This window comes from Staphylococcus pseudintermedius, assembly GCF_034042775.1.
In the GTDB taxonomy this organism is placed as follows: domain Bacteria; phylum Bacillota; class Bacilli; order Staphylococcales; family Staphylococcaceae; genus Staphylococcus; species Staphylococcus pseudintermedius.
Genome location: NZ_CP120150.1, coordinates 519,042 through 576,712 on the forward strand (window position 1 = coordinate 519,042; position 57,671 = coordinate 576,712).

At 38.1% G+C, this 57,671-nt stretch carries 58 protein-coding genes (2 of these 58 cut by a window edge); 42 read left to right on the plus strand and 16 right to left on the minus strand.

The features are described 5' to 3' along the window. Both P3U61_RS02090 and P3U61_RS02095 read left to right on the plus strand, forming a co-directional pair. On the plus strand, positions 1-54 hold the final stretch of the coding sequence (locus P3U61_RS02090; RefSeq protein ID WP_214550626.1) for a DUF4097 family beta strand repeat-containing protein. Its footprint begins 762 nt before the window's first position; the window shows 54 of its 816 coding nt (coding positions 763-816); its start codon lies beyond the left edge, outside the window; its stop codon occupies positions 52-54. 171 nt (positions 55-225) lie between these two features. Beyond that, the gene (locus P3U61_RS02095; RefSeq protein ID WP_199569158.1) at positions 226-1,560 is read left to right on the plus strand and encodes a Na+/H+ antiporter NhaC family protein; all 1,335 of its coding nucleotides are present in this window, start codon (positions 226-228) and stop codon (positions 1,558-1,560) included. An 80-nt stretch (positions 1,561-1,640) separates the two neighbouring features. On the opposite strand, the gene P3U61_RS02100 is transcribed toward P3U61_RS02095, so the two are convergent. Then, the gene (locus P3U61_RS02100) at positions 1,641-2,249 is read right to left on the minus strand and encodes a DNA-3-methyladenine glycosylase (RefSeq protein ID WP_014613119.1); all 609 of its coding nucleotides are present in this window, start codon (positions 2,247-2,249) and stop codon (positions 1,641-1,643) included. Between the two features lie 179 nt (positions 2,250-2,428). Here P3U61_RS02100 and P3U61_RS02105 point away from each other — a divergent pair, with 179 nt between their 5' ends. The 5 genes from P3U61_RS02105 to P3U61_RS02125 all read left to right on the plus strand — a co-directional run bounded on the left by P3U61_RS02105 (position 2,429) and on the right by P3U61_RS02125 (position 7,055). Further along, a complete protein-coding gene (locus tag P3U61_RS02105; RefSeq protein WP_187470675.1) occupies positions 2,429-3,115 on the plus strand; it encodes a DUF805 domain-containing protein in 687 nt (228 codons plus the stop codon). Between the two features lie 258 nt (positions 3,116-3,373). Further along, positions 3,374-4,264, plus strand: a complete 891-nt coding sequence (locus P3U61_RS02110) for an ABC transporter ATP-binding protein (protein WP_104052342.1) — start codon at positions 3,374-3,376, stop codon at positions 4,262-4,264. 1 nt (position 4,265) lies between these two features. After that, the gene (locus tag P3U61_RS02115) at positions 4,266-5,510 is read left to right on the plus strand and encodes an ABC transporter permease (RefSeq protein ID WP_014613122.1); all 1,245 of its coding nucleotides are present in this window, start codon (positions 4,266-4,268) and stop codon (positions 5,508-5,510) included. Between the two features lie 152 nt (positions 5,511-5,662). Next, complete coding sequence (locus P3U61_RS02120; RefSeq protein ID WP_101458321.1) at positions 5,663-5,995, plus strand: YnfA family protein; 333 nt, start codon at positions 5,663-5,665, stop codon at positions 5,993-5,995. Between the two features lie 34 nt (positions 5,996-6,029). Further along, on the plus strand, positions 6,030-7,055 hold the full coding sequence (locus tag P3U61_RS02125; RefSeq protein WP_152129678.1) for an aldose epimerase family protein: 1,026 nt from the start codon (positions 6,030-6,032) through the stop codon (positions 7,053-7,055). A 71-nt stretch (positions 7,056-7,126) separates the two neighbouring features. Here the strand turns inward: P3U61_RS02125 and P3U61_RS02130 are convergent, their stop codons facing one another. Further along, positions 7,127-7,786: an MOSC domain-containing protein gene (locus P3U61_RS02130; RefSeq protein ID WP_214540386.1), complete on the minus strand. Its 660-nt coding sequence runs from the start codon at positions 7,784-7,786 to the stop codon at positions 7,127-7,129. 125 nt (positions 7,787-7,911) lie between these two features. On the opposite strand from P3U61_RS02130, the gene rpiA reads away from it, so the two are divergent. After that, positions 7,912-8,607 carry a ribose 5-phosphate isomerase A gene (gene rpiA, locus P3U61_RS02135; RefSeq protein ID WP_014613126.1) on the plus strand — a complete coding sequence of 232 codons (696 nt, stop codon included), beginning with the start codon at positions 7,912-7,914 and terminating at the stop codon, positions 8,605-8,607. A gap of 109 nt (positions 8,608-8,716) precedes the next feature. On the opposite strand, the gene hutG is transcribed toward rpiA, so the two are convergent. Continuing rightward, a complete protein-coding gene (gene hutG / locus P3U61_RS02140; RefSeq protein ID WP_020219782.1) occupies positions 8,717-9,646 on the minus strand; it encodes a formimidoylglutamase in 930 nt (309 codons plus the stop codon). Positions 9,647-10,051: 405 nt separating this feature from the next. Here hutG and P3U61_RS02145 point away from each other — a divergent pair, with 405 nt between their 5' ends. Further along, positions 10,052-10,936, plus strand: coding sequence for a peptidoglycan release complex CPBP-like subunit SdpC (locus tag P3U61_RS02145; protein ID WP_015729563.1), 885 nt, complete (start codon positions 10,052-10,054; stop codon positions 10,934-10,936). 188 nt (positions 10,937-11,124) lie between these two features. Here P3U61_RS02145 and P3U61_RS02150 read toward each other — a convergent pair whose 3' ends face one another. After that, complete coding sequence (locus P3U61_RS02150) at positions 11,125-12,006, minus strand: LysR family transcriptional regulator (RefSeq protein WP_199613443.1); 882 nt, start codon at positions 12,004-12,006, stop codon at positions 11,125-11,127. 199 nt (positions 12,007-12,205) lie between these two features. Between P3U61_RS02150 and P3U61_RS02155 the strand changes: the two genes are divergently transcribed. The 7 genes from P3U61_RS02155 to P3U61_RS02185 all read left to right on the plus strand — a co-directional run bounded on the left by P3U61_RS02155 (position 12,206) and on the right by P3U61_RS02185 (position 21,363). Next, positions 12,206-13,510 carry a YjiH family protein gene (locus tag P3U61_RS02155; RefSeq protein ID WP_014613130.1) on the plus strand — a complete coding sequence of 435 codons (1,305 nt, stop codon included), beginning with the start codon at positions 12,206-12,208 and terminating at the stop codon, positions 13,508-13,510. Between the two features lie 21 nt (positions 13,511-13,531). Continuing rightward, positions 13,532-15,196, plus strand: a complete 1,665-nt coding sequence (gene hutU / locus P3U61_RS02160; protein ID WP_161193175.1) for a urocanate hydratase — start codon at positions 13,532-13,534, stop codon at positions 15,194-15,196. Then, positions 15,193-16,434 carry an imidazolonepropionase gene (gene hutI / locus P3U61_RS02165; RefSeq protein ID WP_014613132.1) on the plus strand — a complete coding sequence of 414 codons (1,242 nt, stop codon included), beginning with the start codon at positions 15,193-15,195 and terminating at the stop codon, positions 16,432-16,434. Before hutU ends, hutI begins: the two co-directional genes overlap by 4 nt. A 534-nt stretch (positions 16,435-16,968) precedes the next feature. Beyond that, positions 16,969-18,159: a SulP family inorganic anion transporter gene (locus P3U61_RS02170; RefSeq protein ID WP_233510563.1), complete on the plus strand. Its 1,191-nt coding sequence runs from the start codon at positions 16,969-16,971 to the stop codon at positions 18,157-18,159. Next, positions 18,149-19,285, plus strand: coding sequence for a M20 peptidase aminoacylase family protein (locus tag P3U61_RS02175; protein ID WP_187470673.1), 1,137 nt, complete (start codon positions 18,149-18,151; stop codon positions 19,283-19,285). The genes P3U61_RS02170 and P3U61_RS02175 overlap by 11 nt, the downstream gene beginning before the upstream one ends. A 162-nt stretch (positions 19,286-19,447) precedes the next feature. Then, positions 19,448-20,749 (plus strand): Na+/H+ antiporter NhaC family protein, encoded by a 1,302-nt coding sequence (locus P3U61_RS02180; protein ID WP_100006708.1) that lies wholly within the window; start codon positions 19,448-19,450, stop codon positions 20,747-20,749. 104 nt (positions 20,750-20,853) lie between these two features. After that, positions 20,854-21,363: an SRPBCC family protein gene (locus tag P3U61_RS02185; protein WP_020219778.1), complete on the plus strand. Its 510-nt coding sequence runs from the start codon at positions 20,854-20,856 to the stop codon at positions 21,361-21,363. 115 nt (positions 21,364-21,478) lie between these two features. Here P3U61_RS02185 and P3U61_RS02190 read toward each other — a convergent pair whose 3' ends face one another. Beyond that, positions 21,479-22,006 carry a hypothetical protein gene (locus P3U61_RS02190; protein ID WP_020219777.1) on the minus strand — a complete coding sequence of 176 codons (528 nt, stop codon included), beginning with the start codon at positions 22,004-22,006 and terminating at the stop codon, positions 21,479-21,481. A 189-nt stretch (positions 22,007-22,195) separates the two neighbouring features. Between P3U61_RS02190 and P3U61_RS02195 the strand changes: the two genes are divergently transcribed. The 5 genes from P3U61_RS02195 to P3U61_RS02215 all read left to right on the plus strand — a co-directional run bounded on the left by P3U61_RS02195 (position 22,196) and on the right by P3U61_RS02215 (position 25,361). After that, positions 22,196-23,116, plus strand: a complete 921-nt coding sequence (locus P3U61_RS02195; RefSeq protein ID WP_015729556.1) for a bile acid:sodium symporter family protein — start codon at positions 22,196-22,198, stop codon at positions 23,114-23,116. 178 nt (positions 23,117-23,294) lie between these two features. After that, complete coding sequence (locus P3U61_RS02200) at positions 23,295-23,573, plus strand: hypothetical protein (protein ID WP_014613139.1); 279 nt, start codon at positions 23,295-23,297, stop codon at positions 23,571-23,573. A 79-nt stretch (positions 23,574-23,652) separates the two neighbouring features. Then, positions 23,653-24,483: a VOC family protein gene (locus P3U61_RS02205; protein WP_015729555.1), complete on the plus strand. Its 831-nt coding sequence runs from the start codon at positions 23,653-23,655 to the stop codon at positions 24,481-24,483. A 45-nt stretch (positions 24,484-24,528) separates the two neighbouring features. After that, on the plus strand, positions 24,529-25,173 hold the full coding sequence (locus P3U61_RS02210) for an HAD family hydrolase (protein ID WP_014613141.1): 645 nt from the start codon (positions 24,529-24,531) through the stop codon (positions 25,171-25,173). Then, positions 25,170-25,361 (plus strand): hypothetical protein, encoded by a 192-nt coding sequence (locus tag P3U61_RS02215; protein ID WP_014613142.1) that lies wholly within the window; start codon positions 25,170-25,172, stop codon positions 25,359-25,361. Before P3U61_RS02210 ends, P3U61_RS02215 begins: the two co-directional genes overlap by 4 nt. A gap of 214 nt (positions 25,362-25,575) precedes the next feature. Here the strand turns inward: P3U61_RS02215 and P3U61_RS02220 are convergent, their stop codons facing one another. From P3U61_RS02220 to P3U61_RS02230, 3 genes are all read right to left on the minus strand, one after another. Beyond that, positions 25,576-25,758 (minus strand): hypothetical protein, encoded by a 183-nt coding sequence (locus P3U61_RS02220; protein ID WP_014613143.1) that lies wholly within the window; start codon positions 25,756-25,758, stop codon positions 25,576-25,578. Between the two features lie 6 nt (positions 25,759-25,764). Further along, positions 25,765-26,100 (minus strand): hypothetical protein, encoded by a 336-nt coding sequence (locus tag P3U61_RS02225; RefSeq protein ID WP_015729553.1) that lies wholly within the window; start codon positions 26,098-26,100, stop codon positions 25,765-25,767. Between the two features lie 87 nt (positions 26,101-26,187). Next, the gene (locus tag P3U61_RS02230) at positions 26,188-27,030 is read right to left on the minus strand and encodes a formate/nitrite transporter family protein (protein ID WP_063284723.1); all 843 of its coding nucleotides are present in this window, start codon (positions 27,028-27,030) and stop codon (positions 26,188-26,190) included. Between the two features lie 366 nt (positions 27,031-27,396). Here P3U61_RS02230 and P3U61_RS02235 point away from each other — a divergent pair, with 366 nt between their 5' ends. After that, on the plus strand, positions 27,397-28,785 hold the full coding sequence (locus P3U61_RS02235; RefSeq protein ID WP_014613146.1) for an amino acid permease: 1,389 nt from the start codon (positions 27,397-27,399) through the stop codon (positions 28,783-28,785). 195 nt (positions 28,786-28,980) lie between these two features. Here P3U61_RS02235 and P3U61_RS02240 read toward each other — a convergent pair whose 3' ends face one another. Next, entirely contained in the window at positions 28,981-29,334 is a 354-nt protein-coding gene (locus P3U61_RS02240) for a hypothetical protein (RefSeq protein WP_031253762.1), read from the minus strand. Between the two features lie 143 nt (positions 29,335-29,477). Between P3U61_RS02240 and P3U61_RS02245 the strand changes: the two genes are divergently transcribed. After that, a complete protein-coding gene (locus P3U61_RS02245; protein ID WP_014613148.1) occupies positions 29,478-30,209 on the plus strand; it encodes a CPBP family intramembrane glutamic endopeptidase in 732 nt (243 codons plus the stop codon). Between the two features lie 53 nt (positions 30,210-30,262). On the opposite strand, the gene P3U61_RS02250 is transcribed toward P3U61_RS02245, so the two are convergent. Then, entirely contained in the window at positions 30,263-30,964 is a 702-nt protein-coding gene (locus tag P3U61_RS02250) for a helix-turn-helix transcriptional regulator (protein ID WP_014613149.1), read from the minus strand. Between the two features lie 453 nt (positions 30,965-31,417). On the opposite strand from P3U61_RS02250, the gene P3U61_RS02255 reads away from it, so the two are divergent. From P3U61_RS02255 to P3U61_RS02300, 10 genes are all read left to right on the plus strand, one after another. Further along, on the plus strand, positions 31,418-32,212 hold the full coding sequence (locus P3U61_RS02255; protein ID WP_065520375.1) for an inositol monophosphatase family protein: 795 nt from the start codon (positions 31,418-31,420) through the stop codon (positions 32,210-32,212). Positions 32,213-32,339: 127 nt separating this feature from the next. After that, entirely contained in the window at positions 32,340-33,293 is a 954-nt protein-coding gene (locus P3U61_RS02260; protein ID WP_014613151.1) for an LCP family glycopolymer transferase, read from the plus strand. A 229-nt stretch (positions 33,294-33,522) separates the two neighbouring features. Continuing rightward, positions 33,523-34,230: a DUF969 domain-containing protein gene (locus P3U61_RS02265; RefSeq protein ID WP_096636665.1), complete on the plus strand. Its 708-nt coding sequence runs from the start codon at positions 33,523-33,525 to the stop codon at positions 34,228-34,230. After that, positions 34,211-35,137 carry a DUF979 domain-containing protein gene (locus P3U61_RS02270; RefSeq protein WP_015729547.1) on the plus strand — a complete coding sequence of 309 codons (927 nt, stop codon included), beginning with the start codon at positions 34,211-34,213 and terminating at the stop codon, positions 35,135-35,137. Before P3U61_RS02265 ends, P3U61_RS02270 begins: the two co-directional genes overlap by 20 nt. Before the next feature lie 24 nt (positions 35,138-35,161). Beyond that, positions 35,162-35,803, plus strand: coding sequence for a pyroglutamyl-peptidase I (pcp, locus tag P3U61_RS02275; protein WP_014613153.1), 642 nt, complete (start codon positions 35,162-35,164; stop codon positions 35,801-35,803). Positions 35,804-35,999: 196 nt separating this feature from the next. Then, positions 36,000-38,936: a formate dehydrogenase subunit alpha gene (gene fdhF / locus P3U61_RS02280; protein WP_096636664.1), complete on the plus strand. Its 2,937-nt coding sequence runs from the start codon at positions 36,000-36,002 to the stop codon at positions 38,934-38,936. Beyond that, a complete protein-coding gene (locus tag P3U61_RS02285) occupies positions 38,936-39,403 on the plus strand; it encodes a helical membrane plugin domain-containing protein (RefSeq protein WP_015729545.1) in 468 nt (155 codons plus the stop codon). Before fdhF ends, P3U61_RS02285 begins: the two co-directional genes overlap by 1 nt. Positions 39,404-40,147: 744 nt before the next feature. Continuing rightward, positions 40,148-40,390: a hypothetical protein gene (locus tag P3U61_RS02290; protein WP_015729544.1), complete on the plus strand. Its 243-nt coding sequence runs from the start codon at positions 40,148-40,150 to the stop codon at positions 40,388-40,390. Positions 40,391-40,417: 27 nt separating this feature from the next. Continuing rightward, positions 40,418-41,197, plus strand: coding sequence for an N-acetylglucosaminidase (locus P3U61_RS02295; RefSeq protein WP_015729543.1), 780 nt, complete (start codon positions 40,418-40,420; stop codon positions 41,195-41,197). A gap of 19 nt (positions 41,198-41,216) precedes the next feature. Further along, positions 41,217-42,344 carry an FAD-dependent monooxygenase gene (locus P3U61_RS02300; RefSeq protein WP_014613158.1) on the plus strand — a complete coding sequence of 376 codons (1,128 nt, stop codon included), beginning with the start codon at positions 41,217-41,219 and terminating at the stop codon, positions 42,342-42,344. Positions 42,345-42,539: 195 nt separating this feature from the next. Here P3U61_RS02300 and P3U61_RS02305 read toward each other — a convergent pair whose 3' ends face one another. From P3U61_RS02305 to P3U61_RS02320, 4 genes are all read right to left on the minus strand, one after another. Beyond that, positions 42,540-43,502 carry a 2-hydroxyacid dehydrogenase family protein gene (locus tag P3U61_RS02305; protein ID WP_140223487.1) on the minus strand — a complete coding sequence of 321 codons (963 nt, stop codon included), beginning with the start codon at positions 43,500-43,502 and terminating at the stop codon, positions 42,540-42,542. 63 nt (positions 43,503-43,565) lie between these two features. After that, entirely contained in the window at positions 43,566-43,880 is a 315-nt protein-coding gene (locus tag P3U61_RS02310; protein ID WP_014613160.1) for a DMT family transporter, read from the minus strand. After that, complete coding sequence (locus tag P3U61_RS02315; RefSeq protein ID WP_014613161.1) at positions 43,877-44,203, minus strand: DMT family transporter; 327 nt, start codon at positions 44,201-44,203, stop codon at positions 43,877-43,879. Before P3U61_RS02315 ends, P3U61_RS02310 begins: the two co-directional genes overlap by 4 nt. A 310-nt stretch (positions 44,204-44,513) precedes the next feature. After that, on the minus strand, positions 44,514-45,092 hold the full coding sequence (locus P3U61_RS02320; RefSeq protein ID WP_014613162.1) for a CHAP domain-containing protein: 579 nt from the start codon (positions 45,090-45,092) through the stop codon (positions 44,514-44,516). Positions 45,093-45,761: 669 nt separating this feature from the next. Here P3U61_RS02320 and P3U61_RS02325 point away from each other — a divergent pair. The 3 genes from P3U61_RS02325 (at position 45,762) to P3U61_RS02335 (ending at position 49,009) form a co-directional block, all read left to right on the plus strand. Next, on the plus strand, positions 45,762-46,838 hold the full coding sequence (locus P3U61_RS02325; RefSeq protein WP_014613163.1) for an NAD/NADP-dependent octopine/nopaline dehydrogenase family protein: 1,077 nt from the start codon (positions 45,762-45,764) through the stop codon (positions 46,836-46,838). 25 nt (positions 46,839-46,863) lie between these two features. Further along, positions 46,864-48,261: a Na+/H+ antiporter NhaC gene (nhaC, locus tag P3U61_RS02330; protein ID WP_070407688.1), complete on the plus strand. Its 1,398-nt coding sequence runs from the start codon at positions 46,864-46,866 to the stop codon at positions 48,259-48,261. A gap of 271 nt (positions 48,262-48,532) precedes the next feature. After that, positions 48,533-49,009 carry a hypothetical protein gene (locus P3U61_RS02335; RefSeq protein ID WP_014613165.1) on the plus strand — a complete coding sequence of 159 codons (477 nt, stop codon included), beginning with the start codon at positions 48,533-48,535 and terminating at the stop codon, positions 49,007-49,009. 163 nt (positions 49,010-49,172) lie between these two features. Here the strand turns inward: P3U61_RS02335 and P3U61_RS02340 are convergent, their stop codons facing one another. Continuing rightward, complete coding sequence (locus P3U61_RS02340; RefSeq protein WP_063278970.1) at positions 49,173-49,901, minus strand: CHAP domain-containing protein; 729 nt, start codon at positions 49,899-49,901, stop codon at positions 49,173-49,175. A gap of 704 nt (positions 49,902-50,605) precedes the next feature. Between P3U61_RS02340 and P3U61_RS02345 the strand changes: the two genes are divergently transcribed. The 6 genes from P3U61_RS02345 (at position 50,606) to P3U61_RS02370 (ending at position 56,126) form a co-directional block, all read left to right on the plus strand. Further along, entirely contained in the window at positions 50,606-51,658 is a 1,053-nt protein-coding gene (locus P3U61_RS02345) for an LLM class flavin-dependent oxidoreductase (RefSeq protein WP_140223488.1), read from the plus strand. Positions 51,659-51,671: 13 nt separating this feature from the next. Beyond that, positions 51,672-52,025: a DoxX family protein gene (locus tag P3U61_RS02350; protein WP_014613168.1), complete on the plus strand. Its 354-nt coding sequence runs from the start codon at positions 51,672-51,674 to the stop codon at positions 52,023-52,025. Positions 52,026-52,487: 462 nt separating this feature from the next. After that, the gene (locus P3U61_RS02355) at positions 52,488-52,835 is read left to right on the plus strand and encodes a transcriptional regulator, SarA/Rot family (protein WP_014613169.1); all 348 of its coding nucleotides are present in this window, start codon (positions 52,488-52,490) and stop codon (positions 52,833-52,835) included. Between the two features lie 437 nt (positions 52,836-53,272). Next, positions 53,273-54,433 (plus strand): acyl-CoA dehydrogenase family protein, encoded by a 1,161-nt coding sequence (locus tag P3U61_RS02360; RefSeq protein WP_015729536.1) that lies wholly within the window; start codon positions 53,273-53,275, stop codon positions 54,431-54,433. A gap of 123 nt (positions 54,434-54,556) precedes the next feature. Next, positions 54,557-54,934: a YbaN family protein gene (locus tag P3U61_RS02365; protein WP_014613172.1), complete on the plus strand. Its 378-nt coding sequence runs from the start codon at positions 54,557-54,559 to the stop codon at positions 54,932-54,934. Between the two features lie 268 nt (positions 54,935-55,202). Further along, positions 55,203-56,126 (plus strand): ABC transporter substrate-binding protein, encoded by a 924-nt coding sequence (locus tag P3U61_RS02370; RefSeq protein WP_140223490.1) that lies wholly within the window; start codon positions 55,203-55,205, stop codon positions 56,124-56,126. 451 nt (positions 56,127-56,577) lie between these two features. On the opposite strand, the gene P3U61_RS02375 is transcribed toward P3U61_RS02370, so the two are convergent. Next, positions 56,578-57,671, minus strand: the 3' portion of a protein-coding gene (locus tag P3U61_RS02375; RefSeq protein WP_014613174.1) for a sodium:solute symporter family protein. It continues 433 nt past the right edge of the window; the window shows 1,094 of its 1,527 coding nt (coding positions 434-1,527); its start codon lies off the right edge, out of view; it ends in the stop codon at positions 56,578-56,580.

The window sequence follows — 57,671 nt, forward strand, 5'->3', positions numbered from 1 at the left end:
GTCGATATTAAAGTTACAAATTATGGTGATGCGACATTTTCAGCATATGAATAGCTGTTCATACATTGGAAAAGATGAAACGATATGATGATTTATAAAAGTAAAAAGCAGATGACTATGCATAAAAAACGTATCTATTCATAAAAAAATAATACGCGAGACTTGTCAAAGTGAGATAAAAGTGTATAATCCTTATCATGATAATAAGATATTGAGGAGAAAGACATGTCTAATGAATTAAGAAGTCAAAAACAATATGGTGCTCTCGCGTTATTACCATTAGTCATCTTTTTAGTATTGTACATTGGTGTGGGGCTTGTGTTTACAATGCTCGGCACAAAAGATGCATTTCAACTATTACCGCGACATGTGGCGATTTTTATTGCAATTGTCATTGCATGGACGTGCTACGATCGTAAAACGCCCATCACGCAAAAAGTTAAAATATTTACGGAAAATGCAGGTTCTTCGGGTATTGCAGAACTTGGCCTGATTTTACTATTAGCAGGTGGTTTTGCTAGCGCGGCGTCAGCAATGGGTGGTCAAGAGGCGATGGTCAACTTGGGCTTATCTATTATTCCGCCAAGTTTGTTGATCCCTGGTATTTTTGTGATGAGTGCTTTCGTCGCAACATCAATAGGGACATCAACGGGTACACAAGCCGCTTTTATTCCGATTGGGGTTGCTGTTGCTCAAGCGGCAGACTTAAATGTAGCTGCGGCGGCTGCGGCGGTCATTGCAGGGGCTTACTTCGGAGATAACTTATCTATTATTTCTGATACGACAATTGCAGCAACAACAGGTGTAGGTGCGAAGATGAAAGATAAGTTTAAAGCGAATTTTCTTATCGCACTGCCAGCAGCGATCATCACTTTTATTATTTATGCTATTGTTGGTGGCACAGGGCATATTAAAGGTGATTTAAGTTTTAATTTTATTGATGTGATTCCATATTTATTCGTCCTCATTGCGGCTATTGCTGGAATGAATGTCATGCTCGTGCTCATTTCGGGGACGGTTTTAACAGGCATTATTGGTGTCGCACGAGGAAATATAGGGGTCTTTGAGTGGACTTCTAAAATTGGGGAAGGAATGGAAGGCACGTTCTCCATTTTTCTTATCGCTTTCTTAATTTCAGGTTTAGTCGCTTTAATTCGATACTATGGCGGTATTGACTGGATTGTAGAAACAATGAAAAAGCGTGCAAATGGGCCGAAAAGTGCTGAATATGCGATGAGCTTTTTATCGGGACTATTGTCTGCAGCTTTAGTGCATAATGTGGTCGCAATTATTATTTCAGCACCTATCGCTAAAGAACTCGGTCAAATGTATAAAATTGCGCCGAAAAGAATGGCCAGCTTGTTAGACATTTTTGCTGCGAGTGCATTGATGGTGTTGCCACATGACAGCGGGATGTTAATGGCTGAACAGTTCGGCCATGTTTCTTATTTTGAAGTATTGAAGTTTGCGTATTATCCACTCATTTTAATTTTATGTGCGGTCATTTCAATTCATATTGGTATGTTTAGAAAACAAAAGAACAATGCTGTTGATGAATAAGCATAACGGTGTCGTGTCGTTGTAATGATGCGCATAGTAAGAGGTTAGGACATTTTGTGTCTTAGCCTCTTCTTTAAATTTTACCGCCACGTCTCTTCAATAGGCGACATCTCACTTTTTCGTCGATGTGATACATACGGGTTCCCTTTAACACTATAACGTAAATGGGCGGCTGTCCAATCGCCTTTATTCGGAATGCCGATACGTGGTCCAATTTCGATTTCTCGCGGAAACTTTCTATTTTTCGTATCAATCTTTAAACGCCCCGTATTCAATTGACTGCCATCAATAGAACGAGGAATTTGCATTGCAGCAGTTAACTTTCCTGGGCCATTCGTTAACGCGTAGCCTTGTCGACCGCGATTACGTTGCATCATTTCAATGCCTGCTTCAGGTTGAATAGCACGGATAAGTACGCCTTCTGGAATACCTTGTTCTTGTGTAACAAAATTGATGAGCAAGTGACGGTGCATGACATGTGCATAAATGGTCCCGCCCTGTTGATAAAGTGATTCGACTTTTGGTGTGCGACGTCCCTGATAGCCATGTGCAGCTTGATCTTTAAAACCTAAATAGGCTTCTGTTTCAACAATATAGCCACTGTAGGTGATTTCTGGTGCTTCATAAATCAATTGAACCCCAAGTAAGTTTTGAGCGGTTTGAATTGTCGGTGGGTGAATAAAATCCATAGTTGCCTCCATTTTATTTAATTATATGATGCTATTTTACCGGAAATCGCTATAACATTCCAAACGGATCATACGATTTAACTTGGCGGATAAAATGATAAAAAATGATTAATATACTATAGCAATAAAAGTAGAGTATGGTAGACTAGAAGAGAACTACAACTTATTTAAGGAGGTCAATGAATTTGGAGACACCTAAAGTAGGATTTGTTGAAGCATTTAAATTATATTGGACAAACTATGTGAATTTTAAAGGGAGAAGTCGTCGGAGTGAGTATTGGTGGGTCATGTTATGGCATCTCATCATTACGATACCAGCGTTATTTTTAGGTGTGGCTTTAATGTTTATTCCGGTTTTAGGTTGGATTGTTGCAGTCATTTTGTTTCTCGCTATTGGCCTATATGGACTCGCAACAATTATTCCGAATCTCGCATTAACAGTGAGACGGTTTCATGACGTCGGATTTTCGATGTTGATTCCAATTTTATCGTTTATTGTTGGTATTATTTATAATATCGCTAGTGCTTTCACGCAAAAAGAGACGTTGTACCAAAACACATCCACAGGAACTGATGTGAGTATTATTAGTGAATTTGCATTTCTTCCAAACTGGATTGCATACACGTTGATGGCGATCAGTATCATTTTAAGCTTAGTGACGTTTATTGTTTGTTTATTGGATAGTAAAGAACAAGACAATCAATATGGTCCTTCACCGAAATATGGTCGTCAATATGTAGGTGATGATAGAAATCTTGGCAGCATGGCGTATCAACAAGGTCATCGCAATGACACAATGACGCGACAAGGTGAACCGCGTGATATTGAAGAAACAGAAAAGAAAGATGACCCATATCTTTATTAACGAACTGAGTATAAAGACTTTTGCAGTGATGGTGCTGTAAAAGTCTTTTATTATATTGTTAAAGGTCATGATGATTGAAGGTATGCTGATAAAAGAAAAAAGGTTGAGACATCGAATTTTTCATGTCACATCTCTATTGCGTCATTTGTCACATCGATACTTTGTAATTTAAATGCGTCATTTTGACAAATATACTTGTCATATTGTAAAGAATAAGTTATATTCAATGTAAGCCAAGTAAAGAAGGAGTGTGTAGCAATGTCATTGAAAATCGAGCAAGTCACGAAGAAATTTGGTCAATTTACCGCAGTGAATCAGATTTCTTTTGAACTTGAAAAAGGGAAAATGTTAGGATTTCTAGGACGCAATGGGGCAGGTAAAACAACAACTTTCCGTATGATTTTAGGATTGTCTGAGCCAACTGAAGGACGTATTACATATAACGGTCGGGTGATTAATCATACCATGTACAATCATATCGGCTATTTACCAGAAGAACGTGGCTTACATCCGAAATTAACAGTGACTGAAGAGTTGACGTATTTAGCGACATTAAAAGGCATGGATAAACCCGCGATTCGTAAAGCGATTGATTATTGGTTGGAACGCTTTAAAATTACTGAAAATCGTCATAAAAAAATTGAAGCACTTTCAAAAGGGAATCAGCAAAAAGTACAATTGTTAGCGAGTATGTTGCATGAACCTGAATTGTTGATTTTAGACGAACCCTTTAGTGGACTCGATCCAGTGAACGTTGAGTTGTTGAAGCAAGCGGTAAAAGATTTGAATGCGCAAGGGACAACAATCATTTTTAGTTCACATCGTATGGAGCATATTGAAGAGCTGTGTGATGCGTTGTGCATTTTAAAACATGGTGAGATGGTCGTTCAAGGTGACATTCCATCTGTCAAAGCAAGTGTCGGCTATAAACGTGTCGTTGTGGATGCACCGTATGATTTATCAGAAGTTGCGTCATTACCAGGTGTATTACATCATAAAGTGGTTAAAACTGAAAACTCCTTCACGGTAACGGATGAAACGGTGGCAGAAGCTATTTTTGAAGTCGTACAACAAAAAGGTTACGCGAAGAGATTTCAATTGATGGAACCGACGATGAACGAAATCTTTATCGAGAAAGTGGGGGATTGAGATGCGTAAGTTTGCTGCTACGTTTAAATTGACGTATTTTAAAAAGTTAAAAGCAAGGTCGTTTATTGTCTCAACTCTCATTATGATGTTGATCATCACAGGCGCGGCGAATTTCGATAAAATTATAAAGCAATTCGATGGTGGCAGTGAAAATGTCGCGATTGTCACACAAGACAACACATTGTATCAACAAGTTAAAGAACAAATGGCGACCATTAATAAAGATGTCCATTATGAAAAACTGTCAGAAGATGAGGCTAAAAAGCAAATCAAACAAGAAAAAATTGATCAAGCGTATGTGATTCATGAAGATAAACAACATGCATTAACAGGGACGATTTTAAGTACATCGTCACCTTCTGACAGTGATAAAGGGACATTACAAGCTATATTGACGCAACTTCAAACGCAAAAAATAGCACAAGATCTCGGTTTACAAGGAGATGACTTGCAAAGGTTACAAAGTCAAAGTCAAATCGACAATACAATCATTCAAAAAGCAGGACAAGAAAATAGTAGTGCGTCTGAGGATGAACAAGATTTCGCAAAAATTATTGCGATGTTAGGCACATTTTTAATGTTCTTTATCGTCTTTAACTATGCACAGCAAATCGCTACAGAAGTGGCTACGGAAAAAACGTCACGTGTGTCAGAAATGATTATTACTAGTGTGAAACCGACAACACATATTATGGCAAAAATTGCAGGCGTATTAGCACTTGCATTTACACAAATCGTTATTTTAGCCCTAACATTTGTAGCAAATTACATTATTTTTGATTTGCAATCGATGTTCGGTTCAGTGAATTTAACGCTCACATCACACTTAACAAGATTGATTGTTTTCGGTGTTATTTTCTTAATTTTGGGCATTTTGAGTTTTGTTATTTTAGCAGCGATACTCGGTAATTTAACTGCCCGTATTGAAGATTTAGCACAATCGTTAATGCCAATGACGTTCTTAATCTTGGCAGCGTTCTATGCAGGTTATTTTGGCTCATTCAATCCTGACAACGTTTTTATTCACATTATGAGTTATGTGCCATTCTTTTCGCCATTCGTGACTTTCTCAAGATTAGCGTTAACGACGACACCAACGTTTGAAGCGATTATCGCAGTTATTATCCATATTGTACTTATCGGTGTATTACTTTTCCTTGCAGCTAAATCATATAAAAATGCAGTATTATCGTTTGAAAAAGGTTGGAAAAATGTATTAAAGCGTGCGTTTCAACGTGAACAGTAAAATTTGAAGTGATGAAGGACTATCGATGCAACTTGTGTCGGTAGTCTTTTTTAATGGTTAGAAATAGGGGTTGCGTGACACATTAAGAAATAATTACCCACTTGTTATTCGGAAACTGATACAATAGAGTAAAAGTAATATGAGGTGAAGAAGTGAACTTTTTATATTCCACAGCAATTTTTATCATAGCGGGGTTGTGTGAAATTGGCGGTGGGTATCTCATATGGCTATGGCTACGTGCGGATCGTCCATTTTGGCTTGGATGGATAGGGGGAATCGTATTGATTTTATACGGTATCGTTGCGACTTTCCAAACATTTCCTACTTTTGGACGTGTGTATGCAGCTTATGGTGGCGTTTTTATTGTCATGAGTCTATTATGGGCGTATTGGATTGATAAAGAGCCACCAGATAAATTTGATATCATCGGCGGCGCGGTTTGTATCATAGGGGTTTTAATCATGGTGTTGCCGGCAAGAGGGTAAACCTTGGGAGAGCGTAAAGGAGTAAAGAATCGCAATGAATATTAACATTGAACAACAATCTAACGGAATTGAACTCATTAAGATTGAAAATAAGGAAAGTAAAATTGTTTTCATGAATTATGGTGCGCGCATTGTCAGTTGGAAAATTGGAGATAATAACATTGTACTGGGGAATGAAGTGGAAGCGGATGAATTTTATCCTCACAATCCATTTTATTTCGGTGCAACGGTTGGACGTTTTGGGGGACGTATTGCGAAAGGTCAATTTGAATTAAATGGACAAACATATCAATTAGAACAAAATGATGGTGACAATCATTTACATGGCGGACTACAAGGATTATCTAACCGCTTATTTGATTATGAAATCATTGAAAGCGAAACTGAAGAAAGCGCGCAAGTTTATTTTACGACTACAGTGAAGCAGGATGAAGATCATTACCCGGGAAATATAGACATTAAAGTCGTGTTTACGTATGATGCTTCGAAAACGTGGACAGTTGAATATTTTGCGGAGTCTGATGCGGATACATTGTTCAACCCGATGAACCACGTTTACTTTAATTTGAATCGTGACAACAAAGTTGTGGATAATCACGTCATTGCAAGTGAAAAACTACAGATGTTTCCTTTGGACGCGTCGGGTATGCCAGTGTTAGAGCCGGTTGATTTAGCAGCAATAATGGGCAGTCATGAAATTGAACTTGCGACATTATTCAATACCGGAGATGTCCATATTCAACAACAAGTCACAACGCGTGGTGGTCTCGATCATCCATTTGAAGTGAAGGATGGCAAGATGACGATTTCAAACCGTGACTTAGTGTTACATGTTGAGACAGATGCACCACAAATTGTGATGTACACGTTAAATGATTCTGAAGATTGGAAAAGCCGTATGAATATTTTTAAACCACATTCAGGGATTACGGTAGAAACACAAAGCATACCGAACGATATTAATCTTTTCGGTACATCAGCACATTCAGTGTTAAAAGCGCATACACCTTTTTACTCTAAAACAAGTTATCATGTGGAATTAAAGCCAAAAAACGCATAGACTTTTTATGAATAAGCATGAAAAAGCTGGGCAACTTCATTGTGACCCAGCTTTTTTCATACATCTTTCATTTATTTCATTGTGGCTTGTGCGAGCATTTTTTCTAATACGATTTTTCGTTTTTCTGTGAGGTAAGGGTTGTTGAGTGCATAAGCAATACGTTCTTTGTTTTTTCTATCATTGTAGTAAATGTCATTTAACTCTTGCACAGATAAACGCGTAGGTTCAGGTGCATGTTGGACTAACGATAAATTACTGTTTGGAGAAACGAAGCCTTCTTTAATCACACGGAAATAACAGCCAGTTTTTCCTGATTTTGACATGTCTTTAACGAGTTGAGAATAGCCATATTTGCTTTGAAGTTTCCAGCATGGCTCGCGAATTTCTGACACTTCGATAATCGCTTCACCTAAACGATATTGATCACCGAAAAAGAGTTCTGTTTCATCAATAGCGTACACAGTAATGTTCTCGCCAAATAGCGCTGAATCAGGTAAGGGTTGAATCACGTCTTGCCACATGGCATAGTTCGATTTACTGTATAAACAAACCGCTTTGTCGGGACCGCCATGATCTTTGTACTCTTGTTCATCTTCTAAAAATCCTGTCCGAGAAAGCCACATTTTTTCCTGGATGGGCTTTTTATTCAAAGCACTTTTCATAGGACGTCTGTCTTCGTATTGCAATGATTCGATTTTGCCAGTCGATATCGCATAAATTGCATAATTCATTGAAATCACCCTCAATCCTAGTCTTACTTTAATTTTAGCCTAATTTGTTGCGTTCGTCATGGTTTTTCGGCGTAAATGTTGTACAATAATGTTAATATAATAAGTCACAATGAAGGAGTGGGCTCATGAGTAATAAGCAGCTTAAATTAATGACGCTAGATGAAGCTGTTAGTCGTATTGAAGACGGCATGACGGTTGGGATTGGCACAGGCAGTACAGTAGAGTTACTTGTGCCTAAAATTGCGGGATTGATTCATGAAAAGGGGTACCAATTGATTGGCGTGTGTACATCAGAACGCACAGAAAATCAAGCAAAATCATTGAACATTCCAATTGCACATATTAATGACGTACAACATATCGATATCGCGATAGACGGTGCTGACGAAATCGATCCAAAACTGAACTTGATTAAAGGTGGCGGTGGTGCATTGTTCCGTGAAAAAGTCGTGGATACTTTCGCTGACCGATTTATCGTCATTGCTGACCAATCGAAACTGGTTGATTATTTAGGTCAAACTTTTAAATTGCCAGTTGAAGTAGACCGCTTTAATTGGAAACAAGTGGCACAGTTAATTGAAAAAAAATATGAAATTGAAGTGACACGTCGAATGATGGAACATACACCGTTTATTACAGATAACGGTAACTATATTTTAGATTGTGCTTTAAATCGAGAAATTGATCCGTATCAAGTGCATGAGTTTTTAATCCATCTCGTTGGTGTATTGGAGACAGGTTACTTTTTAGATACAGTAGAAGAAGCGATTGTGGGAACGGAACAAGGCGTGAAACTCATTAAACTGTCAGATATTAAATAAAAATTATAGGAGGAGGCTGGGATTCAGGTGAAGTTATCCCAGCCTTTACTATATATCATCAACGTTACAAAAACACATAGTATTCAACAACGATGACTTCATCTTTTCATTAACAGTGGATGAAATGTCCTAAAAAGTGTGCTGCCAACTTTGCTGTACGTTGATCGATATCATATTTTGGATTAGTTTCTGCAATACTGATTGAAGTGACTTTGTCAGATTGTAAAATACGGCGTCCAAGCTCTAAAACAGTGTAAGGTGTGAGTCCAAGAACCGCATTCGCACTGACACCTGGGGCATAAGCACTATCAATGACATCCATACAAATTGTAAATAAAATGACGTCGTGTTGGTTGATGAAATGATCGAGTTTATCTTTGACTGGCGGACAAATTTGACCCATTAATTCTTCTGCAAGGACATATTGCGTATTTGTTTTGTCAGCGTAATCGAACAAGGCTTGTGTATTGCTTGTACGCTGAATGCCTAACACGAAATAGTCTAAATGCTCATCTTCTGTTAACATTTGATGAAAACTTGTCCCAGATGTAGAATAACCTTCTTGTCGATTGTCAAAATGCGCATCGATGTTAATCACACCGATCGATTGTTCTGGATAAGCTTCACGAACACCAAGATATTGTGCGTACGCAATATCATGTCCGCCTCCGAGTAGAAATGTGCGGTGATGATGACGTAATAATTGTGCAACATAGTGACCGTACGCTTGTTGAGAGGTGATTAAATCTTCGGCCGAGTGTGTCCAGTTGCCATATTCGATTATGTTTAAATCTGTTGAAGCGGGCAAACCTGCAAATGCACTTTTAATCGCATCCGGGCCTTCACTTGCGCCCACACGACCTTTATTTAAGCGCACACCTTCATCGATTGCATATCCCAATAACGCAATGTCTCCATCTTGAGGTGCTTCATGTTCAAGGTCGACAAATTGGACAGTTTGAAAATGACGGAATGCTTGGCGGTCTGTCTCACTGTCTAGACGACCTGTCCACAACTTTTGATTTGGTTTTTGATACATAAATCGGACCCCTTTCATATTCACTAACAATTAGTGATAACCCATGTGTCACTTCCATGCTACTATTTTTAAAACATAAATTCCAAGAAAAAAGTAAGCGCTTTAAATCAAAGGGATGATAGAAAAGGGCAAGTTAAACAAAATACTATATCAATAGCATCTAAAATTTCTATGTCCCATTCGGTCACTGTTATTCTTGAAAACTTTGAACAAATCATCTCGCTTATATTACAATTCAATGATATTTAACAGCTACTAATTTATTTCTTTTCCATAAATGGTTATAATGTACCTTAGATTCTATGACTTGATATTCGTCCAACAGACATTAGCAATAAGAACCTTAACTGGACTACCTCATGCATACGAACATTAATAGTGATTGTTTAATATGGAGGATTAATTATGAATCGAACGCGTATCTCTGGCTTTCAGTGGGCATTGACGATTTTTGTGTTTTTTATCTTATCCTATGCAACGCCTATCATATTACAGGATTTTCAAAAAGCGTCGGGATTCAAATCATTTGTATTTTCTCTAAATTCATTGGGCCCATTTATCGCAGCAGTATTATGTATATTAATATTTAAAAATAAAAAAGAACAAGTCGCTGGTTTAAAACTTACAATCAATTTAAAAGTGATCGAGCGATTGTTGATTGCTTTTACGTTACCGCTCATTATTTTTATGATTGGCATGTATGTTTTTAACACGTATGCCGACAGCTTTATTTTATTACAGTCTAAAGATTTATCCGAAACGATTTGGACGATTTTAATTGGTCATATACTCATGGCTTTTTTCATTGAATTTGGATTTCGTTCTTATCTTTTAAATATGGTTGAAATCAAATTACCGCACTTTTTCTCAAATATTGTAGTGAGTGTGTTGTATTTAATTTGGGATGTCAATACGGCTTTCGGTATGCCTTACACGATGTACAGTGCCATTTACGTCTTTGCGTTTTCGATGATCGCAGGTGAATTAGTGCGTGGTACAGGTGGTCGTTCGATTTACGTGGCAACATTGTTTCATGCAAGTATGACATTCGCAAAAGTGTTCTTTTTCAGCGAAGAAATTGGCGATGTCTTCTCCATGAAAGTATTGGCTTATTCAACGGCTAGTGTCGCAATTGTCGTTGTTGTATTAGGTTTAATCATGCGTTTATTCTCTCCTCGCAAAAAAGGGGAAGACGATGATACACCCATGTTAATGGATACGACGACAGAAGATGAAAAAGTAGAAACTGAGCAAGAAGTTGAAGTAGCATCAACAAAAGAAGAAAAATAACTTTTTGAAGAACACCTCTTAATATAGGGGTGTTTTTTATTTGGGGAGCTGTCCAAAAATTTCCTATGCAACAAAAATTTCGTCGTACTGTCCCTGCAAGACTGACTCGACTTCTCATGTGTCCGTTTCGTCTGCCACCTTGTTCTTCTCCACTGATTGATTTCAATTAAATTCCCGCTACCACTATTTTATACTTTTCTTTCGATGTTCCAATATTCACAACATGCATCGACTAAATTAAAGACGTGTTGATTGTATTCGCGTTTTTTTGAGTAATTCAGATAAATCGTTCTTTTAATGTTAGGACGAATTTTAATCGCATTCAGTTGAAATGTTGAATATGACTGATAATACATTTGTGGGATAACTGCATAGCCCATACCTTGATGTACAAAATTGGTCGCTGTTTCAAAACGGTCCACTTCCATGATGATATGGGGGCGTTCATCTAAACGTGTAAAATAGTCATCGATATGCTTGCGAACTTGATAGCCACGGTTAGGAACGATGAGAGGTAAGTTTTTAATCGACACTGATTTTTGATTTCCAAAGGCATTCTGTGGCGTGAGCACAACATAATCTTCTTGATATAACGGGAGTGAGATGATTCCGTCGTGACGAATTTGGTCGTTCGATAAGCCTAAGTGAACATCAAAGTTAATCAATTTTTGTGCCAATTGGTTAGGATCTAATATTTCCGTGATTTGATAATGTTGCTCTGGATGAGCATTTTGATGTGTTTGTATAACCGTCGATACCCAACGCGCAGTGGATTCAATGATGGCCATTTTAATTTTAGGGGTTTGACTCATTTTTAAATCATACATTTTTTCAATGGACTGATGATAATGTTTCACAAGTTCCACTGCTTCGTTATAAAACTGAATGCCTTTTTCGGTGATTGAAATTTCTTTCGTTGTTCTTTTTAACAGTTGATACCCTAAATCACGTTCCATTTTTTTTATCGTTGCGGTCAATGAAGGTTGGCTAATGTGTAAAGCTTGCGCAGCTTTTGTGAAGCTATTTTGATGCACGATTTCGATAAAGTATTCTAACTGGATTACTTTCATTATGGCCTCCTTATTATAGTTTGAAGCTATAAGTGATTAGTTTATTTATATTAGTTATTAATAGCTTAGCATATTACAATAGAGTTAGTCAGTAACAGCGCATAATCAAATGACAGAATAATGAAAAATAAAGCAAGACTAAGGGGAGAGGTCGTTATTTTGTGTAGGATTCACAACGCAAAGGGGGAGAAATGTTGGGATGAAACATCAAACTGTTAAGGGTAACCAGATGTGGCGTTTTTGGGTTTTAAGTTCGATAGGTGTGATTTGTTTCTTTGTACCTTTTCAAATTAACGGGGTACAAACGATTATTGTCGATCATGTTCATTTAGCAATACGCGCAGGCCTCAAAAGTGTGATGCCTTATATTGCTCTAACCATGATTTTAATTGGCGCAATTTTACCAATCTATCGTAAGGATTATCGGAAAACGAAGACCGATTTTGTCATTGTTTTGGCTAAAGTTTTAGGGGCTGTGATCGGCGTTATGTACGTGTTTCATATTGGACCGAAAATTTTGTTTGAAGTACAATATGGACCGTTTTTGTTCGATAAATTGATGTTGCCACTAAGCATTTTAATTCCAGTCGGTGCCATCGCTTTATCATTGTTAGTAGGATATGGCTTGCTGGAGTTTATCGGTGTGTTAATGCAACCCATCATGCGCAAAGTGTTTAACACACCAGGTGAATCCGCGATTGATGCGGTCGCGTCGTTTGTAGGGAGTTATTCGCTCGGTCTGTTAATTACAAATCGTGTGTACAAACAAGGTGTTTACAACTACCGAGAAGCATTAATCATTGCGACAGGATTTTCGACAGTATCGGCAACATTTATGGTCATCGTGGCACGTACACTTGATTTAATGGCACATTGGAATTTGTATTTCTGGAGCTGTTTAGTCATCACATTCGTTGTGACAGCTATTTCGACATATTTGCCGCCGATTTCAAAAGCGTCGAAAGCCTACTATAACAATCAACAGCCACCTACAAAACCTAAAGAAGAAGGCACACGTATTCAACAAGCATGGCTCGCAGTGAAAAGACAATCACATCAAGCGACACCATTGTTTAAAAATATGTGGACTCATTTTGCTGAAGGGCTCGAAATGACAGTCGCGATATTACCGTCCATTTTATCGATTGGTTTTATTGGTTTATTGTTAGCGAACTTTACACCGGTTATTGACATACTGAGTTACATTTTTTATCCATTTATTTATATTTTTCCGATTGCAGAAAAAGCATTATTAGCGAAGGCGTCTGCAATATCGGTCATTGAAATGTTTTTACCATCGTTACTTGTCGTTAAAGCAACGATTGAAGTTAAATTTGTAGTGGCAATTACGAGTGTATCAGCAATTATATTCTTTTCAGCGCTTGTACCGTGTATTTTAGCTACAGAAATTAAAGTTCCGATTTGGCAATTGTTATTGATTTGGTTTGTGCGTGTGACAATAACTTTATTAATTACTATTCCGTTAAGTCTAATTATTTTTTAAATGAAAGGGAGAAGTCTTATGGTGAGAAATATTCAAGCAAAAAAAGGTTTAGAAATCGAATGTAAAGGTTGGGAACAAGAAGCAGTTTTACGAATGTTGTACAACAACTTAGATCCGGAAGTAGCTGAACATCCGGAACGTCTTGTCGTTTATGGTGGCATTGGTAAAGCAGCGCGTAACTGGGAAGCATTTGATGCGATTGTCGATACATTACGTCGCTTAGAAAATGATGAGACAATGTTAGTGCAATCTGGTAAACCTGTTGCTGTATTTAAAACGCATGAAGAAGCACCACGTGTACTTTTATCAAACTCTGTGCTCGTACCAAAATGGGCAACTTGGGATCATTTCCATGAATTAGATAAAAAGGGCTTAATGATGTACGGCCAAATGACAGCGGGTAGTTGGATTTACATTGGTTCACAAGGTATTGTGCAAGGTACGTACGAAACTTTTGCGGAATTAGCGAATCAACATTTCAATGGCTCATTAAAAGGTACAATTACATTAACTGCTGGATTAGGCGGTATGGGTGGAGCACAACCGCTTGCTGTTACGATGAATGGTGGTGTCGTTATTGGCGTAGATGTTGACCCAACACGTATTCAAAAACGTATCGACACGCGTTACTGTGACACGATTACACATTCATTAGATGAAGCTTTAGAAAAAGCTGAGAAAGCGAAAAAAGAAGGGCGTGCCATTGCAATTGGATTAGTCGGTAACGCGGCGGAAGTCCATCACGAAATTTTAAAACGTGGCTTCAAAATTGATATTGTGACGGACCAAACATCTGCTCACGATCCACTTAATGGTTATGTGCCTGAAGGGTATAGTTTAGAAGAAGCGGCAGCATTAAGAGATAGTGATCCTGCAAAGTATGTCACATTATCAAAACGATCTATGAAAAAACACGTTGAAGCAATGTTACAATTCCAAAAAAATGGTGCGATTGCATTCGACTATGGTAACAATATTCGCCAAGTCGCATTTGATGAAGGCTTAGAAAACGCATTTGATTTCCCAGGTTTCGTACCGGCATATATTCGCCCGTTATTCTGTGAAGGTAAAGGACCATTCCGTTTCGCAGCATTATCTGGAGATCCAAAAGATATTGAACGTGCGGACCAATTAATGCGTGAATTATTCCCAGAAGATGAAAAATTAATGCGTTGGCTAGATATGGCAAGTGAAAAAATCGCATTCCAAGGGCTTCCGTCAAGAATCGCATGGCTCGGTTATGGCGAACGTGCAAAAATGGGCTTAGCCTTAAATGAACTTGTGCGTACTGGTGAAATTTCTGCACCAATCGTTATCGGTCGTGACCATTTAGATTCAGGTTCAGTAGCATCACCAAACCGTGAAACTGAAGCGATGTTAGACGGTTCAGATGCTGTAGGGGACTGGGCAATTTTAAATGCATTAATTAACACAGCAGCTGGAGGTTCATGGATTTCAGTTCACCATGGGGGCGGCGTAGGTATGGGCTATTCATTACACGCAGGCATGGTAGTTGTTGCAGATGGTTCAGAACGTGCAGACAGAAGATTAGGACGTGTATTAACGACAGATCCGGGTATGGGTGTAGTGCGACATGCAGATGCGGGCTATGAAAAAGCGATTGAAACTGCCAAAACTCGTGGCGTTGATATGCCTATGATCACTAAGGAGGTAGAAACAGAATGACTTATGATTTACTGATTCAAAATATTAAAGAATTGATTTTACCAGTAACGACAGAGCGCCCTTTAAAAGGTAAAGATTTGGATGAATTAAATGTTGTCAAGCACGGTACAGTCGTGGTACATGAAGGGAAAATTGTCTATGCAGGGCCTTATACTGAAGACTACGAAGCACGCAACACAATTGATGCTTCTGACCGCGTTGTTTCACCCGCGCTTGTTGACGCACACACACATTTAGTTCATGGTGGCTCACGTGAACACGAAATGGCGTTAAAACGTCAAGGCAAATCATATTTAGAAATACTTGAATCAGGTGGCGGTATTTTATCAACAGTAGAAGCGACACGCCAAGCGACCGAAGATGAACTATTTAAAAAGGCTGAATATGATTTATTAACGATGGTGCATCATGGTGTATTAGCTGTAGAAAGTAAAAGTGGATACGGCTTAAACAAAGAAAACGAATTGAAACAATTGCGCGTTTCTAAACGTTTAGAAGAAAAATATGGTTTGAAAATGCGTCATACTTTTTTAGGACCACATGCTATTCCAAAAGAAGCATCGTCACAAGCAGACTTCTTACAAGAAATGATTGATTTATTACCAGAAGCGAAAAAATACGCAGACTTTGCAGATATTTTCTGTGAAACGGGTGTATTTACGTTAGAAGAATCAAAACGTTATATGGAAGCAGCGAAAGAACTGGGCTTAAGAGTGAAAATTCATGCAGATGAAATCGATCCACTCGGTGGTTTAGGCTTAGCGATTGAAGAAGATGCCATTTCTGCAGATCACCTCGTTGCATCAAGTGATAAAGACAAAGCGAACTTAAAAGATTCTGACACAGTAGCGGTATTATTACCAGGCACAACGTTCTACTTGGACAAAGAAAGTTATGCAGACGCTCGCGGCATGTTAGACAATAACGGTGCCATTGCGATTGCGACAGACTACAACCCAGGTAGCTGTGTCACAAACAATTTACAAATGGTGATGGCGATTGCATCATTAAAATTAAAATTATCACCAGCCGAAATTTGGAACGCAGTCACAGTCAATGCAGCAAAAGCCATCGATGTGGACGCGGGTACGATTAACGAAGGCGACGAAGCGAATATCGTCATTTGGCGTGCACCTAACCATGAATACATTCCGTATCATTACGGTGTGAACCATGTTGAAAAAGTCATTCAAAACGGACGTGTCATCGTTGACCGCCAACCACAACTATTAACATAAGCATAATGACAATAAACGAAGCGGATAAATACCTTGTATAAGAGGTTGCCATCCGCTTCATCTTTTTGTGAAATGCAGCACGCGCTGAATATGATAGGAACAGAAACGACGCCGTTGACTCCTCCCAAAATCCAATTTGGCTACCATCAAGTGTACATTTTAATCAAGCCAAATTGAGTTGAGGCAAGTCCAATCTCACTCTTTCCCATAAAGCGTGAAGTGTTTTTGGAACGCTGAATAACAATACTGTAGCGATACGATTGCCGAAATCGTGCGAGACTCCTGAGGCATCAGCTGAAACGGAAAATTCAATTCGGCTTCCACCAGGTGCACATCCCAATCGAGCCGAATTGAGTTGGAGTTTCAGCGCCTCGGAAAGCGCAGCACGGTTTAAGCAATCGTTAGATTATGCTCAACGCAATTGTAAACATAACAACCATGTATCAAAACCATCACCCAAAACCTAAAATAATCAACAAATCCCGATTGCTTTGATATAATATAATGCAATATAAGGGAGTCGGGGGGATGGAGATGCATCACACAATCCAAAATTACCTCACAAGCTGGAGAGGACACACTTTCCAAAACATCACAGCAGGCTTACTGGTTGCTCTAGCTATGGTGCCAGGTGCTATCGCATTTTCATTTATCGCTGGCGTTGGCCCAACAGTCGGCATATTCAGTACCGCACTCATGCTCATCGGAATCAGTTTTTTAGGTTCCCGCACATTAATGGTTTCTTCGCCGAGTAGTGGGGTCTCCATTGTCGCTGTGTTAATCACCTCAATGTATGGCCAGCAGATGCTCGTTGCAGCGATGCTCATCATGGGCATATTTCAAATCATATTCGCATTTTGTCGTGTGGATAAAGCGATACATAAAATTCCAGTACCGGTCGTTGTTGGATTTATGAATGCGTTAGCTTATTTATTATTTACCTCGCAACTAAAACATATTTTGGGTCACAATCTATCGACATACCTCTTTGCAGTGCTCAGTTTAATCATGATATTTTTCATTCCGCATATCACAGAACGTATCCCTGCTGCACTCATTATGATTGTCGTTTTATCCATCGCGGCCAAAATGTTTCATGTCGACTTAATGGTCGTACAAGATTTAGCGTATATCCAATTCGAAATGCCAACGCTCGGGTTACCTCAAGTTGATTTAACAGGGTGGATAGTTGTAGAACTCATCATTTTTGGCCTAATGTTAGCAATTGTCGCAACAATTCAAACGAGTTTAACAGCGCGAATGGTCGATCAGCTAACAAAAACCGCTAGCAGTCTCAATCGTGAATCATTTGGTCAAGGGCTTACAAATTTCATCATTTGTTTATTTGGGGGGCTTGCGGGAAGTGCGTTAGTGGGACAGTCGAAATATAACCTTAAATTAGGTGCAACGTCACGACTTTCAACTTTGGCAGCAGGTATCGTGATGTTGTTATTTTTAGTGTTATTAAGTCCACTCGTCGGCAACATTCCTATGGTCGTGTTAGCTATCGTTTTGACACGTATTGCGATGAACGCTTTTGACCGTCAAACATTGCGGTATATTGTCGAGCGACGTTGGACAGAATTCATGATTATGCTCATTACTTTTTTATTGAATGTCACCGCGCATAATTTAGCACTCGGGGTAGTCGTCGGCACAGCGGTTTATTATAGTTATCAACGGATTCAAAAATTTCGAAAAGGAAGGGATCAACATGGCAGCTGATTTAAAACAATTAATTGAATGGAGAAGATGGTTTCATCAAAATCCAGAACTTTCCAATGAAGAATTTCAAACAACAGCACGGTTACGAGAAATTTTAGAAAGTTACGATATTCGAATACTCGACTTACCGCTAAAGGTCGGGCTTATCGCAGAAGTAGGGCAAGGGGAAGAAATGATTGCGATTCGCTCAGACATTGACGCGTTACCCATTAATGAAAAAACAAACTTAGCGTATCAATCACAAAATGATAATGTGATGCATGCGTGTGGTCACGATATTCATATGGCTTCTATTCTCGGTACAGCAGTGAAATTGAAAGAGATGGAATCAGAATTGCCGGGACGTGTCCGTATTATTTTCCAATCTGCTGAAGAAACAGGTGATGGGGCACCCTCTGTCGTTCAGACAGGCGCATTAGATGGGGCGTTAGCGATTCTTGGCTTCCACAATGCACCAATGATAAAAGTCGGTGAATGGCGTGCAAAATCAGGGCATTTAACGTCAAATGTCGATCGTTTCAACATTCGTATTCAAGGTCGAGGCGCGCACGCAGCAATGCCTCAAGATTCAGTAGACCCGCAAATCGTCTTAGGACAACTTATTTTAAGCTTACAAACGATCGTGAGTCGCAACATTGCGCCTTATGAGGAAGCGGTCGTCACGATAGGTCAAATTCATAGCGGTCATACGTGGAATGTTATCCCTCAAGAAGCGATGGTAGAAGGGACAGTTCGCAGTTTTAAAGCAGATATTCGTGACCAAGTTGAAGACAGAATGACCCAAATTTGTGAAGGATTAGAAAAACAGTTTAATGTGAAGATTGATTTGGATTATCACCGTTTAACTGCCTCTGTCATCAATGATGAAACGTTACAAAATTTAGCGTTGGAAGTGGCACAATCAGTCGGTTATGAGACAGAAGTGTTACCGCGCGCACTAACGATAGGTGAAGATTTCTCAGGTTATCAAGCTGTGGCACCTGTTCATTTTGCGATGATTGGCTCAGACAGTGAATACCCACTGCATCACGAACAATTCCAGCCGAACGAACAAATTTTAGATAAAGTACCTGATTATTTTATTGCGTTCATTCAGCGTTTATGGGATGAACATTTAAGACGTTGACGGTCACAATGTTTTCATGTATTGTTTAACAGTAAAATTCAATTTTTCAAATGTCATTAAAAATGATTTTTTGCTTTTATAAAAGATATAAAAATAAAGTGAAGGACAAGTAGATCACACATATTCAAACAGGTGATTTGCTTTTCGTTAAGGAGATTTTTTATGTTAGAACAAGAGCATGAGCACAGTAGTCCATGGGCGCTCATTCCGTTAGTCGTATTTATTAGTATCTTTTTAGGTGCAGGTATCATCACGAAAGACTTTACTTTTATGCCGTTAAATGTTGCCGCGATTATCGGTGTCGTTGTGGCGTTAATGATGAACCGACGCGAAACATTTATGTCAAAGGTAGAAGTTTTTGCACGTCAAGCAGGACACGCTAATATTGTGTTGATGATGTTTATCTTTTTGCTTGCAGGGGCCTTTTCAAAAACAACTGAAGCGATGGGCGGTGTGACTTCCATTGTCAATTTAGGGTTATCATTTATCCCGCAAAATTTCTTGATCGTCGGACTTTTTATCATTTGTATGTTTATTTCTATTTCGATGGGGACGTCGGTAGGGACTGTAGCAGCGATTGCACCTGTGGGATTCGGTATTAGTGAAGCAACAGAAATCCCTGCTGCATTTGCGATGGCGACAGTGGTTGGTGGTGCAATGTTTGGCGATAACTTGTCCATGATTTCAGATACAACGATTGCCGCAGTCCGCACGCAAAAGACGCAAATGAGCGATAAATTTAAAGTGAACTTTCGTATCGTTGTGCCGGGTGCTATCGTCACGATTTTCGTTTTATGGTGGCTTTCTCACGGTTATGATGTGACACAAACGAAAACGTACGACTTCGAATGGGTTAAAGTGGTTCCGTACTTACTCGTATTAATTTTGGCGGTTATCGGTATTAACGTTGTGTTAGTGTTGTTAGGAGGCATTTTGTTATCGTCTCTAATTGGCTTGATTGATGGTTCATTTGACTTAGGAGGCCTATTGAAAGCAGCGTCAGAAGGCGTTCTTGGTATGCAAGACATTGCGATGATTGCATTACTCATCGGTGGTATGATAGGTCTCGTTGAACATCACGGGGGGATTACATGGCTGTTAAATTTCGTTAAACAACGCGTTAAAACACGACGTGGTGCAGAACTAGGTATCGCGAGCCTTGTCAGTGTTGCTGATATTTCGACAGCGAATAATACGATTTCGATTATTATGGCAGGTCCACTTGCGAAGGACATTGCGGAAGAATATGATATTGATCCGAGAAAATCGGCGAGTTTGTTAGATATATTTGGCAGTGCATTTCAAGGCTTTGTTCCTTATAGTCCACAGCTCATTGCAGCAGCCGGTGTAGCGAGCATTTCACCTGTGACGTTGTTGCCGTATTCCATTTACCCTGTGATGCTTGCGATTTGTGGGATTATCGCCATTCTGTTTAATCTACCGCGCTTACGTTCTCATCGCTAATTGGTTTTAGAGTGAATCACAGTCATAAAAACACACCTTCATTTAGTTCTTGATAGATTTAAGTTACAATAGAGGTCATCCGAAATGAATAAAAAGTAAGGAGAATGGAAGTGAAGCATATGCAAAATGAATGGGTAGAAATAGAGCTTGTCCGTTTGATGAAAACGACACCTTTGAATGCGTATCATGCGTGGCTAGACCCTAATCAATTAATACATTGGTTTATGACTTCACGCCGAACAAACCAAGTTATCGAAAATGATCCTGTTGAAGGAGGTCATTACCAAATTGTCGATTTACGTAAAGGGAAACGTATTGAAGTCATCGGCACGTATAAAACGTTAAAAGAAGGCGAGCAAATTGTGAAAACGATTCAGATGCCGGAATTGAGTGAACATGTTGATGAGATTGAAGTCTATTTTGAAGAACGATCACCGGGGATGACTGAGATGACGTTTCATTATAGAGGTATGTTGCCTAAAGAACGCCGATTGACCAACCTTGAATATAAGCAACAAAAGAAAGCTTATCACGACCATACAGCACATGGTTTTGAATTGATGTTTGATGTGTTGCAACGTGAATTAGAAGCAGAATTTGAATTGAATGAATAAGAATAGATGAAGAATAAACGGTACAGGCAAGTGCGCTGTGCCGTTTTTTTAATGCATTGAATCAAGCAGTGGATGACATCGACGTCATGCTACTGAAAGAGAGATGATGCATAGCCTATGAAATACGCATTTTATGGAAACAGCGTGCAGCTGTGTTCGCATGATAAATATCAATATTGCGCGTTGCTAAAGTGCCAACTAACGCACTCATCACTTCTGCAGTTGTCGTCACCTTCAAAATGTCTTTTGCAAAACTGTAAATGATACGTTCACTTTGGAAACCATTTAAAATATCAATCACTTTATCTTTAATAAACGGGTCGTCTAGACCGTCAATCATCATTTCAAAGCGATGTTCCTCGTGGGGGCGTTGGTGTAATGGTTTTATAGCATCAAGTAATTGGAAAGGCACAATTTGGTAAATGCGATAATGATGGAAGCTCATAAAACTAATCAAATAGGGCAAAGCTTGTTTCGGTAAATGAATTTTGAGTAGGTAATTTTGCTGATGTTTCAACCATTCTATTTGAATTGTGGCATGGAGGTTCATCCCATTTAATAACTTTAATAGTTTTCGTCTGGCAAAGCGACTTGTCATTTGATCTATATTTAAAATAAATGTCTCTATTTTATCGATTATCATTCTAATTCCCCATTTTAAATATTGTTGCATTCATTGTATCACGAGTCATTTGTATTTTCAGTAAGACTATAGATGTAAAGTGACCATGATATTTATGTATTTAAACTAAATATTTTTGTAAAAAGCATTGTACACCGCATTTATTTGTGATAATATTCTGCTTATTAATTGCATTGGGGAGTGAATGCCATGTTACAACGATTAGGTCGATTTGCATCTAAAACATTTTTATTATGGATGTTATTGGCGAGTATTACCGGGTTTTTAATTCCGGATATTTTTAAAGGATTCGGAACGTTTGTACCGTATTTATTAGGTATTGTTATGTTAGGGATGGGTTTAACTGTTACAGTTGATGACTTTAAATTAATATTGAAGGAACCGAAAGCTGTCTTAATTGGGATCGTTTTACAATATACGATTATGCCGCTTTCTGCATATGCGGTTGTGAAGTTATTTCAATTACCAGCTGATATTGCGATTGGTGTACTGTTAGTAGGATGTTGTCCAGGAGGTACGTCGAGCAATGTTATTAGTTATTTGGCAAAAGGGAATGTGCCATTATCTGTAACGATTACAACAATTTCAACCATACTTGCGTCGTTCATGACACCATTTTTAATGTTTGTATTAGCACAAGAATGGATGGACGTTTCGTTTATCGCGATGTTTATTTCAGTCGTTAAAGTCGTCCTCGTACCTTTAGTGTTAGGTATTTTAATTCAAAGATTTCTTAAACCTGTGGCACATGTGGGGGAAGACATCTTGCCAATTATTTCAGTTATTGCGATTTCAGTGATTTTAGGTGCGGTTGTAGCGGGCAGTGGTGAGCTCATTATTCAAACAGGATTGCTCATCTTTTTAGTCGTAGTGATACATAATGCGATCGGTTATTTGTTAGGTTTTTGGTTTTCGCATTTGTTTAAATTAAATTATACAGACCAAAAAACAGTTTCGATTGAAGTCGGCATGCAAAACTCTGGCTTAGCTGCATCATTAGCGACAGTCCATTTTAATCCTTTAGCTGCAGTACCAGGTGCAATATTTAGTGTGGTTCATTTAGTGACAGGACCGATATTAGCGAAATACTGGGCAGCAAAATCAAAATAATTTTTTAGAAAGAATAGGCGTATCATGTCGTTAAAGGCGATAGGATAGGGGCTATTCTTTTTCTTTTCATGATTCGCTATTGTAGGATTGCTAGCGGTTTTACTTTTTTATTAGGTTGTGCGAAAATAATGTTTAAATATATAAAATAATGAAGCCTTAAAAAGGGTGTGATGTAAAAATGATGATGAAAGTGCTACAAAATTACTTTATCACGGTCTCCATATTGTTTATGATGCTCGTGCTGTCAGTCGGCTTTTTGATGAATTTTCAGAATGGCTTGACGTTATTACTTTCATTGACTGCGATATTGACTATGATCAACTTTACCATTGAAACTTGGCTCTTACGCACAACATTATCAGAACGAAAAGTACGCTTTATTCAAACGCTTGTTTTTCCATTATCTATCATCATTATTGGTGTTGTCTGTTTCATACTCCTGCCAACTGTATCCTAATCATATCTATTGCAATCTCTAGATATAAAAAATATACTTTATTTAAATCATACTTGAATAACACTTGGAGGGGTGTATCGTGAACATTACTGGACATCATCATATCTCAATGTACACTAAAGATTTGGATCAAAACAAAGCATTTTATACGGAAACATTAGGCTTACACTTAACGAAAGAAACGGTCAACCAAGATGATCATGGCATGGTACACATTTTTTACGGTGACCAACAAAATTCACCAGGCACATTACTGACATTTTTTGAAATTCCAAATGCGGGTGCAATGCGTAAAGGAACAAACATGATTGCGAGAATTGGGCTACTCGTACCAAATGAAGCAGCACTCGATTTCTTTGAAGCACGCTTACAAGAAAAAGCGACGAACATTTCAAGAGGCACTTACATGGAACAACCGGCACTGTATTTTGACGATCCAGATACATTGTCATATGTCATGATGGTGAATGGCGATGCAGTAATTCCAAATGGATGGCAAAATCCAGTCGATAATGACATTCCTGCAGAGTATCAAATTTTAGGACTAGGACCGATTGAAATCCACGTTGCAGATGCACAGAAAACGTTAGACTATTTACGCGACACACTAGATTTTAAAGATAAAGCGCAATTTGGTGAGCAGTCAGTCGTTGCGATTGATGATCAAGGGTATTATTCAGACCTCGTAATCATCGAAAAAGACGGTCCTAATGTTCGACCAGGGCGCGGTTATGTTCACCATCACGCACTTGCAACAGAAAATGATGACACATTAAATCAACTCGTTTCACTACATGATCATTTAGCGGGCAAACATTCAGGTGTTATTGATCGTATTTGGTTTAAATCACTGTACTATCGTCAAAATAAAATTATGTATGAATTTGCAACGTTAGCACCTGGATTTTAACAATGAATGAAGAAACCGGAACCAAGAATTTAGGAGGAAGCAAGCATGTATCGCGCAGTCATTTTTGATTTTGATGGTACGATTATCGATACCGAACAACATTTATATGAAACAGTGAATCGTTATTTGAATGAGGCAGGTCATGCCAATATGAGCGCAGACTTTTATCGTTCGAATATTGGCGGACGAGCGCTAGGGATTCACCAACATTTACTTACTCATTTAGGAGAAATGTTAACAGATCAAGTCTATCAAGAACATTATGAGACAGCTGGACAACTGCCTTTAAGACCTGGTGTGTTAGAACTGATGCAACAACTGCATCAACGTCACATTCCGATGGGGATTGCTTCAAGTAGTACAAGACATCACATTGAGTCATTAGTTCAGAAGTTAGGTATCGAAAAGTATATTTCAGTGATTAAAGGTCGAGAAGATGTTGAAACAGTAAAACCTGCCCCTGATTTATATTTAGCTGCGGTACAAGCACTGAATTATAGTCCGACGCATTGTTTAGCAATTGAGGATTCAGTGAATGGTGCGACAGGTGCGATTTGTGCAGGACTTGATGTTATCGTGAACTCAAATCAATTCACGGCTCAGAGCGATTTTTCAGAATTGGACTTGCTTGCTAAAGATGTCGATTTGAGCCAAGTCGTCGCACAATATTTTGATGGAGTACAACGATGAGTTTAGAAATGATTTTATTTTTCATTGTGGCACCTTTGATTATTTTAGTCGGCAATTTAGTATTAGCGCCACGTTTTCAAAAGCATATTCCGATGCGCGTTCATCTGTTATCCGCTGCAACAGGACTCATCGTATACGCAGTGCTTGCTTCAATCATTTATTATTTTTTCTTACAAGGTAAAATTTAACGTTAAACGTAGGTGTCATACTCATTTGAGTGGGTGGTATCTGCGTTTTTCTTTTGGACTATGGCATGTGGCATTTGTTGCAAAAGAGATGGTGATAATGTGGAGCAGCGTAGTAACTAGGGATGTTTTTATCTCTCTGGAGTAACAAAGAGAAAGTTCATGACACCACAAGTTAAGTTCAACAATGATTCTGTTGTGATGTCATGAGGGTGGTTTAGGTTAATAGTAAGATGGCAGCAATAATTAACACTAATAGCATGGCGTCTACACCGACCATTAATTTATAACGTGTGTTTTCAGTGCCTTCTTTTGAAGTTTTATATAACATATAGGCGTTAGGAAGAAAACTAATTAAAAGAATTACGATGACAATGATACCAATCGTTTGTGTTGACATATTTCATCACTCCTTGAAAAAACGTTGTCGTATTGCACCGACGATTAAGCCAACTGCAACCCCGAGTGCAAGGCCTACTATAGCATGCTCTAACCATTGCCCCACTAGTATACCTAAGATGATGCCAATAAGTAGGGGAGGTCCATAAATGCGTCTTCGTGTGTCGTGGCTTAAAATCGTGAAGACAACGAAGTATAATACCGCAAAGACAATGGCAACGAGTACTGAACGTAACAATAACTCGGTTGTCGTATATGTGGATTGTGTTTGATTTAGGAAGAAAAAGAGTAGACCTAAAATAATTGAGATGAGGACACCTCTAATGATACGTGTGCGATCCATAATATGCTCCTTAGTCTTTGAATTGTCCTTATTATAACATAGACCGCAATCAATGATGACGTGTACTCATCTATCACAAACGATGCATTAGTTCTTTTTGTTTTCCTTTTTGATCGCTTTGAATTGACCGTGATCATTCAGATAAGCATAAAATAGCCCGATGATTAGTCCACCGCCGATATAGTTTCCAAGCAAAGCCCCGATAATGTTTTTAGCCATATGTAGCATATTGAAAGCGTCTGTTTGATAAATGGCACTGGCAATAAACAAACAAGCATTATAAACAACGTGTTCATAGCCCATAAACGCGAAAATCGTTACACCGAACATCATGACAAACATTTTGGCCAACACATCATCAATTTGCATGGCAATGACTAATGCAATGTTAATAAAGAAGTTCGCGAAAATAGCACGGACTAAAATGTTTTGAAAACTATAATCATGAATTTTGACTTGTACGGTATGGTCAAGCATTTGTAGCATATCCGGTGTCATGACATTGGAAAACCGGAGTAAACTAAACAAAATGAATGCACCAATCATATTCCCAACAAAACATAATGTGAATATTTTAATTACACGTGTTGGACGAATCAAATGATAATACAAACCCACCGTAAAATACATGAAATTACTCGTTAGAAGTTCAGAGTTTGTGAACAGAATTAACACGAGGGCAAAACTAAAAGTAAATGCACCCGCCATATTCACGAGACCGGGCGCTACGTCAGGCGCAAATGTTGTTTTAACTGTTAATACAAAAACGGTTATGATGCTAATAATAAATCCTGCCATCATTGCTCTTAATAAATAACGCCTTAGATAAAAGCTCTGAAGTACATCTTTCTTTTGAATCGTCTCAATAATATTTGAAACCCACTGGCGACCATAAAAAATTGTATCCCATTTGATATTAGTATCTTTCATAAATTAGATTCCTTTCTTAAATAATAAACCTAGTATAAGCAATTCGAAAGTAAATGTGAATATATTCACAATGGTTTAATGTGACAATATTTCGACGGTCGATGGTGCAAACGTTAACATATTTAACTGCGATTTTTAGTAGGATAAGATTACTGTGTATAGGATGGTCGATATATCAATGGTTAAAGGTGTAACGGATATACAGGTAGCAGGGCTGTTTGGAGATGAAAATAGGAATGTAAATGAATGGGTTAACATTTTTAATTTTTTCTTCAAATTCTGATAGTTTATAGTATAATAGCGACATGCACGGTTCAACATCAATTTTATATGAGTAGGGGTTACAAAAGGAGATGGAACGTTGTCATGGAAGATAATCAATTACACAGAGGATTAAGTTCTCGACAGATTCAAATGATCGCACTCGGTGGTACTATCGGTGTCGGATTATTCATGGGGGCATCAAGTACAATTGCGTGGACAGGTCCCTCTGTTATTTTTGCATATTTAGTTGCGGGTTTATTTTTATTTTTAATCATGCGTGCAATGGGAGAGATGGTCTATCTTGATCCATCAACTGGTTCGTTTGCAAACTTTGCTACAGATTATATCCACCCTGTTGCAGGTTACGTGACTGCATGGGCCAACATCTTTCAATGGATTGTTGTAGGGATGTCGGAAGTCATTGCAGTCGGCGCATATATGAAGTTTTGGTTTCCAGAATTACCAACATGGATTCCAGGACTGATTGTCATTGTTCTGTTAACAGCTGCCAATGCGGTGTCTGTAAAAGCGTTTGGTGAATTTGAATTTTGGTTTGCGATGATTAAAATCGTGACAATTATTTTGATGATTATTGCTGGTTTCGGTTTGATCTTCTTCGGTATAGGGAACGGAGGCAATCCAATCGGTCTTAGCAATCTTACAGCACATGGCGGTTTTATGCCGAATGGTTGGCTAGGTTTTTTCTTTGCTTTATCTATTGTTATCGGTTCATATCAAGGGGTTGAGTTGATCGGTATTACAGCAGGTGAAACAAAGGATCCTCAAAAAAATATTAAAAAAGCAGTCAACGGCGTCATTTGGCGTATTTTAATCTTTTATATCGGTGCCATCTTTGTTATTGTAACGATTTATCCTTGGAATGAATTGCACGACATTGGTAGCCCATTTGTTGCAACATTCGCAAAAATCGGAATTACGATAGCGGCAGGTTTAATTAACTTCGTTGTGATTACGGCAGCGATGTCAGGCTGTAACTCGGGTATTTTCAGCTCAAGTCGTATGATTTTTACTTTAGCACAACATCGTCAATTACCAGCGATATTTACAAAAGTCATGAGAAACGGTGTACCATTTTATACAGTTTTAGCTGTATCTATTGGTATTTTAATCGGTGTCATTTTAAATGTTGTATTACCACAGTTTATCGATGGTTCTGAAAATATTTTCGTTTATGTTTATAGTGCATCTATTTTACCTGGAATGATTCCATGGTTTATGATTTTATTTAGCCATATTCAATTTAGAAAGAAATTTCCAGAAAAATTAGAAAATCATCCTTTCAAAATGCCACTTGCACCAGTGACAAATTATCTGTCAATCGCATTTTTATTAATGGTGTTAGTTGCAATGTTAATTAATAACGAAACACGTGTATCTGTGATTATCGGTTTCTTATTCTTAGGTTTTATGGCCGTATTTTTCTTCTTACGCGGTTATCATAAACGCGATAAAGAAGACTTTAAATTATAAAAATAACAAGCATCGTATTGTATTTTGGGAAAGAGATACATAGCGATATTATAATGATCGGGCTTATATTCGCATAGTTGAGATGAATCCGTGCTTCAATATGCGTGTCGATTTTTAATTGTAAAGCGTGTTTAAAGTGGGATGGCACATGTCATTCCGCTTTTTAAATTTGCTGAAAATCGCACAAACTGTGTTTTAAAATGTGCCCGTACACATTTGAAAATAAGCGCGTGTTCGTGTAATTTGTTGGATATAACTTTGATTCAATTTACGTTGACTGCCAAAATTGATAGAGACTAATGGATTGTGATACAAGTTGTAAAGACAACAATAGTAAAGGTCGTAGGGATAGGGACTGTATGCATGTGTATGAACGGGTTGAGGTGACTGTAGATAATGCGATTGGACTTTCGCTTTCAAATTGGTCAATATGTCTTGTGCGTATTCGGGATCTCGTGCGTAGGTTAAATCGTAAGTTGTGGTTAAGTCTAACAGTTCATTCAAAACCTCGAGTGCTTGTATCAAATTGGGCATTTCATAACCGTTCATCAGTAGCGTCCTTTCATGAAATAATATATAGTATAACAAGAATCATTCACGTGCGTAAGTGTTGTATCAAACTGTAAAAAAGTCACAGGTCTGTGATATATATACAACCGTTCGTGCATTTTTAAAGGAAAGAGAGTATTCAAATGTCAAAATATAAATGGAAAGATATTGCTTGGCGGGACTTATTATTAGTTCCTATTGTTATCGTTGCAACGTTCGTTTTCGGAATACTTGCCGCTATCATTAGCTTTGTGTTTTTCAATGTGAGTGAAGCGGCGTTATTGTCTGACTCAAATGCACTCGTCGCACAAGTCATTGCTACAGTCGTTGCTTACTTGATTGTCATCCTTAGTTTTTACTTATTACATTATAAAACGATGGGGCAACGCTTTATGAAGGGACTTCAAGGGATACGCCAATACATATTTTGGATTGTAGGGGCATACCTCGTTGCACAAGCCGCTTCAACCCTCTATGGTTATCTACAACAGTTTTTGCCCGAACGATTTCAATATGATACGACGCAAAACGAGATGCTGATCGACCAACTTTTCGCTATTCCGTGGTTTACGCCAATCAATTTCATGATGATTGTGATATTAGCACCAGTCGTTGAAGAAATTTTCTTCCGTCATATTTTAATTGGGGAATTAGGTAAGAAATTGAACTTTAAAGTCATGGCCGTTATTTCAGCCTTGTTGTTTGCGGGGGTACACGTGCTTCAAGCGACCTCCCCATTTGAAATGATCGATTACTTAATTTTAGCCGTACCACTTGTGTTCTTATATATCAAAAGTGGCCGTAATTTAGGTGTGTCGATCGCTTTTCATATGTTAAATAATTTTATTTCGTTCGTGGTCACAATCATACAATAGTGACATCCCACATAGAAAAAACCAATGTTACGCTTTTAGGCATGACATTGGTTTTATTGATGTTTTGAATCTTTTAAATAGGTTTCGTAGTTTTCAAGTGTAATATCGTTCGTTTGTATTGATTTTTGGAAAGAATACGAAATGTCTTCAATCGTAGAGATATCAACATATTGTGTATAATCGCCGCCAATATGATAAACAATCGCTTGCCAACCGTCGTGACGTGCAATCAAGCCAATAAAAATGACATTTTCAAAGCGTTGTTCACCATTTGCATCGCTTTTATAGTCAATGCCCATCACTTTGCGCTCTTGGCAATATATTAAAATGTCACTGAATTGAACGGGCAAGCGTGGTTGCTGACGTGTTTCGTATAAAACGTATTGATCCAGTTGACGTAATGTACGTCGAATATGTGTGTAAGGTTGTTTTAATATTTTTTGAATGAGATGATTCGTTGCTGCTTCATAAGGTAATGTCGACTGTGCTTGGCTTTCTTTTAATATTAAATAGAGCGCTTGTAATTCTGTTTGCGTCAAGTTCAATTGATAGTAATGTTGATTCGCTTGAAGTTGGTAGCCACCATACATCCCCGCATGTGCGACTATTTGAACGCCTTTACCTTCTAATTCTTGCATGTCACGTAAAATAGTCCGTTTAGAAACGTTGAGAGCTTGCGCTAATTCAAGGGCAGTCATCGGTTTGTCTTGTTGAATCAAGGCCAACAGCTTCTTTTGCCGTGTTTCTTTATTCATACGAATCCCTCCCAAACATGTTTAACAATATTATAGCATATCTATTAAATAATTATAGTGAAAGACTTTTTCCATCTCAATTGCACAACAAAGTGAAAAATGTAAACAAAAAGTGCGCAAAAAATTTTAGAAAACGCTTACATTTATGTTAGAAATATGTTATAGTGTAGTTAGCTACTAGGGGGGATGGTACAAGAAATGTTCAAATAAAGGGGGAGCTATCACTATTGATAGTAATGTTTGAATGGTATATTGTACTAATTCTAGTTTAACATCTTCAATATTTATTACTTACTTTCCTTTCTATGCCGGTTGGTTCACGCCAACCGGTTTTTTCGCGTATCAATCAGATGTTGTATGCCATGATGATTTCAATACGTATCTTTTGAAGAACCCCCAAAAACTCTTTTTCTTCTGTATAATGGAACTAACATAGATAAAGAGGTGATACATATGTTATCTGAATCAGAGCGTCATAAAATAGATCAACATCTCCAACAATGGATTCAACAGATGACAGAAGAAATCCCTAATCTGATTCATCAAATTCAAACCGACACGAAATCCAGTCGTTACGATCTTGTAACGAATGTTGATCAAACGATCGAATCAAGATTTGAACAATTTTTAAAAACGTATTATCCACACCACCGCTTGTATGGAGAAGAAGCACATCATGAAACGCAGCATTTAAAAGAGGGACATACGTGGTTGATTGATCCGATAGATGGGACAGCAAATTTAGTCAAACAACAAGATGACTTTTGCATGATTATAGGCTATTTTGTTGAAGGGGAGCCACAACTTTCCTATATCTATGATTATCCAAGACAAAAACTGTATCGCGCTGTGAAAGGAAGCGGTGCATTTTTAAATGACAAACCGTTGCTTCCCATTACGTCACAACCGTTGAAAGATCAGATTATTTCATTTAACAATCGTGTATTGAATGATGAAACGATCCATGACTTATTAGATGTATCATTTGGCTATCGTTTAATCGGTGCTTGTGGCCTTGATTCAGCACGTGTAATTACAGGGCAGTTCGGTGCACATATTCATACGAATGCGAAACCTTGGGACATCGCCGCTCAATTTTTATTTGCACAAGAACTTGGTTTAAAGATGACAGACTTCCACCAACAGCCCATCGATTTTGTTCGTGGTGGTCCATTTATTATTAGTAATCCAGGGTGTTACGAAACAATTTTAGACATATTGTTATCTAATGGTGGATATCAAAAGTAGACTTGCGTCTAAAGACCGATTTCGTTCGATAAACTTTACTGTAAAATAACACTTAATATGTGACGGGATCATATTTTCATGTATCTCCATAAAGCTTGACCAATACATTCGGAAAGAAGTGACTTTGTTGGAGTATAAAAGAACGCAAAAACGTAAAAACCCAGTATTAAGATTTTTATTATGGTTTGTAGGTATTTTATTCATTTTAGCCGTTATTGCTGTAGCTTATCTGGCATTTAAAATTTTTGCAGTAGGGGGGGCCATTCATAATCCTTTAGATAGAAATCATTCAGAATTGAGATCAGGTAAGGTGGATTTGAGTAAGGGAGAACCTTTTTCTATTGCATTATTTGGTATAGATTCAGATGCACAACGTGAAAGTGCGGGAGGCGGTGAACGAAGCGATACCATTATGATTTTATCAGTGAATCCAGAAAAGAAAACGACAGAAATGATCAGTATTCCTCGTGATACACAAGCGGAAATCGTTGGACGTGATACAACAGAAAAAATCAACCACGCCTATGCCTATGGTGGACCAGATATGGCAGTGAAATCTATTGAAAAATTAATGGGTGTGCCAATCGATCATTATGCAACAGTTAATATGGATGGTTTGAAAGATACAATCGATACGGTCGGCGGCATCGATGTGACAAGTAATGCGACATTTAATGCAGGGGGGCATCAATTCACTAAAGGTCAACGTACGCATCTTGATGGTGATACCGCCATGTCATTTATTCGAAGCCGTAAAGAAGAAGGGGCAGGTGGAGATTTCGGTAGACAAGAAAGACAACAACTTGTGCTTCAAGGTTTAGCTGACAAGTTAACAGGTATTTCTTCGCTTACGAATTTTAATGCCTTGATGAACCAATTGAGTGACAACGTAAAGACAGATTTAACGATTGGTGAACTGAACCAAATTCGTAGTAACTACAGTGATGCTAATGATCATGTTAAGCGTCATCAATTAGACGGTTCTGGTGGTATTCAAAGCGATGGTCTTTATTACTTCATTCCCGACGAAACACAAAAGCAATCACTAGTACAGCAGTATAAGCAAAATTTAAACTTATAAATGTACTGTTGATTTGAAAGCAGCCTTTGAACCATCACCCATACAATTGAATCGCGGAGTGGAGTTCAATAGGTTCAATTATTAATATGCCTTGCAATGTATAACGTTAACTGCGTACACATTGTAGGGCATTTTTAATTCTTTAGGGAGATAGCTTTCCGATGCTTATTTGAAACAATATTCAGATAACGATAAAATAAAGTGACTATCTACATAAAGGAGGAATTTGATGGAATGGCTTAAACTGATAGGCATCCTCATCATCGTTTTAGGTTTTTATTTTAAATGGGACACGATTGGTACAGTACTTATTGCAGCAATTGTGACTGGCCTTGTTTCTCATATGGATGTGATGACGATTCTAGAAACACTTGGTAAAGCATTTGTGGATAATCGGATGGTGTCATTATTTATTTTAACGTTGCCTATGGTCGGGATGATTGAAAGGTTTGGTTTAAAAACACAAGCGACACGGTTAATCAATCGTATCCAAGGCATCACTTCGGGGCGGATCATGTCCGTTTACTTATTCATTCGCGAAGTTGCGGGCCTTGCTTCAATTCGAATTGGTGGACATCCACAATTTGTACGTCCGCTCATGAATCCAATGGTCCAAGCAGCGGCGAAAGCGAAATATAAACAAAAAATAGAGCCTGTAGACGAAGAAAAACTGAAAGCCCATATTGCTGCAATGGAAAATTATGGCAACTTTTTCGGGCAAAATTTATTTGTCGGCGCATCAGGTGTACTGTTGATTGTTGCAACGTTTCATTCATTACATATGGAAGTAAAGGCCGTCGAGATTGCGTTATATTCTGCCCCTATCGCGATTGTTGTGCTGATTATTGGTGTGATTCAAAATATCTTGTTTGATCGAAAAATGAACCGTAAGTATGGTGAGAAAGGGGGAACACAAGATGAGTCCTCAAATGATTAGTCAAATTCTAGAAATCTTCTATGTGCTTATCGGTTTACAGTTTGTTTATACAGCTTATCGTGTGTATCGTGAACCGAGCAATATGAAAAGAATCGGGACAGCACTGTTTTGGTGTATTTTAGGTTTATTATTTATGGTAGGACCTTATTTTCCGAATTGGCTCAATGGTTTGCTCGTATTGTTAATGGGTTTTTTAACGATAACGAAAAATGTAACAATCGGGAAAGTGGTTGGGGTCGAGCATCAAGAAGAAGAACAAGGGGCGACTCGCTTTGGAAATTTATTATTTATCCCAGCTGTCGTGTTAGCGATTGTTGCTGTCATTGTGTCGACTTGGACGCCATTAGGTGGTGCAATAGGGATAAGTATTTCTTCTATTGTCGGACTGATTGTTGCGTACTTGATTATCCGTCCGAAAGCGAAAGTCGGCTTATATGATAGTGATCGTTTAGTGCAACAAATTGGGACAGTCGGCATTCTTCCACAATTTTTAGCAGCACTTGGTATTTTGTTTACAGTGAGTGGGGTAGGGACGACGATTTCAAAAGGGATATCGAGCTTTTTACCTCAAGATAATGCCTTACTCGGTGTGATCGCGTACATTTTAGGCATGGTGCTCTTTACGATGTTAATGGGGAATGCATTTGCAGCGTTTACAGTCATCACCGCGAGCATTGGCTTACCGTTTGTGATTCAAAACGGGGGTGACCCAACGATTGTCGGTGCATTGGCGATGACGGGCGGTTTTTGTGGAACCTTACTTACTCCTATGGCTGCAAACTTCAATACGTTACCTGTTGCATTATTAGAAATGAAAGACGAATTAGCTGTGATTAAAGCACAAGCTCCAATGGCTATAATGCTCATCGTCGTGCATATCATTTTGATGTATATACTGGCTTTTTAAATGAATAAAGGAGGCTTTAAGTCAATGAAAGTTTTAGTCACTGCATTTGATCCATTCGCTGGTGAAAAGGTGAATCCAGCATTGCAAGCGGTACAACGGTTACCTGATACCATTGAAGGACACGTTATTGATAAGTTAGAAATTCCGACCGTGTTTTACCAAAGTATTGAAGTCGTTCGAGAAAAGCTTGCGGAAACAGAGTATGACATTGTGCTTGCTATAGGACAGGCGGGTGGGCGCTATGAAATCACACCAGAACGCGTCGCCATTAACGTTGATGATGCACGTATTCCGGATAATGATGGACAACAACCGATTGATCAGCGCATTCAACAAGATGGGCCGCCAGCGTATTTCACGCCATTACCTGTAAAACGTATGGTTGAAGCGATGCAAGCTGAAGGTGTGCCTGCAAGTCTATCGAATAGTGCCGGTACATTTGTGTGTAATCATATTATGTACCAACTTGCCTATGAAGCAGAACGATATTATCCAAAGTTGAAAACAGGATTTATACACGTGCCATTTGCGCCTGCACAAGTGATTGATAAGCCGGGAAAACCATCGATGTCGATAGAGATGATGGTAAAAGGATTAACAGCTGCGATTCGCGTGTGTCTCAACTATGATACAGATGTTGCAACAGTTCACGGCACGACGCATTAAAGTTTGAAATATATTGCACATGTCTGCACTTTAGAAGCGTTTAGAAATTGTTTTAGTATTTTTAAAATGAGTTTGCGATATATAACTTTTGGAAATGTGTTAACTTTTGGTTACTAAAGGTATAAAATGGAAATAACTAAGTATGTGGGGGCATCTTAGGCATATAAAATAAACAATCATTTCAGGGGGGATATTGATGCAAGAACATCTTATTGTAACTTTAGATGGTAAAGATTATCTTGTAGAACCGGGCAAAAATCTGCTTGAATTCATAAAAGAGCAACAAACGTTTGTACCCTCAATTTGTTATAACGAATCACTTGGACCAATTCAAACATGTGATACGTGTGCCGTTGAAATTGACGGCAAAATCGAACGTGCATGTGGGATGACGGTACAACGCTCAATGGTTGTGAACACGACAACACAACCGGTACAAGATAGCCAAAAGGAAGCATTAGATCGCATTTTAGAAAAACACCAACTTTATTGTACAGTTTGTGATTACAATAACGGTAACTGTGAGATTCATAATACGATGGACCAATGGGGATTGGAACATCAAACGTATGAATATAAACCGAAACCTTATGAAGTGGATTTTGGTCCATTTTATCGTTATGATCCGAATCAATGTATTTTATGTGGACGTTGTGTCGAAGTGTGTCAAGACGTTCAAGTGAATGAAACGTTGTCCATTGACTGGGATCGTGAACATCCACGTGTCATTTGGGATAACGATGTCTCAATTAATGACTCTTCATGTGTTGGCTGTGGTCAATGTGCAACAGTGTGTCCATGTAATGCAATGATGGAGAACAACATGGTCGGTAATGCAGGCTACATGACAGATATTGAGCCAGGTTCACTGGCTTCGATGATTGATTTAACGAAGAAAGCAGAAACAGGCTATGGTCCTTTGTTTGCAGTGTCTGATTCCGAAGCGGCTATGCGTGAAGAACGTATTAAAAAGACGAAAACAGTATGTACATATTGTGGTGTTGGTTGTAGCTTCGAAGTATGGACGAAAGACCGTGAAATCTTAAAAGTACAACCTTCTCATGATTCACCGGCAAACAAAATTTCTTCATGTGTGAAAGGGAAATTCGGTTGGGATTACGTCAATTCAGAAGAGCGTTTAACGAAACCATTAATCCGCCGTGGTGATCAATTTGAAGAAGTCGAATGGGATGAAGCGATTAAACATGTCGCAACACGTATGCAAGAAATTAAAGCGCAATACGGTCCAGATGCATTGTCATTCATTTCATCTTCAAAAGCGACAAATGAAGAATCCTACTTAATGCAAAAACTTGCACGTCAAGTAATTGGTACGAACAATATCGACAACTGTTCAAGATATTGCCAAGCACCAGCGACAAAAGGTTTATTCCGCACGGTCGGTCATGGTGGTGATTCAGGTTCAATTGAAGATATCGGTAAAGCAGAAATGGTTATTACGATCGGTACGAATACAGCAGAAGCACATCCTGTTATCGCATCTCGTATTAAACGTTCACACAAATTATTCGGTACCAAATTGCATGTATTCGACATTCGTAAACATGAAATGGCACAACGCGCAGATGAATTTTACCAACCTTATCCAGGTACAGACTTAGTATGGTTATCTGCTGTGACTAAATACATCATTGATCAAGGATGGCATGCACAGTCATTTATTGATGAATGGGTCGACCATTTTGATGAATACTATCAATCACTCGAACCGTATACAATGGACTTTGCAGAAGAACATACAGGCATTTCAAAAGAGCGCCTCATCCACCTTGCCAAAGAAATTGTGAGTGTTAATTCAGTTTCAATTTGTTGGGCGATGGGTGTGACACAACAAGAAACAGGTTCAGATACAAGTACAGCGATTTCTAACTTGTTATTAGCAACAGGTAACTACATGAAACCAGGCGCAGGTTCTTATCCATTGCGTGGACATAATAACGTTCAAGGCTGTTCTGACTTTGGTAGTATGCCGGATAAATTCCCTGGTTACCAAGGTGTTGAAGATGATGAAGCGCGTGGCCGTTATGAAGCAAGTTGGGGTGTGAAATTACCAAGTCATCCAGGTTACGACAACCACCAAATGATGGATCATATTCATGCAGGTGACGTACACAGTTTATTCATTTTAGGGGAAGATACCGGCATTGTGGACTCAAACATTAACTATGTTCAAGCTGCACTTGAAAAAGTAGACTTCCTTGTCGTCCAAGATGAATTTTTAACATTTACAGCTGAATATGCAGACGTGATTTTACCTGCAAGCCCGTCATTAGAAAAAGATGGTACATTCACAAACACTGAACGTCGTTTCCAACGTTTATATCAAGTGTTAGAACCGCTTGGTGACTCTAAACCAGACTGGCAAATCACACAAATGATTGCGAAAGAACTTGGTTTTGATTGGGGTTACAAACACCCAGCTGAAATTATGGATGAAGCATCAGACTTAACACCTATGTTTGCTGGCGTGAAATATCATCGTTTAGAAGGTTATAACAGCTTACAATGGCCAGTCGCTGCAGATGGTACCGATTCACCATTATTGTTTACTGAACGTTTTAACTTTGATAATGGTAAGGCGAAATTCTTTGCACTAGATTTCAATAACTTCTATAAAACAAATGAAACATACGACTTACATGTGAATAATGGACGTGTCCTCGAACATTTCCATGAAGGTAACATGACATACAAAGTACCAGGATTAAAATACAAAATGCCGACTGCGTTTGTTGAAGTATCGCCAGAATTGGCAAAAGAACGTGGTATCCATGAAGGGGCAGCAGTTAAATTAATTTCTGAACATGGTGAAGCGACAATGCACGTGCACATTACAGATCGCGTGTCCGGTAAACAAATTTATTTACCGTTGAATGACAACAGTGCAGCAGCGATTAACTATTTAACAAGTAGTGTGACAGACCCAGAAACACATACTCCGGCTTATAAATCTACAAGCTGTCGTATGGAAATCTTGAGTAAACGCGGAAAATCACCACTTAATCCAACCAACTTTCGTAATCAAACAAGAAATCCACAGTACAGCGTACGTGTTGACAAAAAATGGGCAAGATCGGATTATGTCTTCCCAGGGGATCAGGTGATGAAATAATGGCTGAACGTATTAGAAAAATTAAACGTCTTGAAAAAAGTGGAGCAGCAATCAAAGCAGAAAGTTTATCACAAGTTACGGATGCCATTGCGGAAAACAAAGATAGTATCTTAAAAGCCATTGACCTTATTCGTACACTAGATGAGGCTAAAATATTAGATGCATTAAATGGTGCCGTGAAACAACGTGGTGTCATTACAGAAAAAATTACCGCTGAATTGAATAAAGATCAATATACAGGTGTCATTCATAATATGGGCCAAATGTTGTTCTTATTAGGTGATTTGCAGACTGATGAACTGCGCGTATTGTTGAATAAAGTGAATCGCGGTATTCGTGTAGCAAATCAGGCGAGTCCTCATGCACGTACTTCTGTGACAGGTTTGATGCGTGTGTTGAAGGATGATGAGATGAATCAAAGTTTGACTTACTTTTTGAATTTGTTGAAGGGGATGTCTCGCGATTAGTTTTTTGGACATTTCGGAGTGGAGTGGCAGTTGATGTCATTCCACTTTTTGTTTTGTGCAGTTTTAGTACATTTCAAGAACATTGGATAGTACGTATCTTTCAGATTGCTGTGAACGATTCTGCATGAATGGTTGTTTGACTGATTGAATGGACGCTATGGTCTCGCGTTCTTAGGGGCCTTGCCTCAACTCAATTCGACTTGATTGAAGTATACATTTGAAGGGTGCCGAATTGGATTTTGGGAGCAGTACAGAAATCTCATGTGCAACAAAGATTTCGTCGTACTGCCCCCGCAAGGCTGACTAGACTTCTCAAAAGCGTATGCATTGAGAAGTCAGACAGCTACTGCGTTAAACGGTAGCCACTTTTAAAGTTAAATGACGTTGTTTAGCCTTTAACTGATCCCTCAAGCGTCTCGGCCAGCGTTACAAATCAATCAGTCAATTTTGATTAAATGTGTAGCATCGTTCATGCAACCTTAGAAAGAGAGCGATTGATAAAATGTGACATCCATCACAAAGATAAAAAGTAAGAGAGAAAACAATACTCTGAAATATGCATTTCTTCAAAAATGAATCGGTGCTATTCTCTTAAAAAGGGGTATGCATTTTCAGTTTACATAAAGTTTTAAAGCTCGCTCTACGTGTATCAGGTCGTTTTATGCAACGTGCTAAGAATGAATGCTGTGTCGCGATGATGTTCGTTTCATGATAAAATAATACAGGTATGAAAGAGGTGGGAAAATGGATACAAAAAAGATTAAAATATTAGGTATTGTTTCCAATGTATTTTTAATTTTGGGATTGATTTTACTTGTTTTTGTCAGTGCATGGATTGCGCTCGTTTGCTTTTTAATTTCGTTAGGTTTGAGTCTCGTGTTATTCAATATGCTTTTTCACGGTAAGCGTGCGGTAAAGATTATTGTTAATATCGCGTATTTTGTAGTTTTATGTGCTGTAGGTGTGATGATTTATATGTCGAGGTAACATCAATCATGTAAAGGAGTCTATGAGATGAATCGGTCGCGTAAAGTGAAACCTTTGAAAGCTATTATTATTGTATTATTTGTGTTATTTGTCGTTTTATTTGTGGTCAATGAAACGTCTCTTTTTAAAAATGATAAAACACATACATTTGATGAAGCTTTTGCCAAACAAATGCAAGGGGATGCGTTACATACAAAATCTAAAGGTAACCAGTTTGTCAATGCTTCTAAGCAAGACATCAAAGCTGCGATGACTGTTGACCACAAAGATTCAGATTTGATGTATATGGATTTATCTGAACCGATTGAAATGTCGGAAGATGAAGTGAATGACATGTTAAAGGGGAACGGCATTTTAGAAGGGCATGGGAAAGCTTTTTTAGAGGCACAAAAGGAAAATGATGTCAATGTCATTTATTTAGTGAGCCATGCGCAGTTAGAAACAGGAGAAGGTCGGTCTGCTTTGGCGAAAGGTTTACGCAAAGGTGACGCTCGTTATTACAATTTTTTTGGTATCGGTGCGTTTGATCGTAAAGCTGTCAAAACAGGCGCAAGTTATGCTCAAAAAGCGGGATGGACTTCACCTGATAAAGCGATTAAAGGTGGTGCGTCTTTTGTAAGAACGCAATATTTTGAAAATGGCCAGCTCAACTTGTATCAAATGCGATGGAATCCGCAAAGCCCTGCGACGAATCAGTATGCGAGCGACATCGATTGGCCGGCTAAAATTGCTGCACGTATGGAAGTTTACTACCAAAAATATGGTATTAAAAAAGATGATATTCGAAAAGATTTTTACAAGAAATGATCAATGACGGGGTGATGATATGAAAATCGGCATTGTGGGTGCAGGCATTGGTGGTCTTACAGCTGCAATAATGCTTCGAGCACAAGGACACGATATCTCAATTTATGAAAAGCAAGACACTATTAGTGAGGTAGGTGCGGGCATTGGTATTGGAGACAATGTGATTCAAATGCTCGGCGAACATGATCTCGCTAAAGGAATCAAAAATGCCGGTCAAGTCTTGACAGCGATGCGTATTTTTGACGAGCAAGGCCACATATTAAATACATTGCCATTAAGCGATAAAAACACGAATGTAACGTTAGAACGTCAAACATTAGTGGACCTTTTAAAATCCTATTTAGATGATGAATTGTTTCATTTTAACCACAAAGTGACGCATGTCGAAAGTAATGGGACTACTGGGACGATTCATTTTAAAGAGCAAAGTGCAGTACAAGTCGATATGATTATTGGTGCTGATGGGATTCGTTCACAAGTGAGACAATCTGTTCAACCTAAAAATAAAGTTCAATATCAAGGATATACATGCTTTAGAGGAATAGTTGACGATATGGACATGTTAAAACCGATAGCCGATGAATATTGGGGACAAAAAGGACGTTTCGGCATTGTTCCATTATTAGATGGTCGGGCATATTGGTTTGCGACGATGAATGCGAAAGAAAATGATATGCACTTTAAAAAGTTTAATAAACCTTATTTACAAGCGTATTTTAATCATTTTCCAGAACCAGTGCGTAAAGTATTAGATTTACAAGCTGAAACTGCGATTTTGCATCATGATATTTATGATTTGAAGTCATTGTCGACATTTGTGTATGAAAAGAATATCGTGCTATTAGGTGATGCAGCACATGCGACAACACCGAATATGGGTCAAGGTGCAGGTCAATCGATGGAAGATGCGATCGTTTTATCAAATGTGTTGAAAAAATATGACACGCTCGAAAGTGCACTGAAACGCTACAATCGATTACGTGTGAAACATACCCGACAAATCACGAAGCGTTCGCGTCAAATTGGAAAAGTGGCGCAAAAAGCGAATGGACTTAGTATTAAAATGCGAAATCGATTCATGCGATTGTTGCCAACATGGGTCATGAAACGACAAACACAACTTTTATATCGTACGAAAAGTGAATAATAAAAGTAAAAACAGAGACTTGGAGATTATGTTTTCTCAGTCTCTGTTTCTATTTTTTGAATTGATATCGATTAAGTCGTCGAAAATTAAGAATGAATTGGGAGAAGGGACATAGAAAATTTCTACGTCCGTGCCCATCTCACTCCTTTATTTTACATGTAGTTCAATAGATAAAGGCAAGGGGTGTGGCATCGATTATTTTGGCAAGTTAACGATAAAATCAGGTGCTTCCCCATTAGCTTTTTTAACTAAGTTATTCGCAACGATTTCTGCCATCATATCACGTGCTTCAAATGTTGCATTACCGATATGCGGTGTAATGACCACATTATCTAATGATTTGAGACCTTCCGTAATTTTTGGCTCAAATTCATAAACGTCAAGTGCAGCCCCTTCAATCGTTTTGTTTTGGAGGGCTTCTAATAATGCTGCTTCATGCACGATAGGACCGCGAGAAGCGTTAATCAGATAACTTGTTGGTTTCATCATTTCTAGCTGAGGTGTATCTATCATATGACGCATAGACGGTTGATATGCAGCGTTAATAGCAACAAAATCTGCTGTTTGAAGTAACGTGTCTAAATCTAAATATTTCGCGCCTAATTCACGTTCTTTGTCTGGTTTTTGGTGTGGCCCTGTGTAAAGAATATCCATATCAAATCCTTTCGCACGACGCGCAACGGCTGTACCAATTTCACCTAAGCCGATAATACCTAATTTTTTACCAGATACTTCACGACCACGGAAAAATAACGGTGCCCACCCATTGAAACCTTCATTACGCATTAGACGATCACCTTCTGCAACGCGACGTGCTGCAGCAAGTAAAATCGCCATCGTTAATTCAGCCGTTGAATTTGTAGAGGCTTTAGGTGTGTTTGAAACATCAATATTTTTTGAACGTGCATAATCGACATCGACATTATTGAAACCTGCACCATAATTGGCGATAAATTGTAAATTTGAACCACTATCAATCACTTCTTGGTCCACTTCTGTAGATAATAAACTGACGAGTCCGAAAGCGTCTTTAACGCCAGTTTTAAGCGTTTCTTTATCAATAATTCCTTCACCTTCGTACATCTCAACTTCAAAATGAGCTTTTAATATTTCAAGTCCTTTTTCTGGGATAGGACCTGCAATAAATACTTTTTTCATATGCGATTCCCACCTTTCTTCTCTAGTATATGAAACCCCTTTCTAGATTACAAGAAATGCCGGTTATACAACTAATTTCAATCCAACTGCAGAAATGATAATCAAGAAAATGAAAAAGATTCTTATAAATTGTTTGGATTCATGATAAACGACCATTCCTAAAATCGTACCACCTGCTGTGCCGATTCCTGTCCAAATGGCATAAGCGGTTCCCATTGGTATGTCTGCCATTGCCCAAGAAAGACTGGCTAAGCTCAAAGCAAAGGTGATAGCAAGTAATACAATAAAACGTTTTTGATGTTGGCGTGCATATTCGTTTAACCAAAGCACGCCTAATACTTCAAATAAGCCTGCTAATAAAAGTGCGAACCAACTCATTGCTGTTCACCTGCCTGATCTGTTGTTAATTTGAGACCGATAACGCCGATAAGTAATGTGAGGATGAAGCACAGTTTGATGAAACTCACTGACTCATTGAAAAACAGCATGCCGACAATGACTGTGCCTAACGTGCCAATACCGACGAATACAGCATATACTGTGCCTACAGGTAAGATGCGTGAAGCAGATACCATCATCCAAAAACTTAAACTGATCAGCGCAATGGTCAATATCCATTGGTAAAGGAGATGAGAATGCGTTAAGCCAATAACCCAGACCACTTCCATTAAACCAGCGAAAATCACTTTCGTCCATTGCATGTGAAATGCCTCCTTGAAATCATATAATGCCATCATATAATGAATATTCATTTGTCGGCAAGATGAGCCATACAAATTTTTGATGCAATATTTTTGTTAAACTCGTCTTATTCCTAAGATTTCTGCGTTTGATTATCCACACGATAGCACCCAATTTTTACGTCTAGTTGATCCTCATTTTTTGCCGCTGTTATGATTAATAAGATAGGGGGTTGGAAAACTCAATGTTCTAATCCTATATACACAATAAAAAACCATTGCTGTATGCTGTAACAACAATGGTTTTTTAAATTTAATGATTCATGTCATCCTATACGTGAATGTAGTTGTATGAACTCGCTTCAGATGCAGAGATTGTACGTGTACTTATGTTGAATGGACCGCCGTCATAGTTCATTTCTGATACTGTAATTGAACCATCTTCATTGACAGATTCAACGTATGCTACGTGCCCCATAGGACCTGCATTTGATTGTAAGATTGAACCTTCTTCAGGGTTGTTGTCTACAGTGAAACCTGCAGCTGATGCTGAGCTTGCCCAGTTGTTTGCGTTACCCCAAGTTGAACCAATTTCACCGCCAACTTTGTCATATACATACCAAGTACATTGACCAGGTGTATATAAGTTTCCAGCACTTGTTACGCCAGTTGATTGTGTTGAAGTAGATATGCTTGTTGTATTTTGACCGTATGTGTATGTTTGGTTGCTGTTTGCATTGTAGTTGTAGTTTGTATTACCTTGTGCATTTGTGTTGTAACCGTAGTTGTAGCTGTATGAATAGCTGTAATTACCTTCAGCAGCGTCAGCGTTATCGTGTTGTAAGCCCACCGCAGCGGCAGCACCTAATCCAGCAGTTAATGTAGTTGTAGTAGCGAATTTTTTTAACATAATAAAAGTCCTCCTAAAGTTTTTGGTTGTTTATTTTAATTTGAGAATTGTAAAAGTTGGTTTGTTTAATTAAATCGTTCTTTTAACGACAATATGAACTTTATCAAAAATTGAGCCGTCTGTGTGGAATGTTACAGTTTTGTAATTGAATTAAAACTCGAATGGGATACGATGTAATCTCATGACAGCGACACTTTTCCTTATCAAATGTAGATTTAACGCGCTATTTAGTTTTGTTTTTAAACCTTTTATCATTCAAGATGTTACAGTGAATGTAATATTTAGAGCAATGACTTAATTTGTTTTAGACTTTAAAAATGCAACGTCATTAATTTGAAAAAATGAACTAAAACGAAACGTACAAAAATGAATTGTTTTATATCAAGAGTTAATTGAAGGTGTTGAAAAAGTTCGATTAAAGTCAATGCTACATGGGAAGCAGGCTATGAGGATGGGCAACGAGCAGTCTATCAATATGTGTAGCACTAAAATAAAAAATCAGCAACATAATTGTGCGCATAAAGGGTATAACTAAGCAACAACGCGATGAGAATGCAACGATATTCAAAAAATTGTTTTCTTTTGATAATCGTTCTGTTACGATTCATGTTGAGTCACAATTCGATGACACGACATCAAACAGAAAAAAACAGAAAGAAGGGTAAATAAATGAAAATAGCAATTGTAGGATCAGGTAACGGGGCAGTGACAGCAGCGGTTGATATGATGAATCAAGGGCATCACGTCAAACTGTATTGTCGTAACCAATCCATCAGTAAATTTGATTATGCCATTGAACAAGGTGGTTTTAATTTTAATAATGAGGGCACAGAAAGTTTTGTACCGTTCACAAATATTAGTGACGACATGGGCTATGTCTTAGAGGGTGCTGAAATTGTTATGTTATGTATCCCTTCGTCATTTATCGAATATTATGCGGAATTAATGTCATCGCATATTAATAATGATCAAATTATTTTCTTTAATATGGCAGCAGCAATGGGGTCAGCACGTTTTATTAAAGTTTTAGAAGAATACAAAATAGAGACACGTCCCATCTTTGCAGAAGCGAACACATTAACGTATGGGACACGCGTCAACTTTGAAACAGCTTCAGTCGATTTATCATTAAATGTACGAAAAGTTTATTTCTCTACATTAAATGAAAAGGATTTAACAAAAACCTTTAAAAAAGTGGAATCGCTCTATCCATATATTGTTAAAGAAGAAAGTTTATGGCGTACAAACTTAGAAAACGGTAATCCAGAAGTACATCCTGGACCAACGTTATTGAATGTGGGACGTATTGATTACAGTGGAGATTTTGCGCTTTATAAAGAAGGAATTACAAATCATACGGTGCGCTTGTTACATGCAGTCGAAGTCGAGCGTTTAACGTTAGGACGTAAGTTAGGTTTTGAATTGGAAACGGCGAAAGAAGCCCGTATTGCACGTGGTTATTTAGAGCGTGAGATGGAAGATGAACCACTCAACAAACTGTTCAATCATAGCCCGGTCTTTTCACGAATTCCAGGGCCGAATAAAGTAAACAACCGTTATTTAACTGAAGATATCGCTTATGGCCTCGTCTTATGGTCGAGCTTAGGTAGGGAAATAGGGGTGCCTACACCGAATATTGATGCGATTATTGTAATAGCGTCAACAATTTTAGAGCGTGATTTCTTCAATGAGGGCTTAACAATTGAATACTTAGGAAGAGAAAATGTAGGGTTAGCTTCTTACTAAAAATACAAAGGGGAGTGTGTTGTGTATGAAAAGAAAACCTACTTTATTAGAGTCACTGTCAACCATTTTCGTGATGATGATTGTGGTTTGTGTAGGTTTTATCTTTTTTGAAATACCTGTACAACCTTTATTAATTATCTCAGCAGCGTATGCGTCATGGATTGCATGGCGTGTCGGCTTACGTTGGAAAGATTTAGAAGAAGGGATTACGGATCGTTTAGCGACAGCGATGCCTGCGATATTCATTATTTTGACAGTCGGTATTATCGTTGGTTCGTGGATGTATTCAGGCACTGTACCTGCACTGATTTATTATGGTTTGAAATTTTTAAGTCCGAGTTACTTTCTCATTTCGGCATTTCTCATTTCAGCCATCACTTCAGTAGCAACAGGGACGGCATGGGGGTCAGCATCCACTGCAGGTATAGCTTTAATGGCAATCGGCTTACATATGGATATTCCAGCAGGCATGGCAGCCGGTGCAATTATTTCAGGTGCAGTATTTGGAGATAAAATGTCACCATTATCGGATACGACCAATTTGGCATCATTAGTGACACGTGTGAACATTTTCAGCCATATTAAACATATGATTTGGACGACTGTACCGGCATCTATGATTGGCCTCATCGTTTGGCATATCGCATCAAGAAGATTTTCAGTTCAGACGAATACAGAGCAAATTGACGCATTGTTAAAAGACATTGCTACAATGTACGATATTAACTTTTTCATTTGGCTTCCGTTAATTGTCATTGTCGTGTGTCTCTTAGCTAAAATTTCAACTGTACCATCGATGCTCATTTCAAGTGTCGTAGCCATTTTCGTTGGTTGGTTAAACAACGGATTTCAACTTAAAAATGGCTTCATTGCGACATTTAGTGGTTTTACACCAAAAATGTTACTTGGTCAAGAAGGCTTGTCTCAAAAAGCGTTGTCATTGATTGAGCAAGGTGGAATGATGAGTATGACGCAAGTATTAGTGACGATTTTTTGTGGCTATGCTTTCGCAGGAATTGTCGAAAAAGCGGGCTGTTTAGACGTAATTTTGCATAGCATTTCTAAAAATATTAATTCACGCGGTCAGCTCATTCTCGTGACGGTTATAGGAAGTTTAATGATGGTGCTCGCTGCAGGGGTGGCGTCAGTTGTGATTATTATGGTCGGCGTCTTATTCATGCAAATGTATGACAAAATGGACCTGGATCGGGTGAATTTATCGCGAACATTAGAAGACTCTGGTACGATGATTATCCCACTCATTCCATGGGGGACCTCAGGCATTTATTATACGCAACAACTGGGTGTCGGTGTCGGTCAATTTTTCATTTGGGCTGTACCATGTTATCTTTGCGTACTTTTCGCATTGTTCTATGGCTTTACCGGCATCGGCATTAAAAAGAAAGCATCTGCTTCATTATAAAAAGGATAACGACGCATGATTAAAAGTATATATTCTGAAATCAAAAACAACTGATTTTAGGTATATGCTTTTTTTATAAGTTAAATAAATCAGTACGATAGGAGTGAGAAATGAAGTGATTGCAAAGTCTTATCGTAAAAGGGGATATGGGTATCAAAATAAAAAGAAAATTTTAAATAATTGAATCATATATGTTTTAGCTAGATAGAAAACGGTTATAGTATAAACATGAAGAGGTGATTCCATCTTATACTTAATAGTTCTAGTAGCGATGATTCTATTATGGTTTGGGATTCACCGATACATCAATCACGATGAAAAACAACTTAAAAGTCCTTCTGTAATATTATGGGCTATCAGCCTGTTACTGTATTTTGTAGCGATTGTACTGTATCAGACTGATGCCCTTCATTTATATGAGCGAATCCATGAAATTGCACTTGTCACAGTTTTTGGTTTCATTGTGGTTTGGACTTATTCACATCTTTATCGCTCTATAGATACTATCGTTTATACAGTGATGATTGTATTGTTCACACTTGTTATTTTTGCCACAAGTGGCCCAAGCCTGTTGGTTTCTGATGCCATAACGATGATGCTCGTCATACGCTTGATTTTGACAGCAGTGTTTGTAGGGATAGGTGTACACGTCGTCATTAAGCAACTGAAAACTAAAAACATGGAAAACTTCCCATTACTCTATTTCTTTGCATTTGGTTATTGGGTAACGATTGCTTATTGGTTGTAAAGCATGAAGTGGTTTAAAGTGATGAGTTGGCATGTATGGCGAGCGTAGCGATTTTAAACTTGTGAGATTGTAAAAGAGAAGTATGTGATTCAACTTAAAAATACACAAAAAAGAACCCTCTGCATATCAAAATGCGGAGGGTTTAATATATGAAAGATTCATGTTAGTGAATGTAGTTGTAAGATGCTGCTTGGCTAGCTGAGATTGTACGGCTTGTTACAACACCAGGACCGTAACCGTAGTTCATTTCTGATACGCGAATAGAACCATCAGAACCAACGCTTTCAACGTATGCTACGTGACCGAAAGCACCTTGAGTTGTTTGTAAAATCGCGCCTGCTGATGGGCGGTTGTTTACAGTGTAGCCTGCTGCAGCTGCTGCGCTTGCCCAGTTACTTGCGTTACCCCAAGTTGAACCGATTGTACCACCTACACGATCAAATACATAATAAGTACATTGTCCTACAGTGTATAGGTTCGCACTTGATCCACCTCTTGATACTGAACGTGTAGACGTTGTAGTTGTTGTATAAGATGATGCATAATCACGTGAACTGTATGAGCTAGACGTGCTTGTCGTTTGTGTTGTGTATGATGGTGCGCTGTAAGTACGTGTTGGTTGCGTGTATGAAGTACCTGCTGTTGCATTGTAACCAGTGTAGTAAGAAGCTGATGCGTTACCACCGTTAAAGCGCTCTGGTGACCAGTTACCTTCCCATGTGAAGTGGTAGTTTCCTTGATTGTCGATTGTGTAAGAATAGCTATAAGACGTTGGGTCTTGTGGGTTATATCCACCGTTGTATTCTGCTGCTTGTGCATCGTGACCATGAGCTAATGTTAAAGCAGCAACTCCTGCTGTAGCGATTGAAGTTGTAGCGATTAATTTTTTCATTGTAAAAAATCCTCCTAGATAATTTGTTCAAGATTATAAAGTAATTCACTAAAGTGTGATTTGATTTTCTGTATAAGTATAAACCAACTGTTGTGGTTTAATAACGATATATACTGTATCAGAAAAAAAATCGCTTGTGTAGTACTTCTTTGTTTTGTAATGTTTAATCATTTTGATGGAATTTGATGTAATATTAGCGTGGGTTATAAAGCGCTTTGTTAAGGGGTTTTTAGACAAAAAAGAAAACTTTTGAAAGTATTTTAAAATATTTTGTTACATAATTGTAATATAGTTACAGAAACATTTCGCCGCAGATTTTTAAGCAGTTTTTGTGTTATGAAAACAAAAGAGAAAATATACATAAGGCATTGAATTGGGCATATTTATGCATCTTTAACTGCATATGTGGGTAAAGTATAGATGAATGTCACCTTTATTTTGCCTCAAAGCTAAAACATCACTTGAATGTATTTTTATTAATGAAGAAATAGATTTAATTGAAAGTTTGTGAACGTCTTTTTATCTATTATAATAGAAGAAAATAGAATAAAGCATGATTGTTTATCTATACATATAATAGAAGAAATGTGTTATTTTAAGGCGGGTACGCTATAAATTGAAATCGGAATCTTTCTTATTGACAAATCGTATAAGAGAGGGATATAATCTTAGTATAATTTTTATACTTGAAAGGTGGTGTTGAGATGAAAATTGAATTAGGATTGACATCTTTTGCAGATAACCAAGATATGCATACAGAAAATGGTGTATTACCAGCAATTTCAAACGGAGAACGTATTCGTAATGTTGTTGAAGAAATTAAATTAGCAGATGAAGTAGGCCTAGACGTCTATGGATTAGGGGAACATCACCGCCCTGACTACGCTGTATCTAGCCCAACAACAGTGCTTGCGGCAGCAGCGGCTGTAACTAAAAACATTAAATTGTCGTCTGCAGTAACGGTTTTATCATCAGATGATCCAATCCGTGTGTATCAACAATTTGCGACAATTGATGCATTATCTGATGGACGTGCAGAAATTATGGCAGGTCGTGGTTCATTTATTGAATCTTTCCCATTATTTGGTTACGACCTTAAAAACTACGAACAACTTTTTGATGAAAAATTAGAGCTATTATTGAAAATTAATCAAAATACGATTATACACTGGGAAGGTGCATTGACACCAAATATTGATGGACGTGGTGTATATCCACGTGCGGTACAAAAAGAATTACCAGTGTGGTTAGCAACAGGCGGCACACCTGAGTCATCATTAAAAGCAGGATCTTTAGGTTTACCGATTACTTATGCGATAATAGGTGGTGACCCAAAAAGATTTAGACGTAATATTGCGATGTACAAAGCTGTTGCTGAATCAAATGGTCATAATGGTGACACACTTCAAGTTGCTTCTCATTCTTGGGGTTACGTTGCAGATACGGATGAACAAGCGCAACGTGAGTTTTATCCTAGTGTAGAAGCACATCATAATGTATTGGCTAAAGAAAGAGGTTGGCCACCATTCTCTAATGAGCATTTCCAAAGAGAGATTGGTCCAAATGGTGCGATGTACGTTGGTAGTCCAGAAACAGTCGCACAAAAAATTATTGATACCATCGAGGCATTAGGTATTACACGATTTATGTTACACTTACCATTAGGTTCTGTGCCACATGAAAGAACAATGCATGCAATTAGACTTTTTGGGGAAAAGGTAAAACCTATCGTCGATTCATATTTTGAAAACAAATAGGAGGAATTTAGAAATGATTTTACGTTACGTTACAAACTTAAAGGTAGCAAAGCAATTATATGATGCAGCTCAACCAAAATTGAAAGGTGACCAAGGTATGAAGGACGCTTTTAAAATGTTCAACTTACCTGAAAGTATGGTTAAAGTGATTGGAATTACTGAAGCTGTTGCTGCTGGTCTTTTCGCTATTAGTATTTTTGACAAACGTTTATCACAAGTTGCTTCAGTGTTAACACTTGGTGTATTAGTAGGTGCAATTTACAAACACATTGAAGCAGGTCAAGGTAAAGAAGGTGCACAACACGCAATCGACGTGGCATCTTTAGCAGGGTTAAGCTTAGTTGACAACTTAGTTAACAAAAAATAATTACAATAACATATTCATTTGATGTTTATTGTACTAGCTCTTTAGTTTGAAAATCTATTATTGATGACGATAACTTAAAAGTGAATATTTAATAATTTAACCTACAAAGTATTTCGCTTTGTAGGTTATTATTTTTTTATTTCTTCTAGGAAATACTATTGATTGTTAATAAGACATTTGCACAAAACTCAATTGTTGTTCGATTAAAATCGAAGCTTAAAAATAATTTATTTATAATCTTTATTTTCCCTTATTTGAGGCATTTTAGTCCATCGCTTGTTTTTCTAAAGAAATAATAACAAAATTTTTTTCTGAAACAGTATACAGAAAGTAATTGAAAAAAAGACGGATTCGGTTTAAAATATAAACATTAAAATATTAAATTTCCGAGTTAATATAGTTATTAGAAAAATTAGAGAAGAAACCTATTAAACTTGGCACTTATCTATAGGGGGTAAGCGTATGGAAAAGTATAAAATCAAAAATATGAAAGAATTAATGACGATCAGCTTCACGACAAAAGGGATTTACACAGAAATTAAGAAAAAGTATAGCTTAACTTACGAGGAACTGTTCATTTTAACGTTTATTTTGGAACATCAACAAGAAACTTATAACGTGAAAGATATTATAAGATCTTCTAAGTTTAAGCCATATTACATTACGAAAGCGATGCAAAAGCTTAAAGACTTTGGTTTCTTAACTAAAAAGCGTAATGAACAAGATGAAAGAACAGTCATTATTGAAGTTTCAAAAGAGCAATACGAAAAAATTGCGAGTTTATTTAACGAAATCGAAACGTTACTTTAAGCATATCATTGACGGATTGACAGCATGTAGCATGAATGGGCAATAAACAATGAACAATATTGGATTAGCGGCAAGTAGTTTCGGATTGAAGGGCATATCATCTGTTTCTAGCAGCGACATATCCAAAGAAAACCGCTATCTAGATGGGGTCTTTAGTGCACTAAAGATAGTGAAAAAGAGATGGGGAAAAAGCGACAAAAAGCGTACACCATAAGCTTTTTGTCGCTTTTTTTATGTTATCGCAACACAGCATGACTAGATGGGGTCTGATGCGTACAAAACGTTATCACAAAATCCCCTTCAATCAAGGCGGAAACTGTAGCTATCAACGGCGTATTTTAAAACCCATTTTAAAACTCGGATTAGGCATTCGCACATATTTATATTATAATGTTGATAAAGTAAGTAAGAAATAAAAAGATTGAGAGGTTTTAGAAATGAAATCTGTGTTAATCCAGTCTGCTATACAGAAAGAATGGCTCGCAAAGCTTGAAGCGCATCGTGAAGAATTGACAAAATATGCGCAAAGTAATGATCGAGCGCATCGTTTTCCTCACGAGAATATTCAATGGTTAGTTGATGAGGGGTATACGCAATTGACATTACCTGAATCGTACGGCGGACGAGGAGCCACTTTAGAAGATATGGTCGTCCTCCAGTCAGTACTTGGGTCGATTGATGGACCTACTGCACTTTCAATTGGTTGGCACATTGCACTTGTAGGGGAAGTGTTTGAACGTCGCATTTGGGATAAAGCGATTTTAGATGATTTTGCTGAAGCAGTGAAAAACGGCGCACTGGCAAATAGAGCGGTAAGTGAAGCGGAAACAGGCAGTCCTACAAGAGGTGGACGCCCCCAAACGTATGCGCGCTTTGAAAATAACCATTTTATTTTAAATGGTGTTAAAACATTTACGTCGATGAGTCCTGTCTTAACACATATCATTGTGGCAGCCTACATCCCTGAAAAAGAACAAGTAGGCTTTTTTATGGTCAAGAAAGATACGCCAGGTTTAGAAATTGCCAATAATTGGAATATGGTCGGCATGCGTGCGACAGAAAGTCATGATGTGATACTGAATGATGTGCCAGTTCAACCAGACCAGCTCATCGAAATCAGAGGAGAAGGGCCACCGTATCAAAATGGTTGGTTATTACACATTCCCGCAACTTATTTAGGTATTGCCCAAGCTGCTCGAGATTATGCAGTTGATTTTGCATTAGAATATAGTCCGAATAGCATTGAAGGGACGATTGCAGACTTACCGGTTGTGCAACAAAATATCGGTCAAATGGAAACAAAACTCATTACAGCGAGGCATTTACTATGGAGTACTGCACGTGCTTACCAAAAAATGACACCACAAGATGTTGTTGCTGCAGAAACCGCTGCAAGTAAAGTCGTAGTGATGAATGAAGGATTGGACGTGATTGATTTGGCGATGCGTATCGTCGGTGCAAAAAGTTTAGAAATGGAGCGCCCATTGCAACGATATTTTCGAGACATGCGCGCAGGCCTGCATAACCCACCCATGCAGGACATGGCGTTTACAAAAGTCGCACAACAAGCAATAACTGAACGTCGAAGTGATGTATAGGACGGTCGCATCTTTGAAAAGACGATTGTTTTTTTGTGAAAGAGTCGTTATGATAGTTTTAGAGATAAAAGTTCGACACCAAGCATGAACGCAAATTTATTATGAATAAAGGAGTATAGGATAATGCGATATCTTTTACTGGGCATAGGGGGTATCTTTACATTATTAGGTTTTGCAGGCGCCGTTTTACCATTATTGCCTACAACGCCTTTTTTACTTGTCGCTGTACTCTGTTTTGCGAAGAGTTCCGATCGTTTTCATGATTGGCTTATACAAACAAAGGTGTATCAAGCTTACGTTGAAGATTTTCGTAAACATCGTGGCTATACGATGAAAAAGAAAATACAATTATTAATTAGTTTATACATTGTAGTGGGATTCTCGATTTGGATGGTGGATGTGACAATGATTCGCCTAGGATTATTGGTTATGGTTGTAATACAAACGGTGGTCTTATTTACATGGGTAAAGACTTTACCAAAAAGTTATGATATGCGATAACATATGTACGTTAAACTGAATACGAGATGAAGAAGTAGAAATTGCACGCTATAGTGACGTGTCGTTTCTGCTTTTTTTATCGAGTTGCTAGGTCAAGGGGCCATTTTTTGATATTGGGTTTGCCACGGTTGAAAATATAATAAACTCAAAAACAAACATTTGTGAAATACCTATTTTATTATTTAAAAAGTTTTGTTTAGAAAAAGATTGATTCCAAAGTCATTACACTATATAATAATGATAATCATTATCAATTGGAGGAAGATGAATGAAAAGATTATTATTACCGTTATTGGTATGTATGTTAATTTTGGCGGCATGTGGCCAGAACGATAATCAAAGTAGTGAAAAGGAAACAAAAGCTTTCAATCTCAAAACAGCTAAAGATGAGGAAAAAATCGATATTCCGAAAGACCCAAAACGAATTGTTGTCATGGCACCGACGTATGCGGGTGGTTTAAAATATCTTGATGCAAATATTGTCGGTGTGTCCGATCAAGTTGACCAAAGTCCAGTGCTTGCGAAACAATTTAAAGATGTGGATAAAGTAGGGGCAGAAGATGTAGAAAAGGTAGCGTCATTAAAGCCTGACCTCATCATTACATACAACACAGACAAAAACACAGATAAATTGAAAAAAATTGCACCAACGATTGCTTTTGACTATGCGAAATACAATTATCTTGAACAACAAGAAGCAATGGGTGACATTGTCGGTAAGTCAGATGAAGTGAAAAAATGGAAAGCGGATTGGGAGAAACAAACCGCACAAGATAGTAAAGACATTAAAGCGCATCTTGGTGATGACACATCAGTAACGATTTTTGAAGACTTTGATAAGAAAATTTATGCTTATGGTAAAAACTGGGGACGCGGTAGTGAAGTACTTTACCAAGCGTTCGGTTTACAAATGCCTAAAGCGTTAGACGATGCAACAAAAAAAGAAGGTTGGACAGAAGTGCCGAAAGAAGAAGTGGGCAAATATGCTGGAGATGTGATTATTACAGCGAAAGCGAAAGATGACGCACAACCTGAATTCCAAAAAACAGCAATGTGGCAAAATTTAGAAGCGGTACAAAACAAATATGCGTTTAATGTAGATTCAAGTGTGTATTGGTATAACGATCCATATACATTAGATGTCATTCGTAAGGATTTAAAGAAACAACTTTTAGCGTTACCAACGAATTAAGATGAGTCGTTATTCTAGCTATTGCTGACCTTAGGACTCGCGTTCCTAGGCGCTGAAACTTCAACTCAATTCGGCTTGGTTGAAATGTAATAGGGAGTAAGCCGAATTGGATTTTCCGTTTCAGCTAATGCCTCAGGAATCTCGGACGGGTCGGCAAAATAAGAAAGCGGTGCTACTCTCAATTGAGTGGTACCGCTTTTTGGTAGTAATAAGTGGAGAAAAAAGGAGCGTTCCCACCTCCTCGCTTCAACTAACCAACGCTTTGATTAAATGATACAGCGTTGAAAGTGATGGTGGATTTTGATGCTTTCAAATAGAGTGTTATGCATGAGGAGGGGAGATTAAGTTTTCCTTTCTTTTATCTCTTATGGTCTAACCGCCAATGAAAAAGGTATCTCACTCTATTGAGTACACAACTCAAAAGAAATGGAATACCTTTTTGTGAGATGAATTATTTTGTTTTACGCACGTATGTGATGGCACCGTGTTTATCAAAAATTGTAAGTCCAGAAATATCTTTTTTCGGTGTTGGGATAATGAGACTTGCGATATATGCAACGATAAACGCTGTCATAAAGGCAATAATTGAGATGTAGAATGGTGAGCCTGCACCACCAATGCCTTGTCCTTGTAAGAAATAACTGACGATGACTGCGACAAAAATACCGATAATGACACCGACACCATGTGTACGCTTCGTGAAAATACCGACCGCAAAGATGCCTGCAATTGGTACCCCGAATAGCCCTGTAATTAATAAGAAAAGATCCCATACGTCATTAGAGTCTGCGGCGATTAAATATAATGAGATAAGCATACCAATGAGTCCTGTAACAACAGTCGTTACACGCGCCATACGCACTTCAGTTGCATCGCTTTTAATTCCAAAGAAGCGTTGTTTAATATCTACTGAGAAACAGGCTGCAATAGAGTTTAAGCTTGATGAAATCGTTGACTGTGCTGCCGCGAAAATTGCTGCAATCATCAATCCCGCAATGAATGGTGGCATTTCAGTTAAGATAAAGTAAGGGACGATTGATGATGTATTAAAATCTTTCGGTAGTGCTGTATGAGTGGCATAAAAAACATACAGTACCGTTCCCATGCCGTAAAAGAGTGGTGCTGAAATGAGGGCCAACACCCCATTTGTCCAAATCGAATGTGACGTTTCTTTTAAAGATTCAGACGCTTGATAACGTTGAACAACATCTTGACTTGCTGTATATTGTTGCAAGTTATTAAAAATACTACCGAGGAAAATGATTGGGATAGCTGCAGCGGCGGCGTTCATTTTCCAGTTGTCTGCGCTGATGAGTTTATGGTTACTCACTGCTTCGTTCAAAACCGTACCAAATCCACCGTCGATATGCACAATTCCGGTAATAATAATGACAAGTGCGCCTCCTAATAAAATCACACCTTGAATAAAGTCACTCCATACGACCCCTTCAAAACCTCCAAGAAACGTATAAATAATACATAAAACTCCGACAAGGCTAGCGACTAAATAAGGATTAATATCGGAAACGGCTGTAATTGCGAGTG

What these genes read in the sequence shown, in the direction of transcription:
- nhaC (WP_070407688.1), top strand. Translation starts at nt 46,864, where the DNA reads ATGAAAAGAAAACCTACTTTATTAGAGTCACTGTCAACCATTTTCGTG.
- P3U61_RS02190 (WP_020219777.1), bottom strand. Translation starts at nt 22,006, where the DNA reads ATGATAATCGATAAAATAGAGACATTTATTTTAAATATAGATCAAATG.
- P3U61_RS02360 (WP_015729536.1), top strand. Translation starts at nt 53,273, where the DNA reads ATGAAATCTGTGTTAATCCAGTCTGCTATACAGAAAGAATGGCTCGCA.
- P3U61_RS02285 (WP_015729545.1), top strand. Translation starts at nt 38,936, where the DNA reads ATGGCTGAACGTATTAGAAAAATTAAACGTCTTGAAAAAAGTGGAGCA.
- P3U61_RS02145 (WP_015729563.1), top strand. Translation starts at nt 10,052, where the DNA reads ATGAATCGAACGCGTATCTCTGGCTTTCAGTGGGCATTGACGATTTTT.
- P3U61_RS02335 (WP_014613165.1), top strand. Translation starts at nt 48,533, where the DNA reads ATGATTCTATTATGGTTTGGGATTCACCGATACATCAATCACGATGAA.
- P3U61_RS02320 (WP_014613162.1), bottom strand. Translation starts at nt 45,092, where the DNA reads ATGTTAAAAAAATTCGCTACTACAACTACATTAACTGCTGGATTAGGT.
- P3U61_RS02355 (WP_014613169.1), top strand. Translation starts at nt 52,488, where the DNA reads ATGGAAAAGTATAAAATCAAAAATATGAAAGAATTAATGACGATCAGC.
- P3U61_RS02215 (WP_014613142.1), top strand. Translation starts at nt 25,170, where the DNA reads ATGAGTTTAGAAATGATTTTATTTTTCATTGTGGCACCTTTGATTATT.
- P3U61_RS02170 (WP_233510563.1), top strand. Translation starts at nt 16,969, where the DNA reads ATGCATCACACAATCCAAAATTACCTCACAAGCTGGAGAGGACACACT.
- P3U61_RS02130 (WP_214540386.1), bottom strand. Translation starts at nt 7,786, where the DNA reads ATGAATTATGCAATTTATGCGATATCGACTGGCAAAATCGAATCATTG.
- P3U61_RS02175 (WP_187470673.1), top strand. Translation starts at nt 18,149, where the DNA reads ATGGCAGCTGATTTAAAACAATTAATTGAATGGAGAAGATGGTTTCAT.
- fdhF (WP_096636664.1), top strand. Translation starts at nt 36,000, where the DNA reads ATGCAAGAACATCTTATTGTAACTTTAGATGGTAAAGATTATCTTGTA.
- P3U61_RS02115 (WP_014613122.1), top strand. Translation starts at nt 4,266, where the DNA reads ATGCGTAAGTTTGCTGCTACGTTTAAATTGACGTATTTTAAAAAGTTA.
- hutI (WP_014613132.1), top strand. Translation starts at nt 15,193, where the DNA reads ATGACTTATGATTTACTGATTCAAAATATTAAAGAATTGATTTTACCA.
- P3U61_RS02155 (WP_014613130.1), top strand. Translation starts at nt 12,206, where the DNA reads ATGAAACATCAAACTGTTAAGGGTAACCAGATGTGGCGTTTTTGGGTT.
- P3U61_RS02210 (WP_014613141.1), top strand. Translation starts at nt 24,529, where the DNA reads ATGTATCGCGCAGTCATTTTTGATTTTGATGGTACGATTATCGATACC.
- P3U61_RS02220 (WP_014613143.1), bottom strand. Translation starts at nt 25,758, where the DNA reads ATGTCAACACAAACGATTGGTATCATTGTCATCGTAATTCTTTTAATT.
- P3U61_RS02290 (WP_015729544.1), top strand. Translation starts at nt 40,148, where the DNA reads ATGGATACAAAAAAGATTAAAATATTAGGTATTGTTTCCAATGTATTT.
- P3U61_RS02185 (WP_020219778.1), top strand. Translation starts at nt 20,854, where the DNA reads ATGGAAGTGAAGCATATGCAAAATGAATGGGTAGAAATAGAGCTTGTC.
- P3U61_RS02340 (WP_063278970.1), bottom strand. Translation starts at nt 49,901, where the DNA reads ATGAAAAAATTAATCGCTACAACTTCAATCGCTACAGCAGGAGTTGCT.
- P3U61_RS02350 (WP_014613168.1), top strand. Translation starts at nt 51,672, where the DNA reads ATGATTTTACGTTACGTTACAAACTTAAAGGTAGCAAAGCAATTATAT.
- P3U61_RS02365 (WP_014613172.1), top strand. Translation starts at nt 54,557, where the DNA reads ATGCGATATCTTTTACTGGGCATAGGGGGTATCTTTACATTATTAGGT.
- P3U61_RS02250 (WP_014613149.1), bottom strand. Translation starts at nt 30,964, where the DNA reads ATGAATAAAGAAACACGGCAAAAGAAGCTGTTGGCCTTGATTCAACAA.
- P3U61_RS02150 (WP_199613443.1), bottom strand. Translation starts at nt 12,006, where the DNA reads ATGAAAGTAATCCAGTTAGAATACTTTATCGAAATCGTGCATCAAAAT.
- P3U61_RS02240 (WP_031253762.1), bottom strand. Translation starts at nt 29,334, where the DNA reads ATGAACGGTTATGAAATGCCCAATTTGATACAAGCACTCGAGGTTTTG.
- P3U61_RS02325 (WP_014613163.1), top strand. Translation starts at nt 45,762, where the DNA reads ATGAAAATAGCAATTGTAGGATCAGGTAACGGGGCAGTGACAGCAGCG.
- P3U61_RS02200 (WP_014613139.1), top strand. Translation starts at nt 23,295, where the DNA reads ATGATGATGAAAGTGCTACAAAATTACTTTATCACGGTCTCCATATTG.
- P3U61_RS02300 (WP_014613158.1), top strand. Translation starts at nt 41,217, where the DNA reads ATGAAAATCGGCATTGTGGGTGCAGGCATTGGTGGTCTTACAGCTGCA.
- P3U61_RS02345 (WP_140223488.1), top strand. Translation starts at nt 50,606, where the DNA reads ATGAAAATTGAATTAGGATTGACATCTTTTGCAGATAACCAAGATATG.
- P3U61_RS02105 (WP_187470675.1), top strand. Translation starts at nt 2,429, where the DNA reads ATGAATTTGGAGACACCTAAAGTAGGATTTGTTGAAGCATTTAAATTA.
- P3U61_RS02255 (WP_065520375.1), top strand. Translation starts at nt 31,418, where the DNA reads ATGTTATCTGAATCAGAGCGTCATAAAATAGATCAACATCTCCAACAA.
- P3U61_RS02295 (WP_015729543.1), top strand. Translation starts at nt 40,418, where the DNA reads ATGAATCGGTCGCGTAAAGTGAAACCTTTGAAAGCTATTATTATTGTA.
- P3U61_RS02235 (WP_014613146.1), top strand. Translation starts at nt 27,397, where the DNA reads ATGGAAGATAATCAATTACACAGAGGATTAAGTTCTCGACAGATTCAA.
- pcp (WP_014613153.1), top strand. Translation starts at nt 35,162, where the DNA reads ATGAAAGTTTTAGTCACTGCATTTGATCCATTCGCTGGTGAAAAGGTG.
- P3U61_RS02305 (WP_140223487.1), bottom strand. Translation starts at nt 43,502, where the DNA reads ATGAAAAAAGTATTTATTGCAGGTCCTATCCCAGAAAAAGGACTTGAA.
- P3U61_RS02265 (WP_096636665.1), top strand. Translation starts at nt 33,523, where the DNA reads ATGGAATGGCTTAAACTGATAGGCATCCTCATCATCGTTTTAGGTTTT.
- P3U61_RS02125 (WP_152129678.1), top strand. Translation starts at nt 6,030, where the DNA reads ATGAATATTAACATTGAACAACAATCTAACGGAATTGAACTCATTAAG.
- P3U61_RS02095 (WP_199569158.1), top strand. Translation starts at nt 226, where the DNA reads ATGTCTAATGAATTAAGAAGTCAAAAACAATATGGTGCTCTCGCGTTA.
- rpiA (WP_014613126.1), top strand. Translation starts at nt 7,912, where the DNA reads ATGAGTAATAAGCAGCTTAAATTAATGACGCTAGATGAAGCTGTTAGT.
- P3U61_RS02270 (WP_015729547.1), top strand. Translation starts at nt 34,211, where the DNA reads ATGAGTCCTCAAATGATTAGTCAAATTCTAGAAATCTTCTATGTGCTT.
- P3U61_RS02100 (WP_014613119.1), bottom strand. Translation starts at nt 2,249, where the DNA reads ATGGATTTTATTCACCCACCGACAATTCAAACCGCTCAAAACTTACTT.
- P3U61_RS02370 (WP_140223490.1), top strand. Translation starts at nt 55,203, where the DNA reads ATGAAAAGATTATTATTACCGTTATTGGTATGTATGTTAATTTTGGCG.
- P3U61_RS02315 (WP_014613161.1), bottom strand. Translation starts at nt 44,203, where the DNA reads ATGCAATGGACGAAAGTGATTTTCGCTGGTTTAATGGAAGTGGTCTGG.
- P3U61_RS02180 (WP_100006708.1), top strand. Translation starts at nt 19,448, where the DNA reads ATGTTAGAACAAGAGCATGAGCACAGTAGTCCATGGGCGCTCATTCCG.
- P3U61_RS02110 (WP_104052342.1), top strand. Translation starts at nt 3,374, where the DNA reads ATGTCATTGAAAATCGAGCAAGTCACGAAGAAATTTGGTCAATTTACC.
- P3U61_RS02310 (WP_014613160.1), bottom strand. Translation starts at nt 43,880, where the DNA reads ATGAGTTGGTTCGCACTTTTATTAGCAGGCTTATTTGAAGTATTAGGC.
- P3U61_RS02195 (WP_015729556.1), top strand. Translation starts at nt 22,196, where the DNA reads ATGTTACAACGATTAGGTCGATTTGCATCTAAAACATTTTTATTATGG.
- P3U61_RS02230 (WP_063284723.1), bottom strand. Translation starts at nt 27,030, where the DNA reads ATGAAAGATACTAATATCAAATGGGATACAATTTTTTATGGTCGCCAG.
- P3U61_RS02225 (WP_015729553.1), bottom strand. Translation starts at nt 26,100, where the DNA reads ATGGATCGCACACGTATCATTAGAGGTGTCCTCATCTCAATTATTTTA.
- P3U61_RS02245 (WP_014613148.1), top strand. Translation starts at nt 29,478, where the DNA reads ATGTCAAAATATAAATGGAAAGATATTGCTTGGCGGGACTTATTATTA.
- hutG (WP_020219782.1), bottom strand. Translation starts at nt 9,646, where the DNA reads ATGTATCAAAAACCAAATCAAAAGTTGTGGACAGGTCGTCTAGACAGT.